59 protein-coding genes and 4 tRNA genes (2 of these 63 cut by a window edge) are annotated in these 57,671 nt (G+C 37.7%); 31 read left to right on the top strand and 32 right to left on the bottom strand.

From position 1 onward, the window contains the following. On the bottom strand, positions 1-155 hold the 5' portion of the coding sequence (locus tag AC27E9_RS12445; RefSeq protein ID WP_487130624.1) for a hypothetical protein. The gene continues 460 nt to the left of window position 1, outside the view; only the first 155 of its 615 coding nucleotides appear in the window; its start codon is at positions 153-155; its stop codon lies beyond the left edge, outside the window. Between the two features lie 333 nt (positions 156-488). On the opposite strand from AC27E9_RS12445, the gene AC27E9_RS12440 reads away from it, so the two are divergent. The 3 genes from AC27E9_RS12440 to AC27E9_RS12430 all read left to right on the top strand — a co-directional run bounded on the left by AC27E9_RS12440 (position 489) and on the right by AC27E9_RS12430 (position 3,798). Then, a complete protein-coding gene (locus tag AC27E9_RS12440; protein ID WP_487130622.1) occupies positions 489-2,033 on the top strand; it encodes a sensor histidine kinase in 1,545 nt (514 codons plus the stop codon). Beyond that, positions 2,030-3,391: a sigma-54-dependent transcriptional regulator gene (locus AC27E9_RS12435; RefSeq protein ID WP_487130620.1), complete on the top strand. Its 1,362-nt coding sequence runs from the start codon at positions 2,030-2,032 to the stop codon at positions 3,389-3,391. Before AC27E9_RS12440 ends, AC27E9_RS12435 begins: the two co-directional genes overlap by 4 nt. Before the next feature lie 194 nt (positions 3,392-3,585). Beyond that, a complete protein-coding gene (locus tag AC27E9_RS12430) occupies positions 3,586-3,798 on the top strand; it encodes a hypothetical protein (RefSeq protein ID WP_487130618.1) in 213 nt (70 codons plus the stop codon). Positions 3,799-3,922: 124 nt separating this feature from the next. Here AC27E9_RS12430 and uvrB read toward each other — a convergent pair whose 3' ends face one another. Both uvrB and AC27E9_RS12420 read right to left on the bottom strand, forming a co-directional pair. Then, a complete protein-coding gene (gene uvrB / locus AC27E9_RS12425) occupies positions 3,923-5,923 on the bottom strand; it encodes an excinuclease ABC subunit UvrB (protein ID WP_487130616.1) in 2,001 nt (666 codons plus the stop codon). After that, the gene (locus AC27E9_RS12420) at positions 5,923-7,296 is read right to left on the bottom strand and encodes an MATE family efflux transporter (protein WP_487130614.1); all 1,374 of its coding nucleotides are present in this window, start codon (positions 7,294-7,296) and stop codon (positions 5,923-5,925) included. Before AC27E9_RS12420 ends, uvrB begins: the two co-directional genes overlap by 1 nt. 557 nt (positions 7,297-7,853) lie before the next feature. Between AC27E9_RS12420 and AC27E9_RS12415 the strand changes: the two genes are divergently transcribed. The 3 genes from AC27E9_RS12415 (at position 7,854) to AC27E9_RS12405 (ending at position 8,184) form a co-directional block, all read left to right on the top strand. Next, positions 7,854-7,929: transfer RNA gene (locus tag AC27E9_RS12415), tRNA-Asn, on the top strand. 55 nt (positions 7,930-7,984) lie between these two features. Next, positions 7,985-8,060, top strand: a tRNA-Asn gene (locus tag AC27E9_RS12410). 48 nt (positions 8,061-8,108) lie between these two features. Beyond that, positions 8,109-8,184, top strand: a tRNA-Asn gene (locus AC27E9_RS12405). Between the two features lie 496 nt (positions 8,185-8,680). Here AC27E9_RS12405 and AC27E9_RS12400 read toward each other — a convergent pair. Next, positions 8,681-10,315: a M28 family metallopeptidase gene (locus AC27E9_RS12400; protein WP_487130612.1), complete on the bottom strand. Its 1,635-nt coding sequence runs from the start codon at positions 10,313-10,315 to the stop codon at positions 8,681-8,683. A 285-nt stretch (positions 10,316-10,600) separates the two neighbouring features. On the opposite strand from AC27E9_RS12400, the gene AC27E9_RS12395 reads away from it, so the two are divergent. Then, complete coding sequence (locus AC27E9_RS12395) at positions 10,601-11,749, top strand: DUF3083 family protein (RefSeq protein ID WP_487130608.1); 1,149 nt, start codon at positions 10,601-10,603, stop codon at positions 11,747-11,749. 478 nt (positions 11,750-12,227) lie between these two features. Beyond that, a complete protein-coding gene (locus AC27E9_RS12390) occupies positions 12,228-12,845 on the top strand; it encodes a LysE family translocator (protein WP_487130606.1) in 618 nt (205 codons plus the stop codon). A gap of 37 nt (positions 12,846-12,882) precedes the next feature. On the opposite strand, the gene AC27E9_RS12385 is transcribed toward AC27E9_RS12390, so the two are convergent. Continuing rightward, positions 12,883-13,284: a hypothetical protein gene (locus AC27E9_RS12385; RefSeq protein WP_487130604.1), complete on the bottom strand. Its 402-nt coding sequence runs from the start codon at positions 13,282-13,284 to the stop codon at positions 12,883-12,885. A 289-nt stretch (positions 13,285-13,573) separates the two neighbouring features. Here AC27E9_RS12385 and AC27E9_RS12380 point away from each other — a divergent pair, with 289 nt between their 5' ends. The 14 genes from AC27E9_RS12380 to AC27E9_RS12315 all read left to right on the top strand — a co-directional run bounded on the left by AC27E9_RS12380 (position 13,574) and on the right by AC27E9_RS12315 (position 27,104). Further along, entirely contained in the window at positions 13,574-14,305 is a 732-nt protein-coding gene (locus AC27E9_RS12380) for a Crp/Fnr family transcriptional regulator (RefSeq protein ID WP_487130602.1), read from the top strand. A 389-nt stretch (positions 14,306-14,694) separates the two neighbouring features. Then, positions 14,695-16,116 (top strand): cytochrome-c oxidase, cbb3-type subunit I, encoded by a 1,422-nt coding sequence (gene ccoN, locus AC27E9_RS12375; RefSeq protein WP_487130600.1) that lies wholly within the window; start codon positions 14,695-14,697, stop codon positions 16,114-16,116. 11 nt (positions 16,117-16,127) lie between these two features. Then, positions 16,128-16,772: a cytochrome-c oxidase, cbb3-type subunit II gene (gene ccoO, locus AC27E9_RS12370; protein WP_487130598.1), complete on the top strand. Its 645-nt coding sequence runs from the start codon at positions 16,128-16,130 to the stop codon at positions 16,770-16,772. 5 nt (positions 16,773-16,777) lie between these two features. Beyond that, positions 16,778-16,969 carry a cbb3-type cytochrome oxidase subunit 3 gene (locus AC27E9_RS12365; protein WP_487130596.1) on the top strand — a complete coding sequence of 64 codons (192 nt, stop codon included), beginning with the start codon at positions 16,778-16,780 and terminating at the stop codon, positions 16,967-16,969. Further along, on the top strand, positions 16,962-17,930 hold the full coding sequence (ccoP, locus tag AC27E9_RS12360) for a cytochrome-c oxidase, cbb3-type subunit III (RefSeq protein WP_487130594.1): 969 nt from the start codon (positions 16,962-16,964) through the stop codon (positions 17,928-17,930). The genes AC27E9_RS12365 and ccoP overlap by 8 nt, the downstream gene beginning before the upstream one ends. A 174-nt stretch (positions 17,931-18,104) precedes the next feature. Then, positions 18,105-18,605, top strand: a complete 501-nt coding sequence (locus AC27E9_RS12355) for a FixH family protein (protein ID WP_487130592.1) — start codon at positions 18,105-18,107, stop codon at positions 18,603-18,605. Between the two features lie 13 nt (positions 18,606-18,618). Beyond that, entirely contained in the window at positions 18,619-21,018 is a 2,400-nt protein-coding gene (locus AC27E9_RS12350; protein WP_487130590.1) for a heavy metal translocating P-type ATPase, read from the top strand. Then, positions 21,015-21,278, top strand: a complete 264-nt coding sequence (gene ccoS, locus AC27E9_RS12345) for a cbb3-type cytochrome oxidase assembly protein CcoS (RefSeq protein WP_487130588.1) — start codon at positions 21,015-21,017, stop codon at positions 21,276-21,278. Before AC27E9_RS12350 ends, ccoS begins: the two co-directional genes overlap by 4 nt. A gap of 8 nt (positions 21,279-21,286) precedes the next feature. Beyond that, positions 21,287-21,949, top strand: coding sequence for a sulfite exporter TauE/SafE family protein (locus AC27E9_RS12340; RefSeq protein ID WP_487130586.1), 663 nt, complete (start codon positions 21,287-21,289; stop codon positions 21,947-21,949). A gap of 52 nt (positions 21,950-22,001) precedes the next feature. Further along, the gene (fnr, locus tag AC27E9_RS12335; protein ID WP_487130584.1) at positions 22,002-22,721 is read left to right on the top strand and encodes a fumarate/nitrate reduction transcriptional regulator Fnr; all 720 of its coding nucleotides are present in this window, start codon (positions 22,002-22,004) and stop codon (positions 22,719-22,721) included. Between the two features lie 262 nt (positions 22,722-22,983). Further along, the gene (gene uspE, locus AC27E9_RS12330) at positions 22,984-23,916 is read left to right on the top strand and encodes a universal stress protein UspE (protein WP_487130582.1); all 933 of its coding nucleotides are present in this window, start codon (positions 22,984-22,986) and stop codon (positions 23,914-23,916) included. 121 nt (positions 23,917-24,037) lie between these two features. Next, entirely contained in the window at positions 24,038-24,970 is a 933-nt protein-coding gene (ttcA, locus tag AC27E9_RS12325; protein ID WP_487130580.1) for a tRNA 2-thiocytidine(32) synthetase TtcA, read from the top strand. 49 nt (positions 24,971-25,019) lie between these two features. After that, positions 25,020-26,312: an NCS2 family permease gene (locus AC27E9_RS12320; RefSeq protein WP_487130578.1), complete on the top strand. Its 1,293-nt coding sequence runs from the start codon at positions 25,020-25,022 to the stop codon at positions 26,310-26,312. A gap of 21 nt (positions 26,313-26,333) precedes the next feature. Further along, positions 26,334-27,104 carry an outer membrane protein OmpK gene (locus AC27E9_RS12315; RefSeq protein WP_487130576.1) on the top strand — a complete coding sequence of 257 codons (771 nt, stop codon included), beginning with the start codon at positions 26,334-26,336 and terminating at the stop codon, positions 27,102-27,104. A 96-nt stretch (positions 27,105-27,200) separates the two neighbouring features. On the opposite strand, the gene AC27E9_RS12310 is transcribed toward AC27E9_RS12315, so the two are convergent. From AC27E9_RS12310 to AC27E9_RS12290, 5 genes are all read right to left on the bottom strand, one after another. After that, positions 27,201-28,046 (bottom strand): glucosaminidase domain-containing protein, encoded by an 846-nt coding sequence (locus AC27E9_RS12310; RefSeq protein ID WP_487130574.1) that lies wholly within the window; start codon positions 28,044-28,046, stop codon positions 27,201-27,203. 66 nt (positions 28,047-28,112) lie between these two features. Then, positions 28,113-28,901, bottom strand: a complete 789-nt coding sequence (locus AC27E9_RS12305; protein WP_487130572.1) for a hypothetical protein — start codon at positions 28,899-28,901, stop codon at positions 28,113-28,115. A gap of 500 nt (positions 28,902-29,401) precedes the next feature. Beyond that, positions 29,402-29,986 carry a GNAT family N-acetyltransferase gene (locus AC27E9_RS12300; protein ID WP_487130570.1) on the bottom strand — a complete coding sequence of 195 codons (585 nt, stop codon included), beginning with the start codon at positions 29,984-29,986 and terminating at the stop codon, positions 29,402-29,404. Positions 29,987-30,002: 16 nt separating this feature from the next. Beyond that, positions 30,003-30,542 (bottom strand): DUF1415 domain-containing protein, encoded by a 540-nt coding sequence (locus tag AC27E9_RS12295; RefSeq protein ID WP_487130568.1) that lies wholly within the window; start codon positions 30,540-30,542, stop codon positions 30,003-30,005. A 57-nt stretch (positions 30,543-30,599) separates the two neighbouring features. Beyond that, positions 30,600-32,384: an ABCB family ABC transporter ATP-binding protein/permease gene (locus tag AC27E9_RS12290; protein WP_487130566.1), complete on the bottom strand. Its 1,785-nt coding sequence runs from the start codon at positions 32,382-32,384 to the stop codon at positions 30,600-30,602. Between the two features lie 264 nt (positions 32,385-32,648). On the opposite strand from AC27E9_RS12290, the gene AC27E9_RS12285 reads away from it, so the two are divergent. Further along, positions 32,649-33,164 carry a DUF2937 family protein gene (locus AC27E9_RS12285; RefSeq protein WP_487130564.1) on the top strand — a complete coding sequence of 172 codons (516 nt, stop codon included), beginning with the start codon at positions 32,649-32,651 and terminating at the stop codon, positions 33,162-33,164. A 144-nt stretch (positions 33,165-33,308) separates the two neighbouring features. Here AC27E9_RS12285 and AC27E9_RS12280 read toward each other — a convergent pair whose 3' ends face one another. The 5 genes from AC27E9_RS12280 to AC27E9_RS12260 all read right to left on the bottom strand — a co-directional run bounded on the left by AC27E9_RS12280 (position 33,309) and on the right by AC27E9_RS12260 (position 38,991). Further along, on the bottom strand, positions 33,309-33,602 hold the full coding sequence (locus tag AC27E9_RS12280; RefSeq protein WP_085304376.1) for an integration host factor subunit alpha: 294 nt from the start codon (positions 33,600-33,602) through the stop codon (positions 33,309-33,311). A gap of 3 nt (positions 33,603-33,605) precedes the next feature. Then, positions 33,606-36,017, bottom strand: coding sequence for a phenylalanine--tRNA ligase subunit beta (pheT, locus tag AC27E9_RS12275; RefSeq protein WP_487130562.1), 2,412 nt, complete (start codon positions 36,015-36,017; stop codon positions 33,606-33,608). 12 nt (positions 36,018-36,029) lie between these two features. Beyond that, the gene (gene pheS, locus AC27E9_RS12270) at positions 36,030-37,010 is read right to left on the bottom strand and encodes a phenylalanine--tRNA ligase subunit alpha (protein WP_487130560.1); all 981 of its coding nucleotides are present in this window, start codon (positions 37,008-37,010) and stop codon (positions 36,030-36,032) included. 277 nt (positions 37,011-37,287) lie between these two features. Next, positions 37,288-38,538, bottom strand: a complete 1,251-nt coding sequence (locus AC27E9_RS12265) for an ammonium transporter (protein WP_487130751.1) — start codon at positions 38,536-38,538, stop codon at positions 37,288-37,290. 114 nt (positions 38,539-38,652) lie between these two features. Beyond that, positions 38,653-38,991 carry a P-II family nitrogen regulator gene (locus tag AC27E9_RS12260; protein ID WP_487130558.1) on the bottom strand — a complete coding sequence of 113 codons (339 nt, stop codon included), beginning with the start codon at positions 38,989-38,991 and terminating at the stop codon, positions 38,653-38,655. A 106-nt stretch (positions 38,992-39,097) separates the two neighbouring features. Between AC27E9_RS12260 and AC27E9_RS12255 the strand changes: the two genes are divergently transcribed. Beyond that, positions 39,098-39,232 carry a hypothetical protein gene (locus AC27E9_RS12255; protein WP_487130556.1) on the top strand — a complete coding sequence of 45 codons (135 nt, stop codon included), beginning with the start codon at positions 39,098-39,100 and terminating at the stop codon, positions 39,230-39,232. Positions 39,233-39,349: 117 nt separating this feature from the next. On the opposite strand, the gene AC27E9_RS12250 is transcribed toward AC27E9_RS12255, so the two are convergent. From AC27E9_RS12250 to thrS, 5 genes are all read right to left on the bottom strand, one after another. After that, positions 39,350-40,453, bottom strand: coding sequence for a phosphoribosylaminoimidazolesuccinocarboxamide synthase (locus AC27E9_RS12250; RefSeq protein WP_487130554.1), 1,104 nt, complete (start codon positions 40,451-40,453; stop codon positions 39,350-39,352). Between the two features lie 168 nt (positions 40,454-40,621). Then, positions 40,622-40,978 carry a 50S ribosomal protein L20 gene (gene rplT, locus AC27E9_RS12245; RefSeq protein WP_077284679.1) on the bottom strand — a complete coding sequence of 119 codons (357 nt, stop codon included), beginning with the start codon at positions 40,976-40,978 and terminating at the stop codon, positions 40,622-40,624. 15 nt (positions 40,979-40,993) lie between these two features. Beyond that, positions 40,994-41,188 carry a 50S ribosomal protein L35 gene (rpmI, locus tag AC27E9_RS12240; protein ID WP_077284678.1) on the bottom strand — a complete coding sequence of 65 codons (195 nt, stop codon included), beginning with the start codon at positions 41,186-41,188 and terminating at the stop codon, positions 40,994-40,996. Positions 41,189-41,381: 193 nt separating this feature from the next. Next, positions 41,382-41,936, bottom strand: coding sequence for a translation initiation factor IF-3 (infC, locus tag AC27E9_RS12235; protein WP_487081410.1), 555 nt, complete (start codon positions 41,934-41,936; stop codon positions 41,382-41,384). A gap of 91 nt (positions 41,937-42,027) precedes the next feature. Continuing rightward, positions 42,028-43,938 (bottom strand): threonine--tRNA ligase, encoded by a 1,911-nt coding sequence (gene thrS / locus AC27E9_RS12230; protein ID WP_487130552.1) that lies wholly within the window; start codon positions 43,936-43,938, stop codon positions 42,028-42,030. A gap of 291 nt (positions 43,939-44,229) precedes the next feature. On the opposite strand from thrS, the gene AC27E9_RS12225 reads away from it, so the two are divergent. Beyond that, complete coding sequence (locus tag AC27E9_RS12225) at positions 44,230-44,946, top strand: START domain-containing protein (RefSeq protein WP_487130550.1); 717 nt, start codon at positions 44,230-44,232, stop codon at positions 44,944-44,946. A gap of 29 nt (positions 44,947-44,975) precedes the next feature. Here the strand turns inward: AC27E9_RS12225 and AC27E9_RS12220 are convergent, their stop codons facing one another. Continuing rightward, positions 44,976-46,619 (bottom strand): NAD(P)/FAD-dependent oxidoreductase, encoded by a 1,644-nt coding sequence (locus AC27E9_RS12220; RefSeq protein ID WP_487130749.1) that lies wholly within the window; start codon positions 46,617-46,619, stop codon positions 44,976-44,978. A gap of 157 nt (positions 46,620-46,776) precedes the next feature. Here AC27E9_RS12220 and fdxA point away from each other — a divergent pair, with 157 nt between their 5' ends. From fdxA to AC27E9_RS12205, 3 genes are all read left to right on the top strand, one after another. Beyond that, entirely contained in the window at positions 46,777-47,109 is a 333-nt protein-coding gene (gene fdxA, locus AC27E9_RS12215; RefSeq protein WP_487130548.1) for a ferredoxin FdxA, read from the top strand. Between the two features lie 109 nt (positions 47,110-47,218). Next, positions 47,219-48,085 (top strand): fructosamine kinase family protein, encoded by an 867-nt coding sequence (locus tag AC27E9_RS12210; protein ID WP_487130546.1) that lies wholly within the window; start codon positions 47,219-47,221, stop codon positions 48,083-48,085. 124 nt (positions 48,086-48,209) lie between these two features. Next, positions 48,210-48,416, top strand: coding sequence for a CPXCG motif-containing cysteine-rich protein (locus tag AC27E9_RS12205; RefSeq protein ID WP_487130544.1), 207 nt, complete (start codon positions 48,210-48,212; stop codon positions 48,414-48,416). Between the two features lie 68 nt (positions 48,417-48,484). On the opposite strand, the gene AC27E9_RS12200 is transcribed toward AC27E9_RS12205, so the two are convergent. Continuing rightward, complete coding sequence (locus AC27E9_RS12200) at positions 48,485-49,117, bottom strand: riboflavin synthase subunit alpha (protein WP_487130542.1); 633 nt, start codon at positions 49,115-49,117, stop codon at positions 48,485-48,487. Between the two features lie 105 nt (positions 49,118-49,222). Between AC27E9_RS12200 and AC27E9_RS12195 the strand changes: the two genes are divergently transcribed. After that, positions 49,223-50,557 (top strand): MATE family efflux transporter, encoded by a 1,335-nt coding sequence (locus AC27E9_RS12195; protein ID WP_487130540.1) that lies wholly within the window; start codon positions 49,223-49,225, stop codon positions 50,555-50,557. A 124-nt stretch (positions 50,558-50,681) separates the two neighbouring features. Beyond that, positions 50,682-50,758, top strand: a tRNA-Val gene (locus tag AC27E9_RS12190). A 73-nt stretch (positions 50,759-50,831) separates the two neighbouring features. Here the strand turns inward: AC27E9_RS12190 and AC27E9_RS12185 are convergent. The 5 genes from AC27E9_RS12185 to AC27E9_RS12165 all read right to left on the bottom strand — a co-directional run bounded on the left by AC27E9_RS12185 (position 50,832) and on the right by AC27E9_RS12165 (position 54,746). After that, positions 50,832-51,221, bottom strand: a complete 390-nt coding sequence (locus AC27E9_RS12185; protein ID WP_487130538.1) for a hypothetical protein — start codon at positions 51,219-51,221, stop codon at positions 50,832-50,834. Positions 51,222-51,639: 418 nt separating this feature from the next. Continuing rightward, on the bottom strand, positions 51,640-52,269 hold the full coding sequence (locus AC27E9_RS12180) for a hypothetical protein (RefSeq protein ID WP_487130537.1): 630 nt from the start codon (positions 52,267-52,269) through the stop codon (positions 51,640-51,642). Between the two features lie 87 nt (positions 52,270-52,356). Beyond that, positions 52,357-52,908 (bottom strand): hypothetical protein, encoded by a 552-nt coding sequence (locus AC27E9_RS12175; RefSeq protein ID WP_487130535.1) that lies wholly within the window; start codon positions 52,906-52,908, stop codon positions 52,357-52,359. A 109-nt stretch (positions 52,909-53,017) separates the two neighbouring features. Beyond that, complete coding sequence (locus tag AC27E9_RS12170; protein WP_487130533.1) at positions 53,018-54,250, bottom strand: adenylate/guanylate cyclase domain-containing protein; 1,233 nt, start codon at positions 54,248-54,250, stop codon at positions 53,018-53,020. Positions 54,251-54,614: 364 nt separating this feature from the next. After that, the gene (locus AC27E9_RS12165; RefSeq protein WP_487130531.1) at positions 54,615-54,746 is read right to left on the bottom strand and encodes a hypothetical protein; all 132 of its coding nucleotides are present in this window, start codon (positions 54,744-54,746) and stop codon (positions 54,615-54,617) included. Between the two features lie 122 nt (positions 54,747-54,868). On the opposite strand from AC27E9_RS12165, the gene AC27E9_RS12160 reads away from it, so the two are divergent. After that, the gene (locus AC27E9_RS12160) at positions 54,869-55,210 is read left to right on the top strand and encodes a hypothetical protein (protein ID WP_487130529.1); all 342 of its coding nucleotides are present in this window, start codon (positions 54,869-54,871) and stop codon (positions 55,208-55,210) included. A 176-nt stretch (positions 55,211-55,386) separates the two neighbouring features. Here the strand turns inward: AC27E9_RS12160 and AC27E9_RS12155 are convergent, their stop codons facing one another. The 5 genes from AC27E9_RS12155 to AC27E9_RS12135 all read right to left on the bottom strand — a co-directional run. Next, positions 55,387-55,569: a hypothetical protein gene (locus AC27E9_RS12155; RefSeq protein WP_487130527.1), complete on the bottom strand. Its 183-nt coding sequence runs from the start codon at positions 55,567-55,569 to the stop codon at positions 55,387-55,389. 329 nt (positions 55,570-55,898) lie between these two features. Next, a complete protein-coding gene (locus AC27E9_RS12150; RefSeq protein WP_487130525.1) occupies positions 55,899-56,156 on the bottom strand; it encodes a hypothetical protein in 258 nt (85 codons plus the stop codon). A gap of 175 nt (positions 56,157-56,331) precedes the next feature. Beyond that, positions 56,332-56,583 (bottom strand): hypothetical protein, encoded by a 252-nt coding sequence (locus tag AC27E9_RS12145; protein WP_487130523.1) that lies wholly within the window; start codon positions 56,581-56,583, stop codon positions 56,332-56,334. A 189-nt stretch (positions 56,584-56,772) separates the two neighbouring features. Continuing rightward, positions 56,773-57,330, bottom strand: a complete 558-nt coding sequence (locus AC27E9_RS12140; RefSeq protein WP_487130521.1) for an SOS response-associated peptidase — start codon at positions 57,328-57,330, stop codon at positions 56,773-56,775. A 178-nt stretch (positions 57,331-57,508) separates the two neighbouring features. Continuing rightward, positions 57,509-57,671: the end of a PEP-CTERM sorting domain-containing protein gene (locus AC27E9_RS12135; RefSeq protein ID WP_487130519.1), read on the bottom strand. 446 nt of this gene lie beyond the right edge of the window; 163 of the gene's 609 nt are visible here — the last part of the coding sequence; the start codon falls outside the window, past its right edge — the gene reads right to left on this strand; its stop codon occupies positions 57,509-57,511.

Here is a 57,671-nt window from a genome sequence, read left to right as displayed (position 1 = left end):
ATGGAAATTTCGCGCACTTTTGTGTGAATATTGTTATCAGTAGCCATTGCTAAAGCAGACATACTGCTAATAGCACCACCTAATGAAAGAACAATTGCTGCTGCTATTTTATTAACTTTCTTACTTTCGAAACCTATTTTGCTAAGTAGTGTCATTTGATATTTCCTTATTGATTATCTGTTATGTCATTAGTGCGATTTAATATCACTTGGTCACTAATAACAGCTAAAAATATACCAACAATAAATTTCATATAATTATCAATCTATTAAACTATTTCGTTGTAAAAATCGCAGTTTAGTAGAGAGTTAAATAACCTGATATAGGGATACGATATTCCTGATATCAGGATATTTCTTGTGCTATCAAAACTAATCATCGGAAAATAAAAATAAGCTATTGTTTTAATTGCTTTTAATGAAGCTAAGAAATTGGCATTATACTTGTTATATACATTGCAATTGTTTAAAAATAATTAAGTATAAAATATGTCTTTAAGAAGTTATTTATTCAGTTTAGTTGGCGGATTGATTGTTCTGCTCACCATTAGCCAGCTATTTCTGGTGCATTGGATTCAAGATAACTTAGCAAACGAGGTAAACACTAAAGCTAAGTTTTTAAGCGAGCAAGTAATCGAACTTGCTTTCGAAGAGTTTGACCAAACAAGTAAAAGTAATAAAGTCATTCGTCACAAAATAATTCGAGAAAGCGATGTGCCACATGCGCCATTTAAGAGTGAAGAAGAACTTACTGAACTTATTGAAGAAATAGCACCGGAAGTTAGCTTCATAAATAAAAGCGACAACACGATCACCATAACAGTGGACAATAATGAAAGTTCCGCATATCAACAAAATAAACCTAATGAGAGTACGACTAATAACAACTTAAAACATTCACAAACAAATAATACCGCAACTGAGAAAAGTGCAAGCGATGACCGAAATGTCATTAAACGTGAGCTTAAATCCTTAGTTGAAAAAATCCATAATAATAACAAAGTCACTTTCAATGAGGATAATGATGTTGCTATTTTTGTTAGCTCACCTGAAGTAATTAGTGAACGTTGGATAGGTCAAAAGTCAACTACAGAGCATAGTGAAACGAGTCAGCTTATTAATTATATCCAATGGGTGCTCATTGCTTGTGGTACCTTTGCACTAATCATCGCCTATTGGTTAAGCGTACAATTTAATAAACCATTAAAAAATTTAAGTATTGGCTTTAAAAAGCTTGCTCAAGGTCATTACAATCATCAAGTGACCGAAAGTGGTGTTAATGAAATTCGCCAAACTATTACACACTTTAATGATATGGTGAAGCGCTTGAATGAACTAACACAAGCAGCTAAACACCATAGTGAAATAGCCCACTTGGCAGAGCTAGGGGAAGTTAGCCGTGGTTTAGCACATGCCCTTAGAAACCCAATTCATACAATAGGTTTGTCAATTGAGCAACTAGCAGATGACGAGTTACCTCAACAGCAGCGGCAACATCTAGCTAGCACCGTACAAAATAAAATTAGCCACATTGATAGCAATATCAAAGCACTATTAACCTTGACCACCACAGGCATCAACCGAAACGACAAAGTGCCATTGTTAGCGGTGGTACAAGACATCATATTAGAATTTAAGTCTTGTCAAAATAAAGAGCAAAAATTTAATGTTAATATTGCTCCTGGTATTGAACTGTTAGCGGCAGAGTCTGAAATTCGCAGCATTTGTCATACACTCATTTACAATGCATGTGATGCCAACCCTGACAAAGCGGAGGTTAATATTTCTGCAGAATTATCAGCGAAACGGCAATTGTTATTTACCGTTGAAGATCAAGGCGTTGGTCTTGCCGACTCAATTAAAAACAAGCTATTTCAACCACATATTTCAACTAAGCCTGAAGGTGCCGGTATGGGGCTTTATATCGCCAATCGTATTATTTCACTGCATTACCAAGGGCAACTTACCTTAGAAAATGCCAAGAATAAAGGTTGTATAGCCACGGCGAAATTTACCATTAAGGAAAATGTATGACTGACATCAACACGATTTTAGTTGTTGAAGACGAGCCAGATCAACGGGAACTTATTTGCGATATTCTTAGCGCCAGTGGCTTTAGTGTATTGCAGGCTGATTGTGTCGAAAATGCCATTTTAACCATCAAGAAAACCGCTATTGATGTAGTGTTTTCTGATTGGAAGCTAGCAGAGTTATCAGGTATAGATTTACTTAACTATTGCCGGAAAAATGTTCCAGAAATAGGCTTTGTAATTGCGACAGCCTACGGCACGATTAACCACGCCGTTCAAGCGCTTCAGCAAGGTGCTGATGATTACATTCCTAAGCCATTTAAGCGCCAAGAGTTATTGCTCACCATTGAAAAAGCTCTGAAAGCTAAAAATTTGCGAGGCCAGAATAAAGAGCTTTCTGCAAAACTCTCTGAGCAAAATAAATTAGTCAGCATTATTGGCAAAGCGCCATGTATGCAGAAAGTTTATCAACGTATAGATAAAGTATCTGCAACAAACGCGACAGTGCTTATTCTTGGTGAAAGCGGAACCGGTAAAGAACTTGCCGCACGTGCTTTACATGAAAAGTCTGAACGAAAACATGAAAAGTTTATTGCAATAAATTGTGGTGCTATTGCAGAGTCAATCGCGGAAGCTGAACTATTTGGTGCAGAAAAAGGTGCTTTCACTGGTGCCAACACCTTAAAAATAGGACGCTTTGAAGCCGCCGATAAAGGCACTATATTCCTTGATGAAATTGGCGAGTTAAGTGCCAGTTTGCAAGCCCATTTACTGCGTTTTTTGCAAGAAGGTACCATTACTCGCTTAGGCAGTAATGAAGAAATAAAGCTTGATATTAGAGTAATAGCCGCAACACATAGAAATCTACAACATGAAGTAAGCAATGGTAATTTTCGTGAAGACCTATTTTACCGCTTAAATGTTGTGCCGATAGATATGCCACCGCTGCGCGAGCGCCAACAAGATATTGCAATATTGGCCGATCATTTTATTGCTCAGCATGCCAAACAATATAAATGTCAGGCGCCTAATTTGTCAAACGACCTATATCGCCAACTTTTAGAGTACCACTGGCCGGGAAATGTTCGAGAGCTTTCGAATCGCATTGAACGGTTTGTTTTACTCGATGATGAGAGTGAGTTAACACAAAACTTTACCACCAATAACCATACAGATAGTCAACAAGATATTCCCGCTATCACATTACCTGAGCAAGGGTTTTGCTGGCACCAATTCGAGCGAGACTGCTTGTCAAAAACATTGCAACTAAATAATGGCAACAAAACAAAAGCAGCTAAGTATCTAAATATGTCATACAAAGCATTTTTGTATCGATTAGAAAAATTTGAAATAAAAAGTTAAAAAAAGTGTGGCAATTGTCATGACATGTTTCGGCATTAGATTGCTTCATTACCAATACCTTTTTTTAATTACCATTATGTATAAAAATCCGCCCCACATACTCTAAACTTAAGTTATGGTGTGCTGCACCGCTGCCGCCATAACATAGCCTGATTACTGCAATTAGGCGCTTAATGATTTATGAGGATGCTTGTATGAGTGCAATTTGGAAAAACCATGCGAATCGCTTAATAGAATTAATTAATAGCAATAACGACACTCACGCTCATTTATATTTAGAGCAGTTGATGTTATTTCCTGTTGATATTCAAGATAAAATTATTAACGACGTTAGCCATTTAAAACACTGCAATACCGATGATGTTGCTAATATAATTAATCAATACATGATGTTTGAAATAAAGTAATAACAAACATCTGCCGCATTGATAACGCCTAACACTTGTTGACTGCTTAACGGCATGGAAACGTTAAAAAGTGTTAGATGTATTTAAACACCACTGTAGATATTATTTAAAATACAACTTTGTATTACGTTGTCAGTTGTTGATCACGTAACTGCTTAATTTCATCTCGAACAGACGCCGCTAATTCAAACTCAAGGTTTTGAGCGTGAGTAAACATAAGCCCTTCTAATTCATTAACTTTATCGTCAATTTCTTTCGTTGTTAATGTCGCATATTTAGCTTCAGGCTCAGCAACTTTTGCCGCGTAGGCCGCTCGCTCTTTACCGCCATCAATATCCATAACATCAGCAATAATACGCTTCACACCTTTAGGGGTTATATTATTATCAAGATTATGTTGATGCTGCTTAGCACGGCGTCGTTCTGTTTCATCTATCGCCTTGCGCATTGAACCTGTTATTCGGTCAGCGTACAAAATAGCACGACCATTAATATTACGTGCAGCTCGGCCTATGGTTTGAATAAGTGAACGTTCAGAGCGTAAAAAACCTTCTTTATCTGCATCTAAAATTGCGACTAAAGATACTTCTGGCATGTCTAAGCCCTCACGAAGTAGGTTAATACCAACCAATACATCAAACTTACCTAAGCGAAAATCACGAATTATTTCAACGCGTTCGACAGTATCAACATCAGAATGTAAATAACGAGTCTTAACTTGATGTTCATCTAAGTAATCTGTTAAATCTTCCGCCATGCGCTTAGTTAGCGTTGTAGCTAATACTCGTTCACCTATCGCAACTCGCTTTCGAATTTCTGATAGTAAATCATCAACTTGTGTGTCAACTGGGCGTACTTCGATTTGTGGGTCTAGTAACCCTGTCGGTCTTACGACTTGCTCGGCAATTTCTCCTGCTGACTTTTCAATTTCGTAATTGCTCGGGGTCGCAGAAACATAAATAGTTTGTGGCGCTAAGGCTTCAAATTCATCAAACTTCATCGGACGATTATCAAGTGCAGATGGCAACCTAAAGCCATACTCAACTAAATTCTCTTTTCGAGAGCGATCGCCTTTATACATAGCACCAATTTGCGGTACGGTGACATGTGATTCATCGATAATCAATAAACCGTCGTTAGGTAAATAATCAAATAAGGTTGGTGGCGCTTCACCTGAAGCTCGGCCAGATAAATAGCGCGAATAGTTTTCGATGCCTGAGCAATAACCAAGTTCTGTCATCATCTCAATGTCAAACTGTGTGCGCTGTACAATACGCTGCTCTTCAACTAACTTATTGTTGTCTTTTAGTTGTGCTGATCTTTCTTTTAATTCGATTTTAATATTATCAACGGCTGCTAATATTTTTTCTCGTGGTGTAGCATAATGCGTTTTTGGATAAACAGTTACCCGAGCAACAGTGCGCTCCACCTCGCCGGTTAATGGGTCGAAAACACTAATGCGTTCTATTTCCTCATCAAATAGTTCTACCCGCAACGCCATGCGGTCTGATTCAGCGGGGAAAATATCAATGACATCGCCGCGCACCCTATATGTTGCACGTTGAAACGCGACATCATTTCGAGTGTACTGTAGTTCTGCTAATCGCCTTAAAATGTCGCGCTGATTAATAATATCGCCAACACTAATGTGCAACATCATTTTTAAATAAGAATCAGGATCACCCAAACCGTAAATGGCTGACACTGACGCAACAATAATAACGTCTCGTCGCTCTAACAAAGCTTTAGTTGCTGACAAGCGCATTTGCTCAATATGCTCGTTTACCGAGGCATCTTTTTCAATAAAAGTATCTGTTGTTGGAACGTAGGCTTCGGGCTGATAATAATCATAATAAGAAACAAAGTATTCAACAGCATTTTCTGGGAAAAACTCCTTCATTTCACCATACAATTGCGCTGCAAGTGTTTTATTAGGCGCTAGCATCATGGTTGGGCGATTTAACTTCTCAATTACGTTTGCAACTGTATAGGTTTTACCCGAACCAGTAACACCTAACAAGGTTTGGTGAGCGAGTCCTGATTCAATACCATCAAGTAATTTAGCAATAGCTGTTGGTTGGTCGCCACTAGGAATATAATCCGAATGTATCTTTAACGCTTTCATCAAGCAATAACCTCCGTTGTTGCTCGGTCGTTTTGACATTGCTTGTTAAACAAGTGATATGAAATCATCGCCATTACAACATTTCCTAATAATGCACCAACAAAAAAGCCTTCTAATCCGAACCACAAACTGCCGACGTAGGCTAACGGTACATAACAAACAAATAAACGCACAATACTCAAGGCAAGTGCAACCATAGGCTTATGAAGCGCATTAAATGACGAGTTAGTTAAAATAATAACCCCTTGTAAACCATAGCCTAAAGGTAAAATCCAAATAAATAATTTTATAATATCGGCTACTGCTTGCTCTTTAGAGAAGGCCTGGGCAATTAATGGCGCTGCTAAAACCATTACAGCATAAATTAATACTTGCCAGACCAAGACAAATTTAATGGACGTTTTATAACCTTCAGCAACACGCTTCATATTACCGGCGCCGAAGTTTTGGCTAATAAACGGTGGTAAAGTCATTGACAGTGCTAATACGACTAAACATGCAATTGATTCCAACCTTGAACCAACACCAAAGGCGGCAACTGCTGACTCACCGTATTCTGCAACAATTGCGGTTAATACAGCGGCAGCAACTGGCGTTAGCATATTAGCTCCTGCAGCAGGCAAACCAATATGCAAAATACCACGAGAAGAGCTAACAAAGTCCCTAAATGAAATTAAATGAGTATGAATTAAGCCACGTTTTACACCTAAAATATAAAGTACATAACCTAAACCAAACACCCATGAAACTGAGGTCGCAATTGCAGCGCCTTGTATTCCCATTGCTGGAATGGGACCAAAGCCAAAAATAAGTATTGGATCTAAAATGGCATTAATCAGGCCTGCACTACCCATAATTAAACTTGGTGTTTTCGTATCACCTGATGCACGTAAAACTGCATTACCGATCATAGGACCAATTAAACAAATACAACCAAGAAACCAAATATCCATATATTGATGAATAAGTGGCAACAGAGCTTCGCTAGCACCTAGTAGCAAGAAAGTATAATCAATTAGGAAATAACCTATTACTGCTAAAACAGCCACAATTATTGCAGTTAAATATAGCGCTCCCGTTGCTAGGTTTTTAGCTGACTCTTTATCCCCTTTACCGAGAGCTTTAGCAATCACTGCAGAAGTACCAATACCTAAGCCTATCGTTAAGCTGATAACCGTAAATGTAATAGGAAAAGTAAAGCTAATGGCGGCTAATGGTTGTGTACCCAGCATTCCAACAAAAAACGTATCAACAAGATTGAAGGTCATTAATAGAATCATTCCATATATCATCGGAACGGTCATATTCTTCAAAGTTAGTGCTACGGGATCTTCAAGAAGATTAATTTGGCGATTTTTTATTGGTTTGGTCATTAATACTTTCAAATATTGAAATAAATAGAATGCAATTTGTCATTGTAAAAGATCATGATTCGACTCGCTATGGAAATATTTTATTTCGCTAAATAAAGTCATATAGGTGCTAAAATGCACTTTGGCTACAAATTAAGCTACCTAACGTTTCGTAGAAATTCACAGAAAAATGTGCGAAATATCACTCTTGCACAAAAAACACACGACCATATTCACAAAGCAGACAAACATCAATCAACACATTGTTATATATAGAGTTATAAGAAACTCGAAGAAATACTTGATATTACTACAAGCCGCATTCTACGGTTTAGGTTACCTAAATTTACACTTTAACTCACACAGTTATCCACAGATTAAGTGGATAACTAATGGTTTTATACTTCAAAACCTATACTGAGCAATTTTTCTACGGAACTTGCAGAAAAGTTACCAACAATGGCTGCAATTTAAGCAAACGAACAATAAAATGATTTTTTTATAAATTTTGTGTTGACAGTCCGACAAGTGAGCTTTAATATTCCGCCCCGTTAGCCAATAGCGGCTTTCAAAACAATTCCTCAATAGCTCAGTTGGTAGAGCAACGGACTGTTAATCCGTTTGTCCCTGGTTCAAGTCCAGGTTGAGGAGCCAAATTATTAAATAATGGCTCACAATTATATTGTTAGCGGTTATAAGAAAGAACAATTCCTCAATAGCTCAGTTGGTAGAGCAACGGACTGTTAATCCGTTTGTCCCTGGTTCAAGTCCAGGTTGAGGAGCCACATTAAGAGCTTTGCTCTCTTCCCTAATAAAGGAAGTAAAAGTTTTATTCCTCAATAGCTCAGTTGGTAGAGCAACGGACTGTTAATCCGTTTGTCCCTGGTTCAAGTCCAGGTTGAGGAGCCACATTAGAAAACCTGCTTTTTAGCAGGTTTTTTTTTGCTTAGAATTTAATTGAGAGTTCATTTATCAAAATGTATGAATTATTTAGGCAACGGACTGTACTCATATAAAACAAACGTTTATCCCTGCTTGTTATTCAAATATAGGTTGAGAAGGTACTTTAAGAAACCGAGTTTTTGCAGTTTTATTTGCTTAAAATTTAATTGAGAGTTCATTTATCAAAATGTATGAATTATTTAGACAACGGACTGTACTCATATAAAACAAACGTTTATCCCTGCTTGTTATTCAAATAGAAGTTGAGGAGCCACATTAAGAAACCTGCTTTTTACAGCTGTCATTCACCTAAAGCTTCAGATTGCTAATTTGCTCAATAAGGGGGCATTTCTGTGCAACGTACAATGTTCAAATAAAAAAGCAGCAATAGAATATTGCTGCTTTTATAAATCTCAATTACTTAGGCGTTAATTATTAACTTAACGCTAAATACATCGGGGTTTTAACGCTTAAATTCTGACGTTTTGCTCCATTGTGGCCAAACACCCTCGTCAGAAAGCTCGTAGCCAATTTCAAAGAAGGCTTGCATATCTTCAACCGCTCCAGACAAATCCCATTGCTCACTATATTCGTCACAAGCATTATGGTAACACTTAGATAAAATAGGGTTTAAACGCTCACGTAAAGCCTTTGTTGCCGCATCAACTGGCTCTTTACCACTTTTAGCATAAAGCGCTGGAATACCGATATTAGCGAATGCAAAATGGTCAGAGCGATAGTAAATACCGGCAGCTGGGCGAGGATCTCCAGAAATTACTCGACCTTGCTTTTTCGCGGCCGTTGTTAAGTAATCATCAAGTTGAGATTGTCCTAAACCATAAACAGAAACATCTTTACTACGTCCATTAACGTTTAACGCATCCATATTAATATTAGCAACCGTTTTAGCTGCTGGAATAATTGGGTTCGCTGCATAAAACTTTGACCCCAGTAAGCCCTGTTCTTCAGCCGTTACCGCCATTACCGTAATAGAACGTTCAGGTGCAACAGGCAGTTTTGAAAATGCTTCTGCCACTTCAATAAGTGCCGCAGTACCAGAGGCATTATCAACAGCACCATTATAAACTTGGTCACCATCTTTACTGCTATCTTTACCTAAATGATCCCAATGAGCCGTATAAAGAATATGTTCATCTGACTTACTCGTTCCAGGTAAAGTCGCAATGAAATTGTATGATACTGATTCTTTAACCGTGTTCTTAACTTCAACTGACGCAGTTAAGTCACCCATATCAACATGGTAACTACCTTTTGCCGCCTGAGCTTTTGCTTGTTCGAAGTTTAAGCCCGCTTTAGCAAACAACTCTTTAGCCACATCACTATTAACCCAACCTTCTACAGCAACGCGATCTTTATTTAAATCATCGCGAACAAAACCAAACTGTGGCCCAGTCCATGAATGCTCAACTACATTCCAGCCGTATGATGCAGGCGCCGTTTCATGAATAATAATAGCCCCTTCAGCACCTTGACGACTTGCTTCTTCATACTTATAAGTCCAACGGCCATAGTACGTCATAGCATTACCGTTAAATAAAGCAGGGTCTTGCGTAGCAAAACCAGGGTCATTAACTAAAATAACAACGGTTTTGCCTTTTACATCTAGGCCTTCATAATCATTCCAGTCATACTCTGGCGCATTTACACCGTAGCCAACGAAAACTAATTCTGAATCTTTCAGCTGCTCAAAATCACTAATTCGGCTTGAACCCATTACCATGTCATGACCATATTGGTAATCTTTACCACCAATAGATAAGCTCATTTCAGGTGATGCTTCAATAGACACCATAGGTACTGCTTGTAAAAAACTGTCGCCATTACCTGGCTTAAAGCCAACCGCCGTTAACTGCTTTGTTAAATAATCTAGCGTTAGCTTTTCACCTTTGCTTGATGGCGCACGTCCTTCAAATTCATCTGAGGCAAGCACTTTAATATGCTCAGCAAGCTGTTCTTTATTAATGCTATTATAGCTTGATGTAACATCTGCAGCCGTATTAGTTTTATCAACGTTTTGCGTACCACAGCCAGCTAATACTGCTGAAGTAAGCAGGGTAAATGCTAATATTTTTTTCATTATTTTATTCTTTAGTTGAGAATGACGCCTTGATTATATACAAATCCGCGTTAAATTAGGTAGTGCTAATACACAAATTTCACGATAAAACTTCTATATGAAAACGCTACAATTTTTTAACAAAATCACTTTATTGACGAGTATTTAAAGCAATATTCATTTGCATAGAATAATTTTTACACCAATGTTAAAAACTATCACTAATCTTAAATTACGATCTATTGTGCTTAATGCGACCTTACTCTTTGATATAAATCATATTTGACCACAAATAATGTTGCTACTATGCTAACGTTTTCAATCAACAGGTTAATTGCTATGCCACTTTCCCGTAAAAGAAGCGTTCAACATAAAGTTTACATTCCATCTTCGGCTCGTGAGAACCAGTATTTACTGGCAAAATTTAATATTACTGTGCAATTAATTGAAAGAATTGCTGGCCCAGTCGATTTAAAAAGCGAACAGCCATTTAAAGCGTTTTATAAAAAGTTATCTGAATTGTTTTTTAAGATTAACGAAGAGCTTGATATTGAAAGTGGCCAATTTGTGGCCAACGATAAGTTTACGCGAATTCGTTTTAGTCCTGAAAAGTTAACCGCACAAACCGAGCAGCAAATTTTATTTCTTTATAACTCTCGCTTTCATTTCAGCCAAAGTGCTCATTATGATGGTAAAAAACAAGCGAGCAAAATTCACTTAGTATTTTTAGCTAACGGTGAAGAAGTGCGCCTTAATTCTGCTATTTTTCATCAGAAAGTTGTTAATGCAATTGCTAAATTTTCTGAACAAACAGGTATCAGTACTGATGAAATGCGTATCTGTGATCATCAGCATTTAACTTACGACTTATTTGCTAAAGATAAAGGTGTGCAAGGGAACCAGGTTCATAAACTACGTAGTATTTCTAAACGCTACGCGCCTGATGAAATTTCGATTCCCGCAAATACTGATGAGCTAACCTATGCTGTGGTTGATATGCCCGTTAATCGTCGTTTGCGTAAACTAGTTGAATTAGATCATAGTGAAGGTGATAACTTCAACCCATTATATAATTACATTGCTGATGCCTTTATTAACGCAGCAAAAAAACACCACTTAAATAATGGTGCTGTTATCGCAAACGGCTTAGTTCCTATCGTCCGTAAAAACGAAGATGAAAACAATATTGCTAAAGGTGAGTTGATCATGCTTGGCTATAATCCGAAAAATACTAGCGGAGGCTACACCTGCAAATGGGCTGCAGATAAGTTAGTTGATAGTGTTCAATTTGTTTTTGTTGCTAGTGAGCAAGATAAAACCAGCCATGGCTATGGTAAATTCCTAACACAAATAGAACACGCACTGCACAGTATTGCCGAAAAACTTGAATACATTAACGATAAAGAAGAATTAACAGTTCGCTTTCATCAGCATATTGGGTTTTATCAAGACTAGGGCGTGTTGGTCTTTGAGGTATAAATTTTGTTCGAATTATAAGTGATTTAATCACGGCGTAGCGATTGAAGTATAGTCATTCTATATAAGTGAGCGACAACAACGAGTAAATCACTTTTAAACGAACCCTAAGGGCAGCGTTTATTGAGTATTTCTACTGTGTTATCACTTATTTTATGTGGGACAACCACACATTATAAGCTCTGCCTTGTATAAATACTCACTAAACTGCTGCAAAAACATACACCAAAGTTCAACATGCCCTAGACTGCACTTAGTATTTAGATTAATAGCGTGGCTTATGCCATGTTTTTTTTATGCGCTTAAATAAGTATTATCTTAGGCTATATCATCAGAAACTTAATTGACTGTCGAAAACTTATTCTTCGAAACGAGCATAAATTACGATACTATATCTTAGCTATGTAATTTAAAAAGAAAGCAACCTACCCCATAAATAAGTGCAGGTAAACTCACCTTGATTGACTTAACACTACTCGGCCTTTTTATTCCAACATTTTTTATCGTCAGTTTAACACCTGGCATGTGCATGACTTTAGCTATGAGCTTAGGAATAACTATAGGTGTGCGAAAAACATTTTGGATGATGTATGGTGAACTATTAGGTGTTGCCACTGTAGCCATTGCTTCAGTACTTGGTGTGGCAACAATAATGGCTAAGTTCCCACAGCTATTTCAAGGCTTTAAAATATTAGGAGCGCTGTACCTTTTCTACATCGGCATAAATATGTGGCGCGCAAAAGGCAAACTTGCCGCCTCAGAGCAATATTCACAAACAGTTAAAAAGCGTAGTTTATTTCAACAAGGATTCTTTACGGCCATTGCTAACCCTAAAGGCTGGGCTTTTATGGTGTCACTTTTACCGCCATTTATCAGCCAAACACTGCCCTTAGCTCCGCAGCTAACGGTTCTAGTGGCAGTTATACTTTTATCAGAGTTTATCTGTATGACAATTTATGCCACAGGTGGAAAAACTATTGGTAAAGCTCTAACCGAGCGTAATAATGTACAATTGCTTAATAAAATATCAGGCAGTTTAATGGTGTTAGTAGCTATTTGGTTAGCAAGTAGCTAAGGCAGTAAAACTATTAACTAAAGTTTTGCTCACTCACTTAACTACGGTGACTTACAATCGTTAGCATTTTATTATGTGTTTGCTTATCATCTGTCGTAAATGTAAGCCACATACGCCAAGTCATCTGCTCGGCTGAGCAACTTCCCACAAGTACTTCACCAATAAAATCTTGCGAGGTCGAGGGATTGAGATTGGCATTTCCATATACAGTATCATTAGTATTTCTTTCAAGAAACAGTGGAATTTTACCCATAAACATATCCACGCCTTCTAAATATCCGGTAACGGATGTTATGGTTTCAATACCGCTATAATTAACTGAAATATTAAATGCTTGTTCGGCAACTATTCTATTTACGTCGAACAATATCTCAGCACGACCGCCGTCAAACTCTAAAAAGCACTGGCTTTGCTCAGCTAAACATTGCATTTTTTGCACAAGACCTTTACTAGTTTCATTGTTTTGTCGTTCAGAATTACAGGCAAATAATAAGCTAAAGATTAAGGGAAGCCAGAGAAGTTGCAGTGGTTTTATATTATTTATCATGAAGTTTGACACAGTTAAATTCAATAACCGCTATGATACCGAAAACACGGTGATATTTATCACTTTTTTACCGCCTATTTTTGATTTGAAACAAATCTCGACGCAATCATTATTGATATAATTTCATCAATATTGAACTCATGACTTTAAATCGTTAAGTAACACACCATAGGCAACGAAAATGACAACATGCATTAAAGTTAAACAACCGAATACTAAATATATAGATTGTGACAATTGTTCAATGCAACCTGTTTGTGTGCCTTTAAAAGCAGGAAAAACTGAAGTTTCCATCATGGACAGCTACTTGTCTAAACGCAACATTGTTACTATTTCTACACCATTGTTCCAAGAAAAAGAAACGGCAGGTGCAATATACGCGGTGTGTTCCGGCAGTTTTAAACTCACTGAAACTTCACCTGAAGGTAAAGAAAAGGTAATAGGTTTTCGGTTTCCTGGTGAGCTAATTGGTGAAGATGCCATTCACACTCAGCATTATAACTATAATGCTGTTGCAGTGGGTAATACCACTGTATGTCGGGTTGACTTAGATGAGCTTAATGAATGTGGTAAATTAATGCCAGAATTACAGCTAAGCTTAATTTCACTACTGAGTAAGCAAAATTCAATGTTACGAGAAGAATTTAGCTCTGTGGTTGCTAAACATACTGCTGAAAGCCTATTAGCAGCATTTATTCTCAATATGTTGAAAAGAAATGTCCATTATCAAGAAACCGAGTCAAAGCTACATTTACCTGTCGGGCGTGATGTTATTGCTAACCATTTGGGTTTTCGTCGTGAAACACTAAGTCGCATATTTTCTAAATTCCAACAAAAAGGTTTATTATCTATTCATGCGAAAGAAATAGAAATTATAGACTTAGCTGGCTTACAAGATATTGCATACAACTGATAATTAAGAATTAATTAAATGTGCAGTTATTAATTAACTGCACATTTTTCCATTTCCCCACCAATAAAGCGTTCAAAATTCATACAAACCTTAACTCGCTGTTTTTCATAAATTAGCCTACCTTTAAAAGTAACTTTTTACTTAGCTATTCAATTAAGTAATCCTTAGAAAGATATTACCGTACAAGATTGCGTCAACTTCGTTTTTTTTGTTGATTTAAATCAAGCTTTGCAGTTGATTTATGTCATAGGCGAAAGGTAAAATTACATGGAATTTGAAACAGCTCGTAACTGAGTGTGACATTTATCACTGCTTCTCAGCAATTTTTACTGAAAAAGTGGTTTTTCTGCATAAATTGCAAAATCTAACCTAGTAACGGAACAATAAAAATGACAACAACGCTTGATCATCCGTCCTATAACTTCAATGTGGTGCGTCAATTCACCGTAATGACAGTTATTTGGGGGATCGTTGGTACTCTAGTAGGTGTTCTAATCGCGGCACAATTAATTTGGCCAGCATTAAACTTTGAAACACCTTGGTTAACATATTCTCGTCTTCGTCCACTGCATACCAATGCGGTAATTTTTGCCTTTGGTACCAGTGCCCTGTTTGCTACTTCATATTATGTTGTTCAGCGTACATGTAAAACTACCCTGTTTGGTGGCAAATTGGCCTCATTCACATTCTGGGGTTGGCAAGCGGTTATCGTTCTTGCAGCTATCACACTGCCTCTTGGTTATACATCAAGCAAAGAGTATGCGGAATTAGAATGGCCAATTGATATACTAATCGCCGTAGTATGGGTTAGTTATGCCATCGTCTTTTTTGGTACGTTAGTCAAGCGAAAAACGTCACACATCTATGTAGCAAACTGGTTCTTTGGTGGTTTTATTATCACTGTTGCAGTATTGCATATAGGTAACAGCATGGTTATACCAGTATCCATGATGAAATCCTACTCTCTGTATTCCGGCGCAATCGATGCCATGATGCAGTGGTGGTATGGTCATAATGCTGTTGGTTTCCTATTAACAGCTGGTTTCTTAGGTATGATGTATTATTTCGTACCAAAACAAGCCGAACGTCCAGTTTACTCTTACCGTTTATCTATTGTTCACTTCTGGGCACTAGTTTCATTATATATTTGGGCTGGCCCTCATCACTTACATTACACGGCACTACCAGATTGGGCGCAATCTGTTGGTATGGTAATGTCTATCGTATTATTCCTTCCTTCATGGGGTGGTATGATCAACGGTATTATGACGTTATCAGGCGCGTGGCATAAACTTCGCCATGACCCTATTTTACGTTTCTTAATTGTTTCATTATCTTTCTACGGTATGTCTACCTTTGAAGGTCCAATGATGGCGATTAAATCTGTAAACGCACTTTCTCACTACACTGACTGGACCGTTGGTCACGTACATTCAGGTGCACTAGGTTGGGTTGCAATGGTTTCAATTGGTGCAATGTACCACTTAATTCCTGTGCTATTTAATCAAGGTCGTATGTACAGCATTCGCCTAATTAACGTTCACTTCTGGATGCACACAGCAGGTATTGTTTTATACATAGTTGCAATGTGGATTTCAGGGGTAATGCAAGGTTTGATGTGGCGTGCGGTTAACACCGACGGTACATTAACTTATAGCTTTGTTGAAAGTTTAACTGCGTCTTACCCATTCTACTTCATCCGTTTTGTTGGTGGTGTATTAGTAGTAGCTGGTTTCGTATTAATGGCTTACAACATGTTCAAAACTATTGGTGCTAAAGACGGAAGTCTTAAGCCAGTTGAAGCAGCTTAAGGAGCCATAACATGATCAACAAACACGAAAAAGTTGAAAAAAGCGTTGGCTTATTCTTTATCTTTACTATTTTTGCTATCAGCATCGGTGGTTTAGTAGAAATTACGCCGCTTTTCTTCCAAAAAGCAACAACTACACCAGTAGATGACTTACGCCCGTATACGGCGCTAGAAATGGAAGGTCGTGATATTTACATCCGTGAAGGTTGTAATGTATGTCACAGCCAAATGATCCGCCCTTTCCGTGCAGAAACGGAGCGTTACGGTCATTACTCAGTTGCAGGTGAACAAGTTTGGGAACATCCACATCTTTGGGGTTCTAAACGTACAGGCCCAGATTTAGCCCGTGTTGGCGGTCGTTATAGTGACGATTGGCACCGAGCGCATTTACTTGACCCACGCTCAGTAGTACCTGAGTCAAATATGCCTTCGTTTAAATGGTTAGCTGAAAATACCCTTGACGGCGAATTAACAGGTAAGAAGTTAGAAACGTTTAACTTCTTAACACGTAATCGCAGCCACAAAGACGAGCAAGGTAATGCAATTCCTCTTTATTCTGAAACTGATATTGCTGGTGCAAAGAAAGCAGTAAAAGGTAAAACAGAAATGGATGCATTAATTGCATATTTACAATCTCTTGGTCATGCATTGAAATAATGATTATGGATTACGGTACGCTTAGAGGGTTAATTGCCCTATTAATATTGGCATTATTTATTGTCATTGTGGTTTGGTCATATTCAAAAAAACGTAAAGGTGCGTTTGATGAAGCGGCAAATTCAATTTTCGAAGAAAAAGACGAAATAAAGCACACTGACAAAAATAACAAACAGGAGACTAATAATAATGTCTAGCTTCTGGAGTATTTGGATTTCGGTTCTTACCTTAGGTACATTAGTAGGTTGTTACCTATTATTGCGCTGGTGTTTAAAGAACTTTGCAGGCGTTGAAGAAGGTGAGTCTATGGGCCACACCTTTGACGGAATTGAAGAATTAAATAATCCACTACCAAAATGGTGGAGTACATTCTTCTTATTAACAATCATTTGGGGTTTTGGTTATTTATTACTTTACCCTGGTTTAGGTAACTTCCAAGGTCTTTTAGGCTGGAAAAGTTCAAACCAAGGTATTTTAAATTTATCGGAATCAAAAGCTAGTGTTGTTGCAGCAAAAGATTCAGGCATGTTAGTACAATATGATCGTGAAGTTGAAGCAGCTGACGCGAAATATGGTCCAATTTTTGAAGCATATGCAGCACAAAGTATTGAAACATTAGCTGGTGATGAAGAAGCACTTAAAGTTGGTCAGCGACTATTTTTACAGAACTGTTCACAATGTCATGGTTCAGATGCGCGTGGTACTACAGGCTTCCCTAACTTAGCAGATAAAGACTGGTTATACGGTGGTTCACCTGAAATGATTAAAGCAAGTATTATGCATGGCCGTAAGGCTAACGGCATGATGGCTTGGAAAGATGCATTAGGTGGTGAGCAAGGTGTTAAAGAAGTTGCCGCTTTCGTACTAAGCTTAAGTGGTCGTGAAGTTGATCCACAAGCTGCTGAAGCAGGTAAAGCTAAGTTTGCTATGTGTGCAGCTTGTCATGGCGCAGAAGGTCAAGGTAGTGCTGAAATGGGTATTCCATTAGGTGCACCAAACCTAGCAGATAACACATGGTTATACGGTGGTTCTCCACGTGCTGTTGAAGCATCAATAGCCAACGGTCGTGCCGGTGTAATGCCAGCTTGGGATAAAATCCTAGGTGAACAAAAAGTTCACGTGATCAGCGCTTATGTTTATAGCCTATCGCAAAAATAACACTTAAACCTTAATAGGTTAATTTATTATTAAAAACAAAGCCTTGGTGTTTAAATTCACCAAGGCTTTTTTATTTAAAGCTGCATTAAAATTCAACAAATTTACGCTTTTTTAATAGTTCCCGTATTAGAAAAGCCGTATAATACCGCCACTAATTGTTAAAAAGACATTTTCATGAAAACATCTTGGTACCGCGAGCCTTGGGCATGGCTTGTATTTATATTGCCTTTTACTGCAGTTGTTGCAGGTATAATTACCTTTATTATTGCTAATACAAACCCCGATACTTTAGTTGTTGGAGACTATTATAAAAAAGGTAAAGCCATTAACCTCGAGCTAGGTAAAGTTAAGCATGCACAAAAATTAGGAATGCGTTTTGGGCTAAAACTTGAAGGTGAACAGCTAACTATTCGCCCGACAGGAATTGAAAAAGAGTTCCCTCTTTTAAATGTTAACTTTTATCACCCAACCTTAGAGGAGAGAGATTTTTATTTGGTACTCACTGCTGATGGAAACGGCGACTTTAGCCATTACTTCGAGCCAGAGCAAGATGTTTCAGGTAAATGGCGCGTCACCATCAGCCCATTCGAAAATCACTGGAAAATTCAGTCGGTGATTACATTACCTCAGTCTGATTTTATCGATATTACACCAAACCCAGCCCAAGCAAATTAGTGAGCTAAAATTAATGAGCTTAGATTGTTTTCATTGCGGTGAAATTGTCCCTAATGGTATTAGTTTAACAACGACAATAGAAAGCACCGCCCAACCTATGTGTTGTATTGGTTGTCAGGCTGTGTCACAAACGATTGTTGATAATAAATTAACCGACTATTATCGATTTCGTAGTGCCCCCGCACAAAAAAGTGATGTGCTAATACCTGAGCAATTACAGCGTAATGAAATCCTTGATGATGAAAACTTACAAAGCGAGTTTGCCTATTATCACGAAGGTTTTAAAGAAACAATATTAACTATTGAAGGTATAAGCTGCTCTGCCTGCGCTTGGTTAATCGAGATGCAAGTCAGTAAACTAGAGGGAATTAATAAAATTAATGTTAATGCCACTACGCAGCGAGCAACGGTGCAATGGCAAGAAGAACAAGTAAAATTAAGTGAGATATTAAGCTTAATTGAAAAAATTGGCTATCATGCCTTGCCTTTTAAGGCCAGTACCGCCGAAGAAATCAATAAAAAGCAAGCTAAAAGTTTTATAAAGCGCTTAGGCATATCAGGCATTCTCATGATGCAAGTAATGATGATAGCTTTTGGTTTATACTTTGGCGCTTTTTCAGATATGGCTGAACACAATTTAGTTTACCTGCGTTGGGCGAGTTTTTTCCTTACTGTGCCTATTGTTACTTATGGCGCTTTTCCTTTTTACAAAAGTGCATTTTTTGCATTAAAAGCCAAACAGTTATCAATGGATGTACCGGTTTCAATTGCTATAGGACTAGCCTTTCTTGCCAGTGGTTGGGCGACACTAACTCAACAGGGCGAGGTGTATTTTGAATCAGTTTCTATGTTTACTTTTTTACTCTTAATAGGAAAATTTCTAGAGTTTCGGGCACGTACACGCGCTGCAGACGTATCTGCGAACCTGTTAAAATTAATGCCGATGACAGCGACTAAGTTAACCAACAATAAAGAGAGTTTTATTGCTGCAACGAACTTAATCGCTGATGATATTATTCTAATCAAGCCCGGTGAAACAATCCCCGCCGATAGTGAAATTATTGCTGGCAGTAGCCAAATTAATGAAGCTATGCTGTCGGGTGAGCAACTGCCGCTTCATAAAGGCGAGCAAGATATTATTTACGCCGGCACCATCAATGGTGATGGCAATTTAACGGCAAAAGTGAAACACGATAATCAAAAATCATTTCTCAGCCAGTTAATTCGTTTAAGTGAAACATCTCAAACACATAAACCTAAATTGGCAAAACTTTCAGACAAAATTGCTCAGTACTTTGTTGCCTTAATTTTATTTACAGCCTCTTGTACCGCTTTTTATTGGGCACAACACCAACCAGCTGAAGCATTTTGGATCACCTTATCTGTATTAGTCGTGACTTGCCCTTGCGCCTTATCATTAGCAACGCCAACCGCACTAACTTGCGCAACTACACGCCTAAATCGTGAAGGTATAATGGTGAAATCTGGTCATGTGTTAGAAACTATGCCAGAAATTGATGCTATGGCATTTGATAAAACCGGCACACTGACAACCGGCGAATTTACCATTGCCAATATTATCACCTATGGCAATTATGCTGTGGATGAAAACCAAAATGGGCAAGCAGAAGTGTTAGCCATTGCCGCCGCCTTAGAAGCTCATTCTGCCCACCCATTAGCAAAGGCATTTAGCCAATTTAGAGACTTTGCCTTAATTGCTAAACAAGTGGTTGTTGCACCTGGTGCTGGTATTTCAGGTGAGGTAAATAACAAGCACTACCGTATCGGTAAGAATTCTTGGCTATTAAAAGATAATCATCAACAAGCGCATAACGCACAATGTGTTTTAATGGAAAACGACACGCTAATTGCCGAGTTTTACTTACATGATGAATTACGTGACGACGCTAAGAACTTAGTTGACTTTTTACACTCAGAAAGTATTACCACTATGATGCTCTCTGGCGATCACGCCCCCGGGTGTAATACGCTGCAATCAAAATTACAGTTAAATAGTGTACAAGCAAATTTATCTGCTCAAGATAAAGTCAATGCAATTAAACATCAACAAATCTCCTATAATGTCGCTATGATTGGTGATGGAGTAAACGACACGCCAGTATTAGGCGCCGCTCATTTATCTATAGCTATGGGAAGTGGTACCGATATCGCAAAAAATGGTGCTGATGTCATACTGCTAAATAATAAATTAAAATGCGTACAAACCTTACGTCAGGTATCGGAGCGCACCTCAACTATAGTTAAACAAAATTATCTTTGGGCATTTGGCTATAATGCCATTGTATTGCCACTAGCCGTTATGGGGTATATCGCCCCTTATATGGCGGTAATTGGCATGTCAGCTAGCTCTATTTTAGTTGTAAGTAATTCTTTAAGGCTGTTAAAGAAATGAGTGTTATCTACATTTTAATTCCCATTGCAATTTTGTTAACAGCAATTGGTATTTATATCTTTTTTTGGGCAGTAAAAACAGAACAGTTTGATGATCTTGAAAAGCAAGGCATGAGTATTCTATTTGATGATGCTAACGATAAAAAATCAAATGGTGATAAAGATATTGGTGACAATAGTAATAACATCTCACCTTCCCCTCAAACAGAAACTAAGCCTGTAGAGACAACGCCAAGAAACTTAATTGATAAGCAAGAATAATTGTCACGATGAGCCTAGACTACTTTTCAGCATTCCTCATTGGGCTACTTGGCTCAGGTCACTGCATTGTGATGTGCGGCGGAATTAGTACTATGTTAACAACCGCAATCTCTCCAAATGCAACAAGCAGTAAATACCATATTGTTATTGCCTATAATTTTGGTCGAATAGCGTCCTATAGCTTCATTGGAGCCCTTGTTGCTTTTACTAGTTCTATGGCTGCTAAAAGCATAGGTTTTCCAGTTGTGACATTAAAGAGTGTTGCAGGTATTTTTTTAATCCTACTTGGTTTGTATTTGGGGCAATGGTTAATGTGGTTAAGCCGTGTTGAATACCTAGGTAAAAAGCTCTGGAAAATTATATCTCCAAATACACAAAAATTTATTCCTATTAAAAATACGCGCAGTGCTTTCGCTTTGGGGGCATTATGGGGATGGCTACCATGTGGCTTAGTATATTCCACGTTAACTTGGGCACTAGCCAGTGCAAACACCATGAACGGCGCTCTAATTATGTTTTTCTTTGGGTTGGGTACTTTACCGGCACTGCTTTCAGTGTCGTTTGGCACCATTAGCGTGAAGTCTTTATTGGCAAATTCACTGTTTAGAAAGATCGCTGCCGTTTTACTGATTTTATACGGTATTTATACTATACTTATTGCATATCTATAACGCATCTAATATGATCCACATCATTAAAATGCAAAAAGAACTATAGGTTACTATGAGCAATAAATCGTGTACTGGTCAGCAACATATTCACTGTCAAAACTGTAGTATTAGCGAACTATGCCTGCCGTTTACCTTAAATGATAAAGAGCTTGATACGTTAGATAATATTATCGATCGTAAGCGCCCTATTCATAAAGGCGAGCAAATTTTTAATGATGGTCAACCTATGCATGCCCTGTATGCTATTCGTTCTGGTACTTTTAAGACATACACGGTAAACGAGCAAGGCGAAGAGCAAATTACTGGCTTTCATTTAGCCGGTGACCTGTTAGGTTTTGACGCAATTGCTAACGCCGAGCATCCAAGCTTTGCTAAAGCACTTGAAACGTCTATGGTTTGTGAAATTCCATACAACACACTTGATAGCTTATCTAACAGCATGCCGAAATTAAAAAAACAAATTTTACGCATGATGAGTACAGAAATTCGCGGCGATCAAGAAATGTTAACGCTACTTAATCGCAAGAATGCAGAGCAACGCTTAGCAACATTTATTAGTACGTTAAGTAGTCGTTATCATGCTCGAGGTTTATCGGCTTCAGAGTTTCGTTTATCAATGACTCGTAGTGATATTGGTAACTATATCGGTTTAACCGTTGAAACAATAAGCCGTTTGCTTAACCGTTTTCATAAAAATGGCTTAATTCAGGTTGACGGTAAGTTAATTACCATTCTTGATATCGATAAGTTAAACGAGTGCGCTGCACTATAACCCCCGCCCAACTTAAGATACTTTAAATTTCCTTATTTTAACATTTCACGCTATGCTTAGCGTGAAATGTTGTTTATATTTGATACGATAATAATTTGATTTAAAACAACTATTATTGTTTCAAACTGTTCTATTGTTATAGTAACTCGAAACAAAACTATTGATGTTAAGTTATCGTTTAACCGTTTGTTTATAGCGTTTTACACGCAAGTTTTATGCTAAACGGTATAAATACAATAGACAATTAATAAAGGAATTAGGTATGGAAAAGTATCAAAAAATACTCGCTATTGTTGACCCAACAACAGAAGATCAAAAAGCTTTAAAACGTGCCATTGAATTAGCTCAAAAAACGGGCGCTAGCATTACAGCATTTTTGACCATATACGATTTTTCTTATGAAATGACCACCATGCTTTCAAGTGATGAGCGTGAAGCCATGCGTCAGTCTGTGATCAACGATAGAACTCAATGGCTCAAGTCACTATTGTCAGAACTTGATCTTAGTGGATTAAATGTTGACTGTAACGTTATTTGGCATAACCGTCCATTTGAGCAAATTATTGAACAAGTTCTCAAAAATGGTTATGACATTGTTATTAAAGGCACACACCAACACGACAAGCTTAAGTCAGTTATTTTCACCCCAACTGATTGGCATATTTTGCGTAAATGCCCGTGCCCTGTACTATTAGTAAAAGAACATTTATGGCCTGATAATGGCAATATTGTTGCAGCACTAAATATTGGTAGTGACGAAGCTGAACATAGCTCACTTAACGACAAAATTACTGCCGAAGCAAAGCAATTAACTCAGGTAATGAAAGCAAATCTACATTTAGTGAACTCTTTCCCAGGCACGCCAGTAAATATTGCAATTGAAATTCCGGAATTTAATGCCAGCGACTACAACCACTCTATGTTTAAACATCATGAAAATGCGATGCAGGAACATGCAAACGCCTTTAATATTTCAACAGAAAACACCCATATTAAGGAAGGCCTACCTGAAGATGTTATCCAAAGTGTTGCCGATGAATTAGATGCCGAGCTAGTAATTTTGGGTACCATTGGTCGAACCGGATTATCAGCAGCATTAATTGGCAATACGGCTGAGCATGTTATTGATAGGCTAAATTGTGATGTGTTGGCATTAAAGCCTGACGGCTATATTTCGCCATTAGATGTTGAATAACCTGATCTAGTACAATTTTTTATAAATTGAGGTTGAACATGGCAGATAAAATGCCTTGTTCAACTTTTTTCATTTAGCCGCATCGGCTATACTACGCGCCGCAATTTATTAGGAATGAATTATGAGCGCAGAATTAAAATCTCCCTTGACACCAAGTCAAAATACACAATTACAAAAACTTGAAAAACGTTTACGACGTCATGTTGGACAAGCTATTGCGCAATACAATATGATTGAAGATGGCGATAAAATAATGGTGTGTTTATCGGGTGGTAAAGACAGCTATGCGCTACTTGAAATTTTAATGCTCTTAAAAGCATCTGCACCAATTAACTTTGATTTAGTAGCCGTTAACCTAGATCAAAAACAACCAGGATTTCCTGAACATATTCTTCCTAATTATCTTGAAAAACTAGGTGTTGCTTATCAAATTGTTGAAGAAGATACCTATGCGATTGTAAAAGAGAAAATACCAGAAGGTAAAACAACTTGCAGTTTATGTTCACGCTTACGCCGTGCCCTACTCTATAAAGCGGCAAAAGCGCTTGGTGCCACAAAAATTGCCTTAGGACATCATAGAGATGACATGGTAGAAACGCTAATGCTTAACATGTTCTATGGTGGCAAGCTTAAATCAATGCCTGCAAAATTAGTTTCTGATAATGGCGAACATGTTGTTATTCGCCCACTAGCTTTTTGTAAAGAGCAAGAGCTCGTCCAATACGCGCAATTAAAACAGTTCCCAATCATTCCATGTAATTTATGTGGTTCACAGCCAAATTTACAACGTCAAAATATCAAAGCCATGCTACAAGACTGGGATAAAAATCACCCTGGTCGTATCGAGTCAATGTTTACTGCCATGCAAAATGTAGTGCCATCACATTTATGTGATAACGAACTATTTGACTTTAAAACCATTAACAGTGACTCCGGCATTATTGATGGTGGCGATACTGCCTTTGATCAAGAAGGCTTTACCAATACTACAGTAGCCCCAACATCACCCGTTGTTGCTCCAGCTGACTTATTAAATATTGTCGAAATTAAATAACGTACTTTATTCAAACTTAACTTTAGCTCTCTTTAAACAAGGCTTTCTGATGCTCGAAAAACTATTTCAATTGCAACAGCACAACACCTCAATAAAACAGGAAATTATTGCTGGTTTCACGACTTTCTTAACCATGGCATACATTATTTTCGTTAACCCTGCGATGTTAGCTGATGCCGGTATGGACCATGGAGCGGTATTTGTTGCAACTTGTATCGCTGCAGCTATAGGCTGTTTTGTTATGGGATTTCTCGCAAACTATCCAATTGCACTTGCCCCAGGTATGGGATTAAACGCATTTTTTACTTATACCGTAGTACTAGATATGGGTTACACCTGGCAAGTTGCTTTAGGCGGTGTATTTGTTTCTGGTATCGTCTTTATTATTTTAAGCTTGTTTAATATTCGTGAATGGATAATCAACAGTATTCCACATTCGCTTCGCTTCGGAATTGCAGCAGGTATTGGATTATTCTTAGCTTTTATCGCTTTAAAAAATGCTGGTATCGTGGTTGATAGCCCAGCAACTCTGCTAACACTTGGCGATATCACTTCAATGCCAGCAGTATTCGCAGCCATTGGCTTATTTTTAATTGTTGGTTTAGCTAATCGCGGTGTTAATGGCTCAGTAATGATTTCTATTCTAGTAATTACATTACTCGGCATTATTTTTGGTGACGTACAATATCAAGGCTTAGTGTCTATGCCACCAGCTGTTGCCCCTACTTTTATGCAACTTGATATTTTAGGTGCTCTTGAATTAGGTATGTTGTCAGTTATTTTTGCTTTTCTCTTTGTTGATCTCTTTGACACCTCAGGTACGCTAATTGCCGTTGCACAACGCGGTAACTTATTGGATGAAAAAGGCAACTTCCCACGCTTAGGTAAGGCGCTTTTAGCAGACTCAACAGCAACGGTTGCTGGTAGCATGCTAGGTACATCTACAACCACTAGCTATGTAGAAAGTACTGCGGGTGTTAGTGCTGGCGGTCGAACGGGCTTAACCGCTGTTACCATTGGCGCATTATTTCTATTGTCATTAATGTTTTCACCATTGGCCGGTATGGTACCGGCATACGCTACTGCTGGCCCATTATTCTATGTTGCAGTACTAATGCTTGCTGGCCTAGTCAACGTTCAATGGGATGATTTATCTGAAGCTGTTCCTGTTGCCGTTATTTGTATCACTATGCCGTTAACATTTTCTATCGCCAATGGTATTGCTTTTGGTTTTATTAGTTATGTTGCTGTACGTGCCTTTAGTGGTCACTTTAATAAAATTAATATCAGTGTTTTATGTTTAGCACTGCTATTTTTATGCAAATTCGCTTTTTTCGCTTAACTATTTTAGGGAATATTACCAATGTCTATGACCACAAACATGACTAAGTCACTCATCTGTACAATAGTTTTTCTAGCAAGTTCGGTTAATGCCGAAACGCTTTGGAGTGACAATTCAATTAGTTACTTAAAGAATACCAGTGATTTTGAAGTGCTAAAAAATGACAACATTAACGTTATTACTTTTGAACATGCCTCTGGTCATAACTGGGGCGATGTTTTCTTTTTCGCTGATCGCATCACTGGCAGTGCTGATGCTAACCATGGTCGCTATGAAGAAACTTATGGCGAATTATCAGCACGTTTAAGCTTAAGTTATTTAACTGATACAAAACTCGCTTTTGGTGCAATTACTGACCTATACCTTGCCAGTACATACGAACACAGTACGGGTAATAATGATGGTTTTGGTTTTGGCTTCAATAACTACTTAGTTGGGGTTGGAGCATCTTGGGACATTCAAGGGTTTAATTATCTAAGCAGCAACGTTTATTTAGCCGAAAATGATGATACCGATAATGACTATCAACTTACTGTTGCCTGGGGTTACCCTATTAGCCTAGGTAACCACGATATCATTATTGATGGCTACTTGGATTGGTCATCGGCAGCAGATGACCATAAAGCTGATTTTCACTTCAACCCGCAAGTACGCCTTGATGTAGGTAAATACTTTGGTAAAGCAAAGTTTTTTGAAGTCGGGATTGAATATTCTTACTGGCATAATAAGTTTGGCATTAGCGGCTTAGATAACGAAAATACCGTTAGTGCTATGGTCAAAGTTCACTTATAGCTATCAAGCTTAAAGACAAGAATACTTAATAAAAAACGCGTTAGTGAACCTAACGCGTTTTTTATATACTATGCACTTGAGACGATTTATTCGTAATTATTCAGAGTTAAGTACTAAATAACTACGATTATGGCGGATCATTTCCGTTAATTCTAGAACATAGTCAGTACCACGCTCAGAATAAGGAATTAACCCTGTTGCAAGGATTTCAGGTGACAATGGTTGATTCTGCTCACGCAACTGCCCTCTGATAGTTCTAAACACCATATAAGCACTATTCGTATTAATATTTTTTAAATAACGAGCAACACCTTGCTCAACTGAGCTATAAGCAGCAACTTCATGTTTAGCACCGACATTTCGACCGTTAGGTACCATGCCACAGCCTTTTTTATAACACCAAACACCAAAAAAATTTAAACCGATACGGGCAAATCGTGATGTCCCCCATGCGGATTCATTTGCTGCCTGAACTAGCACTAATGCAGGAGGAATAATATCAATTTTTAGCTGTAACTCGTAAAGTTTACGCAATAAAGAGAACTTCTTACTGACTCGATATTGTTTACTTAAATCTGCAACAAAACTATGCTCTTGCTCACTAAAAGGCTGCTCTAGTGTCAATTGAGCAATCAAACGTTCAACTTCAGCACGTAACGCTAATATACGCTCATTTTCTGCAATTACTGCTGGTCTAATAAAGGCGAAAAACTGCCTTTTCTTTTCTTTTACATCACGTATTTTCGCGAAGTCAGGTAAAGTAACGTTATGCAGAGGTTGCTCAACAGCCTTAATCACCTCAACTGTCTTTTCTGGTACCACAGGCTCCGGAATTGACTCCTTTACAGGTACAGGTAAAAAGGTAAAAGGCGCAATTACACCAACAAAAATCGATGTGATAAAAATTAAAGCAATTAAGCGCTGTTTGCTAAATATATTCAAGCCAAAGGCTCCTTTCTGGGTACATTAGAAATAATGTGTTCTTCCTTGCCACATTGTCTCAGCTTATTATGCTGAAAATGTATCACTTACCGTATTTGGATTCTCGCTTGATGCTTGCATTTGTAAACCAAATATTTCTCGGTACAAAATACCTTTAACGTTATAAAACATAGGTGCAAGGTAAGCTAAACAAAACAAGAAAAATGCAATTGCAACAAAGCCGAGTTCAGAGTCTGCAGCAGCGGCAATAGGCAAAGCCGATATAATCATTGCTAAGGCCAATATTAAGTATATCGCAAAAATCTTAAACCATTGAAAACGAGTTGCTTTAATACAAAGTACTATCGCCTTCATTGGCGACATATTTTTCTCTACAACTAAAGGCAGCGCTAACGATAAAGCTACCGCTAAAAATATACCGGGTAGATAAAACAGGGCTAACCCTATTGAAACAAATGTTGAGGTTAAAAGTGCGCAAACAGCCACCCAGCTACCGCGCTTTAAAAATGCAAAAATTAATTGATAACGCGTTTTCAAACCGACAGAGTGGAATACTCCCATCATTTCAACACCCATTAAAAATGGATACACCACTAAGGTGACAATAATATTGAGTAATGTTATTGATTGAGGATCTTTCATAGCAGCTTTAATCCCCCCCATTGGCGTGCTTGCCAGCAATAAGGTAAATATAACGATTAATAAACAAATAACTAAACCAACATTAATGGATAATCGAGATTTTAACGTAAGCTGCCAAGCTTCTTTTAAAATAGCATCGACATTAAGAGAATATTCACCTTTAGTCGCGCTTTCAATACTACCGCCAACTTTTACAACAGGAAGTTTTTCCACAGAATTTTACCTAAAATGAGAAACATTTTAATGCTTCATGATCACATAATAGGTGGCAGTATATCGTAGTTCACCAGTATCTGGGAATAAGCTTATAAAATTGAAAAAATATGAAGTTTTTTATGATGTAAAATTTGAGAGTACAAGCAAAATTAGAGAAGACAATATCAGAAAGGACAGCAGAAAGAACAGCAGAAAGAAGAGTGGCGCAGCATTAGATAAAGATTACATTAAATATTTAGCAGCTATTTAGGAAAGTTTTCGCACAAAAATAAAACCTACAGTTTTAATGCTTGTAACTTTTCACTATAAAAATGCCAGAGTTCTTCAAAAGACTTAAAATAATAAACTTGCCCTTGATAACTTGTTTTCATCGGTAACCCCTCAATCCAGAAGTTACATTGTACAATTTTCAACCACAACAAAGTGTTAACTAAGTGTAATAGTCAGTAGCGAAACGTCAAACGGTTATAAGTTATCAAAAGCCAAAAACTCAGTCACTACACGATTTGTTGATAAAATAAGCTACCTTCATTTACCTGCGATGGCTGTTCGCAAATGACAAAGCCACATTTTTGTAAAACTTTTATGGAAGCAAAGTTGTCGTTTTCAACACCCGCCATTAAAGTTACTTGCTGAGCTTGCATGGAAAAATACAGCACCAGTGCAGTGAGTACTTCGCTAGCATAACCTTTACCCCAATAATTTTCGGCAATTAAATAGCCTAAATGCACGGTCAAGGCACGGTTACCTACCGCTGATTCATTTCCTGAACTAGCACAACTAGAACTTGCACAGCCACTTTTACCGCCACCAATGCCATGGATAAACACTAATCCTATTATCTCGTTCGATGTAGGTATTTCTATAGAAAATACTTCGCTTTCTTTACACCTAGCGTCTAGCCAAATTTTTGCTTGCGCTAATGTGTTTATCCCTTGCCACGTTTTCGGTAATGACTTTACAACCTTAGCACTAAGCAGCGAAGTAGCATTAGCCGCGAGTTTTTGTTTTAACGGTATATTGGTTGCCAAACATTGCGACAATACTAAGCGTTTAGAAGCGATACTTTTCATATCAAACATTCATCAGTACTCATCATTATTTTTTAATATTTGCTAATATTTCCTGAAAATAGTTAGCGCCTTTGTCATGAGCTAAGGCAATATTATTATCAGGGATCTGCTCAGGATTTTTATAAATACTTAGCACTTTTTCCATGCTAGCTTCGCGGATTAAATGTAATGTTGGATACGGCGAACGATTAGTAAAATTACCAGCATCATCATAGTCAGTGTCAGCAAAGCAATATTCAGGATGAAAGTTGGCAATTTGATACGTGCCTTCAAAGCCGTATTCAACAATAAGCTCATTTGCATAATCAACTAAATCTAAAAAGCGATTAAAGTCTCGAAAACCTTGCTGATAAATCAATAAGCTCGTTTCGATATCAGGATTACTGGCTAAATATTCTAGCTGCGTTAATAGCTCAACTAACGCACTTTTAACACTTTCCTTTTCACTAACATGGTAAAAAATGGTTTGGTTAACAAATTCCTTCTTTGCAAAAGGACAAAAATTCAAGCCAATAATAACCTGTTCTAGCCATTGCTTAGTTTGTTCTATTTCCATACTTGTCATAAAATTTTGTTAAACCTTGTTTTTACATATATTTGAGCGTCAAAAAATAGCAACAAACTAGCTATTATCACTTTTTTGTAACTGCCACATAGTAAAGTAATGGCCTTTTTTAGCTAATAAGGCTTGATGTGTACCTTGCTCAATAATTTCACCAAGCTGCATAACAATAATATTGTCTGCATCAATAATCGTCGATAATCGATGAGCAATGACCAAACTAGTTCTGTGCTCAGCAACCTCTTTAATTGCCGTTAAAATAGCTTGCTCAGATTGACTATCAAGAGAAGATGTTGCTTCATCAAAAACCAAAATTCGCGGATTTTTTAAAATGGTTCGAGCAATGGCAACACGTTGCTTTTCACCACCTGAAAGTTTCAAACCCCGCTCTCCTACGACAGTTTCAACACCTTCAGGCAAGCGTTTAACAAAATCAGATAAATGAGCGAGCTCAAACGCTTTATGCACAGCTTTATTCTCAGCTTCCGGCTCTCCGTAATGAACATTTGCAAATAGCGTATCATTAAAAAGTACCGTATCTTGCGGCACAATACCGATATTTTTCCGCAATGAATGTTGAGTAACTTGCCTTATGTTTTGGCCATCAATGTTAATGCAGCCATTATCGCAATCATAAAAACGAAATAGTAACTTCACTAACGTTGATTTACCTGAGCCACTTTCGCCTACAACTGCAACCTTTTGCCCAGGTTTAATGGTAAAAGACAGTTTTTTAATAATTGGACGTTTTTCATTATAAGCAAAAGAAACATTCTCAAAATGAATTTCAGCTTGCGATAATGCTAGCTCATTAGCATTAACGTCATCTTCAACCTTTGGCTTTTTCAGCATAAGTTCAAACATGTGTTCAATATTAGCCAGCGAACCTTTAATTTCTCGGTAAACAAAGCCCAAGAAGTTAAGCGGAATAAATAACTGCATCATAAAAGCATTAATCAAAACAAAGTCCCCTAAGGTCATTTGTTGATGTGTTACTTGATACGCAGCAAGTGCCAACATAGCGGTCATAGAACAAGAAATAATAAAGGCTTGGCCACCATTAAGCGCAAATAAAGACAACCTGTTTTGCATTTTGGCCGTTTCCCAACAGGCTAATTGTTTATCGTAAGCCTTGGCTTCATATTCCTCGTTGGTGAAATACTTAACAGTCTCATAATTCAATAAGCTATCAATTGCTCGAGTATTACTGGAAGAGTCAGCTTTATTGGCAGCGCGAATAAAGCGTGTACGCCAGTCTGTGGCAAAAACTGAATAAGCGACATAACATACAATTGATAACGTAGTAATAAGCGCAAACCAAATGCCGTAATTAATAAGAAGAATGCTCACCACCATAATAATTTCAATTAAGGTGGGGATGATATTAAAAACCATAAAACGCATTAAAAAGTTAATGCCTGAGGTACCACGATCTATATCACGTGATAAGCCACCGGTTTGTCGGTTTAAGTGAAAGTCCAAGTCGAGCTTATGTAAGTGTTGGAATACTTTTAAGCCGATACGCCGTATCGCCCGCTCAGTTACTCGGCCAAATAATGTATCGCGTATCTCAGCAAATAAAACAATGGTTAAGCGCACTAAGCCATAAGTAGCAACCAAAGCAAAAGGTACAATAAAAATCCGGTTTTCTTGTTGTTGATCTAAAATATCGACAATATCTTTTAGAATAAAAGGTAGGTAAACACTCGCAACCTTGGTTAATATCAAACAACCTAAAGCAAATAGAATCCGCATTTTAAATTCAAACAAATACGGTAATAACAGTTTTACAACTCGCCAATTAAAAGTGGTTACTTCATGTTCTGATTGAATAGGTCTGCGCATAGTAATTATTAGCGTCCAACAATTATTACGAATATGAAGTTAACATATCGCTTTATGGGGAGGCTATATTAACATTTTTTATCAATAAAAAGATTAAAAATTAGATTGATACCGCTAACAACTTTCCACTTTGTATAACGATGAGTGCTACTATACTCAGCTATTCCCTTTAATATTCTAAGAAATTTGTCATAGCTTATGCTAACGTAAATAGCATAATGATATTAGATATTGCATTCATGAAACACCAACAGAAAAGCTTTTATGTTAACTCTTATTAATACCATAGCTGACCGCTGTTTTTTTACTATTACCTTTATTTTGGGTGTGCAATTACCCGAGTTTATGCAGCAATATCAGCAGCGACTTGCTGGCCACTTAAGTGAAGCACAGTTACAGTTGAGTCAATTTGAAGCCATTGCACAACAACATTTCGAAGGCAGTGTTGTTACCATGATCAGTCGCTATAAAGAAAACAATGAAGCTTCCATTGTCAGTACTGGCGAGTTAATTGAACACTTAATGATAAGAACACAATATTTAACTCGCCATTTAGAAGAATTAATAGCGGATGATTATTTACAAAGTGTTTATCGCTTTATCTTGCACCTAGATAGACAAATCGCAGCGGGCACCGCTGAGCAGTTTGCGATGGCCATTCCTTTGACACTGCCTGCATTAGCAACAGGTGCGACACTTGCCATTTCATCGTTAATTGTAAAGGAATTACTAGTTATCGCAGTTAAATATCCTTTTAGAGCAAAGAAAACCGTTATTTAACCTGAACCTTTAACTATTAGCTTGCTAATAGTTTGCCAATAAAAAACGCTAACAGAATTGTTAGCGCATTAATATTTTCATTATTCGACAAAAAAGGTTGCCGCAGCAACCTTTTCTTAATAAATGCAAAACTGGTTAGCGTACTTACTCGCTATTTCCGTCTTCTACGCGGCTTTTAAGTTTTTGTCCTGGTCGGAAAGTCACCACTTTACGTGCTGAAATAGGAATATCTTCTCCAGTTTTAGGGTTACGTCCAGGACGCTCGCTTTTAACCCGAAGATCAAAGTTACCAAAGCCAGATAACTTCACTTGCTCACCTGACTCCAGTGTTTCACGAATTTCTTCGAAAAACACTTCAACCATATCTTTTGCGTCACGCTTGCTCAGCCCAACTTTTTCAAATAAATGTTCTGCTACTTCTGCTTTTGTTAGCGCCATTATTTAATCCCTCAGAGATGCATTTAATTCAGTTTTTAATGTGTCAACCACTCGGTCAACTACGTCAGTGATATCCTTTTCTTCTAAGGTTTTATCGTTATCTTGCAATGTCATTGCAATTGCTAAGCTTTTAAAACCAGATTCAATACCATTACCTCGGTATACATCGAACAAGTTTAGATCAACTAAATAATTTCCGCCAACCTTTTCAATAAGTTGTAGTACATTATTTGCACTAACTTGATCTTCAACAACAACTGCAATATCACGTCTATTTGCTGGAAAGCGAGATATATCGCGCGCTAGCGGGATATTTAACGTACAAACTTCGCTTAATAAAAGTTCAAAAACAAGTGTTCTGCCATTTAAGCCTAATTTCCTTTCTAATTCAGGATGTAAGGCGCCAACATAACCAACTAACACACCATCTTTATGAATAGCTGCGGTTTGGCCTGGGTGTAAGGCATCAATTTCTGCTTTTGAAAATTGATAAGCACTTTCATTACTCGTTAAACTTAATAACGCTTCAACATCTGCTTTAATATCGTAAAAGTCGGTGGCAGCTTTTTCAATATCCCAATGTTCTTCACTGCGCTGGCCACTTAGCACACCGGCAATCATATTGTCTTGACGAACACCATTTTCAGCACTTTCATCAGGAATAAAACGTAAACCTGTTTCAAATAAACGTACACGGCCTTGCTGACGGTTTTGGTTATAAGCAACTGATTGCAGTAACCCGGTCCATAAACTGACACGCATTTCCGACATCTCAGAAGATATTGGATGTGGCAGAGTCATCGTTGCTTGACCAGGGTGCAATAATGTTTGTACCTTAGGGTCAACAAAACTGTAAGTAATTGCTTCTTGGTATCCACGATTGACTAAAGTATTGCGTAATTTACTAACCGCTAACTTAGCTTCTTTTTGTTCGCGCATTGCCAATGTTGCTTTTGGCGAAACATTTGGAATATTGTTGTAACCAAAAATACGGGCAACTTCTTCAATCAGGTCAACTTCAATACTAATATCAAATCGGTAAGCAGGAACAATAACACTCCATACTTTGTCGTTACTTTCACCTGTTTCCGTAACGTTAAAACCTAAAAGTGTCAGTATTTCAGCGACCGTTGCATCATCAATATGATGACCAATACGACCATCTAATTTATTACGACGTAAAGTTACCGTTTTTTCTGCAGGAATATTTCCTTCAGAAATAGCTTCTACGATTGGACCAGCTTCACCACCAACAATTGTTAGTAAAAGTTCAGTAGCTCGTTCCATAGCATCGCGCTGCAATTGTGGGTCAATGCCACGTTCATAACGATGTGAAGCATCGGTATGCAAACCGTATTGGCGCGCTTTACCTAAAATAGCTAATGGTGAGAAAAAAGCACTTTCTAAAAAGATATCTTTCGACTCAGTGGTAACACCTGAAGCTAAACCGCCAAAAATGCCTGCCATTGCCAATGCTTTAGCATCGTCGGCAATCACTAAGGTTTCAGTTGACAGCGTTACTTCGTTTTCATCAAGTAGTACTAGCTTTTCACCTTCGTTGGCATAACGTACGTTAATACCACCATCAATTGTGGCTAAATCAAAGGCATGCATTGGATGACCTTGCTCTAACAATACATAGTTGGTGACATCAACAACAGGGTCAATTGAACGAGTACCGCAACGACGCAGCTTTTCCACCATCCATAATGGTGTTTGCGCGTTTACATTAATATTTTTGATCACACGACCTAAATAACGAGGACAGGCTTTATCAGCTGACAAGTTAATGGCGACAGTATCATCAATAGTCGGAGTTACTGCTGTAATCGTAGGCTCTGTAACGCTCAAACTATTTAATACGCCTACTTCACGCGCTAAACCTTTAAGGCCTAAACAGTCACCACGGTTAGCAGTTAAATCAACATCAATAGTTACATCATCAAGATCTAGGTATTCACGAACACACATGCCTAATGGCGCATCGCTCGCTAGCTCCATAATACCATCAGCGCTTTCTGCTAAGCCAATTTCAGATTCGCTACATAACATACCGTGCGATGGCACGCCACGAAGCTTAGCCTTTTTAATTTTAAAGTTACCCGGTAAAACTGCACCAACAGTTGCAACCGCAACTTTTAATCCTAAACGACAGTTTTTAGCACCACAAACAATGTCAACTAACTCGCCATCATTAAAGTCAGGTCCTAAGTTTATTTTTGTCACTTGTAGTTTATCGGCATCAGGATGTGGGCCACATTCAACCACTTCACCAATTAAAACACCGGTAAATTCACCTGCAACAGGCTCTACTGCATCAACTTCAAGGCCAGCCATGGTGATTTGATGCGCTAAGTCATCAGAAGAAATAGCAGGATTAACCCACTCACGTAACCAAGATTCACTAAATTTCATTATATGGCTTTCCTACTTGAACTGTTTTAAGAAGCGAAGATCGTTTTCAAAGAATGAACGTAAGTCATTTACGCCGTAACGTAACATAGTTAAACGCTCTACCCCCATACCAAAGGCAAAACCAGTATAGACTTCTGGGTCAATACCAACGCTACGTAATACATTTGGATGTACCATGCCGCAACCTAATACTTCTAACCATTTGCCATTTTTACCCATCACGTCCACTTCCGCTGAAGGCTCAGTAAACGGGAAATAAGATGGACGAAAACGAATTTCTAAATCTTCTTCAAAAAAGTGATGTAAGAAGTCGTGTAAAATACCTTTAAGGTGAGTAAAGCTAACGTCTTTATCAACCATTAAACCTTCCACTTGGTGGAACATAGGTGTATGTGTTTGGTCGTAATCGTTACGGTATACTTTACCTGGAGAAATAATGCGTAATGGCGGTTGCTCTTTTTCCATGGTACGAATTTGCACACCAGAAGTTTGCGTACGTAACACTAACTTAGGGTTAAAATAGAAAGTATCATGATCTTGACGAGCAGGATGATGCTCAGGAATATTTAAAGCATCAAAATTATGAAAATCATCTTCAACTTCTGGCCCCTGTTTCACTGAGAAACCTAAGTCACCAAAAAAGCTTTCTATACGTTCAATAGTGCGAGTTACTGGATGTAAACCACCTAGTTCATCGCCACGTCCCGGTAGTGTTACATCAATAGACTCAGCAGCAAGTTGTTGCTTAATAACTTCGGCACGCAATAGATCACCGCGTTCCGTAAGTAACTTTTGAACTTTTTGTTTAGCGATGTTAATCACTTGACCCGCTTTGGGTTTCTCTTCTTTTGGTAACTTACTTAGGCCTTTCATTTGTTCCGTGAACAAACCTTTTTTCCCTAAAAAGTTAACGCGAACCTGGTCAAGTTCAGCAGGATCAGTTGCCGCAGCAATGGCTTGTTCTGCCTGCAATATAATATCGTCTAAATTCATGAGTTCCTCTAAAGCGTGTTTAAAATGCTGTTATCCCTACAATTAGAAATTCAGCATTAACATCGGCCGACTATTCAGCCTTTAGCTAGACTTTTTTGATTAATAAAATGGTGAATGATTTTACACAAAAAATTACCGAGAGAGTAGAGTAAATCTACGTTTTTCAAGAAAAAGTTAGTGCTGATTAACTTTTATTTTTAGAATAGCTGGTGACTTGTGTATTTAGGCACGAATAAAGGCTCACGTGCGGGTAAGCCTTTATCGTTCTAGAAAAGTATCAAAGGTTATAACCTGACTCATCATGTTCAATTAAATCAAGTCCTGTGGTTTCTTGTTCTTTTGATACTCGTAAGCCACTGGTCATTACCGCTACAAGTTTAAATAACAGGTAAGATACAACTGCGGTGTAAACAATAGTTGAGCCAATGCCAATAAGTTGCACCGTTACTTGCCCTAGCATGGAAGTAATACCTTCAGCATAACCGTAACCACTAAAGGCACCAAGTTCAGTTGAGGCAAAAACACCTGCGAGTAACGTTCCTAAAATACCACCAATACCATGAACCGGAAACACATCTAACGAATCATCAATTCTTAATTTTTGCTTGATATAAACCGTCGCGTAGAAGCAAACAATACCAGCCGCAATACCAATAATTAACGCGCCACCAGGCCCAACAAAACCAGAGGCAGGTGTAATAGTCCCTAGTCCTGCAACCATGCCGGTTACTGCACCTAGAACACTGGCTTTACCAAATTTCCTCCATTCGATTGCTGCCCACGTCAGTGCCCCAGCCGATGCTGATAAATGTGTAACTAACATCGCCATGGATGCATCACCATTAGCTGCCAACGCACTACCACCATTAAAGCCAAACCAGCCAACCCATAGCATGCCTGCGCCGGTTACTGTCATTGTTAAGTTATGTGGCAACATGGGTGTTTTCGGAAAACCATGGCGAGGCCCTAATACAACTGCCGCAACTAACGCTGCAACTCCGGCGGTTATATGAACCACAATGCCACCTGCAAAATCATAAACGCCCATTTGCGCAAGCCAACCACCACCCCACACCCAATGTGTTACTGGCGCATAAACAGCAAGTAACCAAAGCGCTGAAAACAATAATACTGCAGAAAATTTCATTCGTTCCGCATACGCACCAATAATCAATGCCGGTGTGATTACCGCAAATGTCATTTGAAACAGCATAAATAAACTTTCTGGAATATCCCCAGAGAGAGCTTCTTTACTGATCCCCACCATCATCACTTTACTAAAATCACCGATCCAAGCACTGCCTTCACCAAAAGCTAAACTGTAACCTAAAACAAACCACAAAATAGAAGACAAACCAGCAATAGCAAAGCACTGCATCAATATCGACAAAATATTTTTTCTACGAACTAAACCACCATAAAACAAGGCCAACCCAGGTAAAGTCATCAACAATACCAGGGCTGTTGATGTTAAGATCCACGCAGTATTGGCGCCATTTAATTCTGCTTCACCTGCAATGCTTGGCATAGCAAACAACAAAGTAAAAACTAGGATAATTATTTTATTCATTTTTATTTCCACAAAGAAAAGTAAACACAAGTAAGTGATAGGTAATTTTTTAACGTAATCAGATATCAGACTCTAAATTGCCTCATCATCAATTTCCCCAGTACGAATACGAGTTACACTCTCTATGTTGGTGACAAAAATTTTACCGTCACCAATTTTCCCTGTTTGCGCAGAGCTTACAATGGTTTCAACAACACGTTCTGAAAAATCATCACGAACGGCAATTTCAAACTTTATTTTAGGAAGGAAGTCGACAGAATATTCAGCGCCGCGATACAACTCAGTATGCCCTTTTTGACGACCAAACCCCTTTACTTCGGTTACTGTCATGCCGTCAATGCCAATTTCGCTCAACGCTTCTCTTACATCATCCATTTTAAATGGTTTAATAATTGCCGTGACTAACTTCATACGTTCACCTTTAGTGCATTAATATCTATTAAATTTTATTATTTAACTAATACTAAGCACCATTTGTACCCATAGTTAAAAGTTAAATAAATACAAATAATTAGCGATGAATTTCAACTTCTTTAGAATAGATAAGCACCAGCATGGTGCACAATATCAGCATGCAAGAACGGTATTGGTGCAAAAAAGAACAACTGCATCGAAAGTGCACACGCAAGAGTTAAGGCAAAGTAGAAATTAATGACGAGTAAAATGACGATTAAAGGTTTTATAAAGAGCTTAAAGTAGGCGGGCGATAAATAGCAGCGATTAAAAAAGCCCCGCTATTGCGAGGCTTAATAGTTTGAAAAATTATCAATTAATCTATCAATTGATATTCAGAACGTAATATATCAATAATTTCTTGCTTAGGATTATCAGACAACACTATTGTCTCGCCGGTAACTTTCTCTGCAATAGCGATATAAGTTTCAGAAACTGCCATTAGCACAGAAGCTGGCAAAGCATTATCTCGCGCTAATGCTTCACGCTCAACCATACGGTCTTTATTTAACAAAATATCAGGATCTGGAAAGTGATTTAATAATAACTGACGAAAACCTTCTTTTGAATTTTCTACAACCTTACCTGCACGGTACTGCTCACCGTCCCAAATACGAGAAGAATCTGGTGTTCCAACTTCATCCATATAAATAAGCTTGTCATTGCCTGCTCTGTCTTTGACATAGCCAAATTCAAATTTAGTATCAACAAAAACTTGGTCTAGCTTAGCTAATGCGGCTGAAATAACATCAAACCCTTGCGTCAACAACTTTTCATACAAGGCAATATCATCTGTCGATTTAAAGTTAAAGTCAGAGAAGTTATCTTCGATGTTTTTACGCGTAATATTAACATCATCAACGGCTGGAACACCTGGAATACCTTCCAAAATACCTTTGGTTGAAGGCGTTTGTAATAATTCAGATAACTTACTGTCTTTTTCAAGACCATCTGCTAACTCAATACCACAAAATTCACGCTCACCTTTGCTGTATGAACGCCACATGGAGCCGGTAATATATTGACGACAAATTGCTTCAATCATTACAGGTTTAGCTTTTTGTACTATCCACACAAACGGATGTGGAATATCTAAAATGTGACTATCAGCTAAGCCTTGCTCTTTAAATAACTTAAACCAATGGTTAGAAATAGCATTCAATGCAGCGCCTTTACCTGGCACACCTTTCATACCACCTTCACCATGCCAAATGCAGTCAAAAGCTGAAATTCTGTCACTGATCACCATTATTGCTAGCGGCGTGTCACTAGGTACGTCATAACCTTTTTCAGCAATCAAGCGACGACTATCAGACTCGGTTAACCAGTAAACAGAGCGTACTTTACCACTATGAACGGGTTTATCAGTACGAATGGGTAAATCATTATTGACCGCTAAAACTTGCTCAGCAAGACTCATAATAAGACCTTAACTTTCTAAAATTGAATTTAAATTTTTAACTAAGCAAACTTATACTGGGTTCAAATTAACTTAGTTAAACATTCTGACCTTTCAGTCAACTTTTTAATGCCCTGAAAAAGAAAAGGACGCCTAGGGCGTCCTTATCTCAGAGCTAATATCTCAAACTTATGCTAAAGAAGCTTGCGCTTTTTCAACTAAGAATGTGAAAGCTGCTTTATCGTATACTGCGATGTCAGCTAGGATCTTACGATCGATTTCAATAGAAGCCTTTTTAAGACCATTAATGAAACGGCTGTAAGATAAACCATTTTGACGAGCTGCTGCGTTGATACGAGCAATCCAAAGTTGACGGAATTGACGCTTACGTTGACGACGGTCACGGTATGCGTATTGGCCAGCTTTAGTTACAGCTTGGAAAGCAACGCGATAAACGCGACTACGAGCACCGTAGTAACCTTTAGCTTGCTTTAGAACTTTCTTATGACGTGCACGCGCTTGTACACCACGTTTTACTCTTGCCATTTTCTATCTCTCCTATTAACCGTGACGTAAAAGTTTTTTAACTGACTTAATGTCAGAAGCAGCAATCATGCATTTCGCACGAAGATGACGCTTAACTTTAGTACGGCGTTTAGTCAAAATATGACGAAGACCGGCTTGTTTAAACTTGTAGCCTGTGGCTGTCGCTTTAAAGCGCTTTGCAGCACCTTTGTTAGTTTTCATTTTAGGCATGAATATTACTCCGCATTCACATAAAACTATTTTCATAGTTAATATGTTGCCATTGAAATTTAGTAATTTAGGCGAAAATCTGACACTGCAAGCAGCGGTAGATTTTACTTTCAGGCCTAAAGTTACCCGTTAAAAACAATATTGGTGAACTAACATTCGAAAATATTAATTACTTGCATATACCAAATATTGATTATTTTTTAGGTGCTAAAACCATCACCATTTGACGCCCTTCCGCTCTACGAGGGAAAAACTCAACTACTGTTAGTTCTGCTAAATCGTTTTTAACACGAGTCAACAACTCTAAACCGAGCTCTTGGTGGGCCATTTCGCGACCACGGAAACGTAAAGTTACTTTAACTTTATCGCCACCTTCTAAAAAGCGTTTCAAGTTACGTAATTTAACTTGATAATCGCCTTCATCTGTACCAGGACGGAATTTAATTTCCTTAACCTGTATTTGTTTCTGCTTTTTACGCTGTTCTTTTTGTTCTTTAGATTTCTCATAAAGAAACTTACCGTAATCCATTACTCTAAGAACAGGAGGTTTAGCTGTTGGGCTGATTTCAACAAGATCTACACCAGCGTCTTCTGCTTGGCTCATCGCTTCATCTAATGTGACGATACCACCTGGCTCTCCGTCATATTTAATCAAACGAACTTCATTACCTGGAATGCCAGTAATCAACTCATTTAAACGATGTGCTGGCTCTTTCTGCCCGCCTCGTTGTCCACCTTTAATAGCCATGTTCCTCCAAAGAACGTTGTTACCGAGTAAGTTTAAATATTACTCACTCGGGGTAAATAAATAGTTTGCGTGTTTAAATAGATTCAGTGGCTTAACTACGAGTTTTCACTTCGTCTGTTAACTTAGCAATAAAGTCATCAACTGACATTTTTCCTAAGTCTTCACCACCTCGAGTTCGTATCGCTATTTCGCCAGCTTCCATTTCTTTATCGCCAACAACTAACAAATACGGAACACGCTTTAAAGTATGCTCGCGGATTTTAAAGCCTATCTTCTCATTTCTCAAGTCTAGTTTTGCTCTAAATCCATTTTCTTTTAGTTTTTTAACAACTTTTTCACAATATTCACCTTGTTTATCGGTAATATTCATCACTGTTGCTTGAATTGGTGACAACCACGTTGGGAATTTACCAGTGTACTCTTCAATCAAAATACCAATAAAACGTTCTAATGAACCTAAAATAGCACGGTGAATCATCACTGGTGTGTAACGTTCGTTGTCTTCACCAACATAAGTCGCGCCTAAACGCTCTGGTAAAGCGAAATCAAGTTGCACAGTACCACATTGCCAATTACGACCTAAACAGTCTTGCAAAGTAAACTCAATCTTAGGACCATAGAAAGCCCCTTCGCCTGGCAAGTATTCAAACTCAATGTCTAAATCTTTCATTGCCTGAGCCAAGCCTTCTTCAGCTTTATCCCACATTTCGTCATTACCAATACGCTTTTCAGGGCGCGTTGATAGCTTAACAATAATGTCTTCAAAGCCGAACGTTTTATAAACATCGTATACCATATTGATACACTTACTTACTTCGCTTTGAACTTGGTCTTCAGTACAGAAAATATGTGCGTCATCTTGCGTAAAGCCACGAACACGCATTAAGCCATGTAAAGCACCCGATGGTTCGTTACGGTGACAACAGCCAAACTCAGCCATACGTAAAGGTAAATCGCGGTAAGACTTTAACCCTTGGTTAAATATTTGCACGTGACCAGGACAGTTCATCGGCTTAATAGCATATTCACGTTTTTCAGACTCAGTTGTGAACATAGCATCACTGTACTTATCCCAGTGACCCGACTTTTCCCAAAGACCTCGGTCCATCATTAATGGACCTTTAACTTCGTCATAGTCATATTCATGAAGCTTTTCACGAACATACTTTTCTAATTCAGTGTAAATTGTCCAACCATCGTTATGCCAAAACACCATACCCGGCGCTTCTTCTTGCCAATGGAATAAATCTAAGTTTTTACCAATTTTACGGTGATCACGTTTTTCAGCTTCTGCAAGACGTTGAATATAAGCTTTAAGTTGCTTTTTATCAGCCCATGCTGTGCCATAAATACGTTGCAACATTTTATTTTCTGAATTGCCACGCCAATATGCGCCAGCAACTTTCATTAACTTAAAGTGGTGACAATGACGCATGCTTGGCACATGCGGGCCACGACACATATCAATGTATTCTTGGTGATGATAAAGTGCTGGTGTGTCTGACTTATCAATGTTTTCATCAAGAATTTCTAATTTATAAGTTTCGCCGCGCTCAGTAAAGGCGTCGTACGCATCTTGCCAGCTACCTGTTTTCTTAATTACTTGATAGCCAGTACGAGCAAGCGTCGTCATTTGCTTTTCAAGTTTAGCCAAGTCATCTTCGCTAATGGTTTCGTCCATATCAACGTCATAGTAAAAACCATTGTCGATTGTAGGACCGATAGCCATCTTAGTATTTGGCCATAGCTGTTTGATAGCATGTCCTAACAAATGCGCGCACGAGTGACGAATAATCTCAAGGCCTTCAGCATCTTTGCTGGTGATTAGTTGCAATGCAGCATCTTTGGTGATTAATTCACAGGCATCAACAAGTTCACCGTCAATACGACCGGCAATGGTTGCTTTTGCTAAACCAGGTCCTATATCAAGAGCAACATCCATTACAGAAACTGCTTGTTCAAAAGAGCGTTGACTACCGTCAGGGAGAGTAATTACAGGCATGTATATTCCTTGTTCAGTGGCGACACATACTAAGCACCGCTTGAATTTTATTAATAATTTTTATAACGCGTTGAAATCAAATCATATAATGACACAAAAATAATTGTCATTACTCGCGCTATATACTGCTAAATTTTATATTATGTTCATCTTAGCTACGTATTTATAAGACGTTTGGGTCAAGATAACATGATGAGCAGAGGAATATAGGGCAATTCGCCTTAATTTGCAATGAACAGGACAGCTATATTGAACAAGCAGGCTAATTTATTTCTGGTAAACAAAAAACCAATGATTTGGCTTTATTTTTTTACCATGCTTTTAATGCTATTGAACCACAACGCATTAGCGAATGAACCAGTAAAAAAACAAGGTAACTCAGCAGTAAATAAAGCTGATTCAACAACAGAAGAAAGTAAAGTAGAGAACTGGAAAACATGGCGGCGCACGAAAAGCTTAAAGGTAAGTTATCGTCCAAGCAGCTATGAAGATCTTATTGAAATCAAAGCACAAGCAACACTCAACTCTACGCTTTCAGGCTTTATTTACTTTATTGAAGACTTAGCTAACATGCCGGTTTGGTTAGACAACACTCATTCGGCAGAAATTCTTGAACAGTTTACTGCCAGCGAGAATATTTTTATCACCCGCTTTAGCGGCTTATGGCCCGTATCTGCCCGAGAAATGATAGTGCACTCACGTTATTGGCAAAATGAAGATTTATCGTTAGAAATCGCCGTTATTGATGCTAACGATTTTATTCCTGCTCATAAAAAAGCCGTGAGAATGAAAGTTCATAGCGCCCATTGGAAAATTATCCCAACGTCAGCTAAGCAAATTGAGATTAGTTATCAATTTATTGTCGATCCAAAAGGTAATATCCCACAGTGGCTAACAAAAACCATGACACTAAATGGGATCTGGACAACATTAAATAACTTGCAAGAACAATTACCGAAAAGTCACTGGCAACAAAAACAGAAAAGCCATATTCAAGAACTTCAATAAATATAGTCTTTGTTCTTTAGTAAAAGTAGTTAGACTTTTTTCAACATTGAAAGTGCCATCGCTTCAGCAACTTTAATACCGTCAATACCCGCAGATAAAATACCACCAGCGTAGCCAGCACCTTCACCGGCAGGATATAAACCATAAGTATTTACACTTTCTAAACTTTCTTTATCACGGGTGATATTAATTGGCGAAGAGGTTCTTGTTTCTACTGCGGTCAAAGTAGCTTCATTCATTGAAAAGCCCTTAATTTTACGCTCGAATGCAGGTAAGGCTTCACGAATGGCTTCAATAGCATAACTTGGCAAAGTTTCACTTAAATCGCAATATTTAACGCCCGGCTTGTATGATGGTTCAACACTGCCGTGCTCGCCGCTTTTGCGACCCGCTAAAAAGTCACCTACTAACTGCACTGGTGCGTCATAATTTTCGCCACCTAACTTAAAGGCAGTCTCTTCGAGCTTACGTTGAAATTCAATACCCGCTAGTACGTTATCTTTGCTACCATTTTCATCATAGTCTTCTGGAGAAATACCAACAACAATAGCACTGTTTGCATTACGTTCATGACGAGAGTATTGGCTCATACCGTTTGTTACTAGACGACCCTCCTCTGAAGCCGCAGCCACTACAGTACCACCTGGGCACATACAAAAACTATAAACCGAACGGCCATTTTTACAATGGTGTACTAACTTGTAGTCTGCCGCGCCAAGTATCGGGTTACCTGCATTTTTACCAAAACGAGCGTCATCAATAACCGACTGTTCATGTTCAATTCTAAAGCCAACAGAAAATGGCTTAGCTTTAATAAATACACCTTTTTCATGCAACATCGAAAAGGTATCGCGAGCACTGTGGCCAATGGCCAAGGCAATATGACGTGTATTTATCACTTCACCTGACGCTAACGTTAAACCAGTCACTTGCATTTTTTCACTATCGTCAGCTACAGCTTCAAAATGAATGTCTTCTACTCGTTGTTCGAAGCGCACTTCACCGCCTAGTCGGTTTATCTCAGCGCGCATTTGCTCAACCATAGTCACCAATTTAAAGGTACCAATATGTGGTTTGCTGACATATAAAATTTCTTCTGGTGCACCAGCATCAACAAATTCATTTAATACTTTACGACTATAGTGTTTAGGATCTTTAACTTGACTGTATAATTTACCATCTGAAAATGTACCAGCACCACCTTCACCAAATTGCACATTAGATTCAGTATTAAGAATTTTTTTACGCCAAAAACCAAAGGTATCTTTAGTGCGTTCTCGTACTTCTTTGCCACGCTCTAAAATAATCGGTTTAAAACCCATTTGCGCTAAAATCAAGCCAGCAAATAAACCACAAGGTCCCATACCAATAACCACCGGGCGCTCAGTCATATCCTCCGGCGCTTCACCAACAAACTTATAGCTAGTATCTGGGCTTTCTTTAATATTAGAGTTCTTCGCATGCTGATGTAACAATTGCTCATTACAGCTGGTTTCAACATCTAAGGTGTACATTAAAATAATATTGCTTTTCTTACGGGCGTCATATCCACGTTTAAAGACTGAAAAACTAGTTAATTGCTCGGCATTAATTTGTAATAGGGTAAGAATTGCCTGTTCTAGCTCTTCTGGTTGATGATCAAGTGGTAATTTAACGTTCGTTAAACGCAACATAGTTTGTTTCCAAAGCGGTACTAGGGTAAAAATTGGCGCCATTTTACCTGATAGTGCTAGCGATACCAAATACAAAGCAAAAACAACAATTGAATTTGTTTGCCGGCACGGTATGATGCGCACATTCGATAGGTATTAATCTTCATGGGTAAGCAAAATGGCTTTTGTCGTTACTGATAATTGTATTCAATGTAAATATACTGACTGTGTAGCAGTATGCCCTGCCGATGCCTTTCATCAAGGCCCAAATTTTTTAGTGATCAACCCTGACTCCTGTATCGATTGTGATTTATGCCCAGTAGAATGCCCTGCTGAAGCAATTTATCAAGAAGATGAAGTACCAGAAAATCAAAAAGACTTTATTGAACTCAATGCTGAGTTAGCCAAAGCTTGGCCAGTTATTACCGAAGTTATTGATCCGCCAGCCGATGCCGAAAAATGGGACGGCGTACCGAATAAAATTGAAAATTTAATAACCGATATAGAATAACAAAGCCAAAGCCAGTTTACTGTTAATATGGCTTTAACGGTTATTACCTTATTTTCTCTTAATCCTCGACTATAATTACACATATTCTCACCTAACTTGGTAAAGAATCATGTGGCAAACCATTGAGCAAGAAATTACCCAAGTAACTGATGAGCCGTTCAACATAAAGCATAAACAAGTTGTAACGGGTGGCGATATCAATTTATGTTACTGGCTAAGTAACTATCAGCGTAACTATTTCATCAAACTTAATGACAAGTCACGACTTCAGCAGTTTGAATCTGAAGCCTATTCCTTAGAACAAATAAAGCAGTTAAATGTAATGGCTTGCCCTAACGTTGTAACAACCGGAACAACATTAGATAAAAGCTTTCTTGTACTTGAATACTTGCCGTTTAATCATGCGTCGAATCAAAACTGGTATCAATTTGGCAAACAGTTAGCAACAATGCATAAGCAATCGAGCCACGGCCAATTTGGTTGGCAACACGACAATTATATCGGCACAACACCACAACCAAATAGTTGGCAAAGTAATTGGAGAACATTCTTTGCCGAGCAACGCATTGGCTGGCAATTACAATTACTCGCTGAGAAATCTATCAAACTGGGTTCAATTGACTACATCATTAACGTTTGTCATGACGCCCTGTTACATCATCAAGTAACGCCCAGTTTAGTGCATGGAGATTTATGGCAAGGAAATATTGGCTTTAGCGATAATGCTGCCTATATTTTTGACCCAGCAAGTTACTACGGCGACAGAGAAGTAGACATTGCCATGTCAGAATTATTTGGCCAAATGCCTGATGAGTTTTATCAAGGTTATCAAGAAGTATTTCCACTTGACGCCGACTACGATAAACGTAAATTAATTTACAACTTTTACCATATTCTCAATCATGCAAATTTATTTGGCGGTGTTTATATTGAACAGTCAAAAGCTAATTTATCGCGTATTCTGGCGCTGCATTAGCACATTAAATATTTACAGGTAATAGGCAATATGTTTTTGCTTATTTTCCCATGAAAAGTTCGCACTTTAACTGAAAGCGTACATACTTAAATTAATGGTTAATTCAAAAAATCTAGGAGGCACTATGCCCCATGAGATTAAGGAACAACGCATTGAATGCCCACATTGCGGACATCATATTCGCGTTGCATTAGACGCCAGCGAAGGTGATCAAGACTACTACGACGAATGTCCTGCCTGTTGCATGGAAATGCATTTAAGTTTACATGTTGATGAATACCACCAAAAAATACAGCTCGCCGTTGATAGCGACGACGAACAAGTTTTTTAATAAGCTATTAGTGCGCATCGTTTTTACAACAATCGCGTACCTTTATGTTTAAAGGTGTAACGGCATAATTACTTTATTTTTAAATTCATCCGTTCAATCGTTTCAACTATGGTCATGGTTTGTTGGTCAAACTCAATATTAACTTTATCGCCCACGTTAATATTATTTAGGTTCGTTCTCATTAGGGTTTCAGGAATTAAATGTACTGAGAAATGTTCATCAACATCAGCGCCTAACGTTAAACTAATACCATTAATACTAATAAAACCCTTGGCAAAAATGTATTTCTTATAATCATTGTTTAATGAAAACGAAAGCGTGCAATTGTCTGAACTTTCAATACGTTTCACAACCACAGCTTGCGCATGTACATGGCCACTTAACATATGGCCGCCAATTTCATCACCCACTTTTAACGAGCGCTCAACATTAACTAACATTCCTTCATGAATATCGGCTAAATTTGACACTCGCAAGGTTTCATCTATCACATCAAAAGTAATAAAACTTTTCTCGTTATTAAGCTCAGCTAAATTGCCAAACTCAACCGCCGTTAAACACACACCATTAATGGCAACACTAGCACCCGTTTCTAGGTTATCAATAAGCGTGTTTTCTAACGCGATTTTTAAGGTTATCGCATTATTTTTGCGAATTATCGAAATAACCTCGGCTTGTGATTGCACTATACCTGTAAACATATATCATCCAGATAAATAAACTTTTTTCCATCTTAACAAATTACCGTCGACGAAATAATTACTTAAATGAACATTAATCGCTTTTTTTCCAACAGCAAAAATTTAATGAAATTGGCCTATCCAATTTTAATTGCTCAACTTATTCAAAATTTAATGGGTTTTGCCGACACCGTAATGGCTGGGCGCGTTAGTGCCACTGACATGGCCGCCGTTGCCGTTGCAAGTAGTGTCTGGTTACCGCTTATCTTAACCATTTCTGGTTTAGTGATGGCGTTAGCCAGTATTATTTCACAGCTCGCAGGCTCCAAACAATTTGACGATGTTGCCAAGGCCAGTTATCAAACGGCTTGGATAGCCGTATTCTTTTCTGTCATCATCATTGCCTTGTACTACATTGCAACACCGCTGTTAATTGACTCAATCTCTTTAGAGCCAGAATTAAAACGCTTAATGTTTGAATACCTTGGCTACATTGTTTGGGGTGGCCCAGGTTATTGTTTGTATTTAGTTCTGCGAAACTACTCAGAAGGTTTGTCGCATACCCGACCAACCATGATCATCAGCATACTTGGCTTACTGATCAACATTCCAGCTAACTACATTTTCATTTACGGTGAATTTGGCGCACCAGCACTTGGCGGTGCAGGTTGTGGTGTTGCAACGGCTATTGTGTATTGGGTGATGTTCCTTGGCATGTTTGCCTACGCTTATTTTTCAAAACATCTAAAGCATGCGCCACTGTTTACCAAATTTTTCTGGCCACAATGGAACGAAATTAAAACCATATTAGCCTTAGGTGTACCAATTGCCTTATCTTTACTTTTTGAAGTGAGCTTGTTTGCCGCTGTCGCCATAATTCTCGCGCCATTTGGTGCCAATGTAGTGGCCAGTCACCAAATCGCCATTAACTTTTCAGGCTTAGTATTTATGGTGCCATTAAGTTTAGCGATGGCTGTCACCATTAAAGTAGGCTTTGAAGTTGGTAATAAAAACTTAGAAAAAGCTAAAGAGCTTTGTCGCTACTCAGTAATTTTAGGGTTAATTATCGCAGTTGTTACTGCCGCTATTACTTTGCTATTTAGCCACCAAATTGCCGCTATTTATACTATTGACGAAGATGTACTTGAACTCGCTGCCAGCTTAATGTTTTTAGCAGCACTGTTTCAATTTTCAGACGCAATACAAGTGATATCGGCTGGCGCACTACGTGGCTATAAAGACACTAAATCAATTCTTTATATTACGTTTTTCTCTTATTGGATTGTTGGCTTGTCGTTCGGGTTAATTCTCGGCATCACTGACTGGATAGTACCGGCCACAGGTCCGTATGGTTTTTGGATAGGTTTTATTTCAGGCTTAACCGTTGCCGCCGTACTACTGGCATGGCGACTAAAAGTGGTGCAAAACCGTTTTGACCAACAAACGTTAGCGGCGCAGTAATTCGTTTGAATACAAAGCGGTTTGTTGAATTAAGCAGCAATCAAGCAGCGTTTTATATAAAAGGGCTTGCACTTGCTAATACAGATCGCTAACATAGCGCCTCGTTGAGTCCTTCAACTTGTATACGTCCGTAGCTCAGTTGGTTAGAGCGCATCCTTGACATGGATGAGGTCGGTGATTCGAATTCACTCGGACGTACCAATTTCCTTCTCTACTTTCATATACTTTCATATACTTTATTTACTCATAGTTAAAAACTCAGTATTGCTAATTGCTATGTTTTTATAACACCTACAGATTCAAGCCATAGATATGCTTGCTCAATATTTTCGCAAAACTTAGTTTCAACATTTAACAGAACGTCATGATCTTTTTCAATTAAAGCATGTTGTGTTGGTGAGTCACAAACTACCACCTCATACTTTTGGTTATTATTACCTGACCATTTATTTAACTCATGTAAACAAGCCGAAGCATCAGGTGTAAATAAGTCCCACTCAGTAAGGTCAAGCAAGCACCCCCAAGGCTTATGCCGCAGTTCACAAACTAACTTTATAAACTCTTTGCCGCAATTTTCAGCGGTTTCAAAATTCCAAGCTCCAAAAGCTTTAACGATGACGGCCTGATCTTTTCTAGTTAATGTATATGAACCATGGGGCTGCATACTAACTCCAAATCTTAATATCCCAATTATGTGCACTGGTGTGACTATTAAACTCTGCAAAATTACGCAAAATTCTAAAATCTCACCTCTACCTTAACACTAACTATAGACGGTAATACGAAGAATTTTCAAAACGACGAATGATTTAAAAGTAGCCGTAACTGAAGGGTTGTTCACACTGATTCAATTAAAATTAATGGAACCAGCGGAAGGTGTAAAAATATCAACAATGGCAACGGCAATAACCGATGAGATTATCACCAGTTGCAATATTGAAAATAATTCAAAGCCTAAAAAGGCCATTTAAAATTTATAAAAAATAACAACCACTTAAGCGGGAAAAATTGTTGGCTATAATTGTGTAGCGGAGCGAAACCAGCAAACTGTTATTTGTCCCGCTTGAACAACTTGTTATGTTTTAATTTAGACTATAAAAATAATCTTCCATTTGTTTGGATGTTATTCCATATTTTGACAAGTTTAAAACACTAAGCTCATGTTGATTATGTATATTTATCAACCACTGATATCGTATTTTGTAGAATCTAATGGTTGGCGTTATACCAAATTGGCTCTCAGCAGATCTTAAAAAATCATATAAACATAGGAAAGGTTTACCTACAGATATTCTATAACGGTGATTGAAACTTTTATCATTTTTAATTAGTGATGGCACATGCTGAAAGTTATTTAGATCAATATGTAACTCTCTAAAAGTAATTTTCTTATCAAGAAATTGCACTGAACTGTCCATTGACTCCTCAATAAAATCTGATGCTTCTTTGATTGCAGCATGAGCCTCTGCAATTCTTGATGAGGTTACATTATTAGTTAAAGTTTGTTCTGTAGCTATATATGTCTTATAAATAAAATATAATGTTAAGAAACTAAAAGGTATTGTAATAGTACCAGCTAGATAACTCCCAAAACTTCCCCAGTCAGAAGCATTGTTAGAAAAGCCCGAATGGAAATTGGCGAAGTAGATAATGACTGTGCTTATTGCAATAAAAATAGCACTAATAAATAACAACTTCTCTCTCGGCAACACGTGAAACTCCATTTAAAATATAACGCCACATTAATAGACGAAAAATTGTTGGCTAAAATTAGCGACGCAGGGGCAAAAAGCCAACTGTTATTTATCCTGATTAATTTGCTTGTTAGCAGACTTTTGCACCACAGGTTTTGGGGTTTCTGTTTTTGGCGTATCTGCATTTATTAGCGATAATGCAGAATATACTGCAAATATTAACGGTATAAGTAACTCGACCATCAATCGTAAGTAGAAAGTAGGCCTAGATTTGAAGTGAATATGTTTAATATGATCTCTAAACTTATCATCTTCATCAGTGCCATATATACGACCGCCTGAGTTTTTGCTCGCTTCTTTAAATTCCTCTAATTCCTTCGATGTTAAAACAATTTGCCATGCCGTTAATTCCGAATAAACATAAACCAAAAAACTAACTGCAAAATATCCAATTGCAGTTGCAAGCAAAGTCATAAGTGCTTGCTGATTTGCAGAAGTAAATTCAACACCAAATGCAGATATTTTTGAGGGTACTAAACCAACCTTTGTTAATACTACTCCTATGACCGATGCAGCCATTAAGTTTCGTCTAACTTTTCGTGTTGTTTCATTTAAAGGCTCTCTAAGCCTATCTGAAAAGTGATTTTTATCACTCATGATACTTCCTTGCCTGCTAACGCCTCGTTAAGAAGCAAAAAGTTGTTGGCTATAATAGTGAAACGATAGCCAACTGTTAGCAGTTCGTTTAAGCAACTTGTTATACGAATTAACTACCACTGATGATAGATAATTCGCCATATTTAACTTCCCACGCGGTTGTAACACCCGTCTGTCCTTTTGCATCTTTTGGGTCAATTTTAATTTCTTTAAGTTTTAGCTTTGAGGTAAGTTCGGAAGAATTATCATCTAATTTATGAAAATATCTATTACTCATAAGGATATGATTATTTGTGCAATTTTTTTCCAATCTAGCTGCAAAATTTATTTTGTCGCCTATGAATGTTACTTCTATGTCACCTTTTCCAATGTTCAAAGCATATAATGGTCCTGTCGCCAAACCAACTCTAGTTCCTGTTTCAACTTCTTGATCTAGTGTTTTTTGAAAATCACTTAGGAGGTTCTCCCCCATAAGAATTAAATCAGAACAAAATTTTAATGCGTTTTTAAATGACTCATCACTTTTATCAGGGTAATTAAATATAGCTAAGACGGCATCTCCAATGAACTTATCTAATACACCACCATACTTGAATACTAACTCTCTAGCATTCGTATAGTACTTGCTCATTAACTCATTTAATTCATCCGGATCAGCAACAGACACAATACTTGAGAAGTTTTTAATATCAGTCAAAACAATAATAGCATCATCAAACTTTTTACCAAACTTTAAACGTTTAGAAATGCTTTCAGAATCATTATCTAATTTCACAATAGTGCTATCGGGAAATTGTCTTCTTAGCCCAAGCCTAACGTCTGAACTGTCAGCACCACTTTTAATATTTTTAATATTCTTTTTCAAGCTATCTGTACGAGACCTATAGCCAAGATCTGAGCCGATATGATCAGAACTGTAATTTTCATACTTGGAAGTTATTGCTGCCGATTGGAGTTTCTTTAATGATGTTCTAATATCGCCATTTAATTCAAAGCCTATATCTTGACTTTGTAGATATTCATTAATACCCAACCATTCTGTTTTAACTTTCATTTTACTGAAAGTTTCTTCAAACATTGACTTAGAGTTTACAGTTGGAGGTTCTGGTGTAATTAAGTAGAACTTTTTAATATCACTTTCGTTTTCCAAAGCTTGTTTAAGTAAATGAAGAGTTTTTAAAGTTATTTTTTGATTCTTAACTTCAATCGCAATTCTATTCCCGCTTTCGTCCTTGATTATGAAATCAAACCGAGCTCTTTCAGAAGGAGATATTTCAACTTTGCTTTTCAATAAGTCGTACAAAGAAGATAATGCACTTTCAATCAAAAACGTTTCTATCATTATGTTAATCCTTTAATTACACCATGCTATATAAATATGGAATTCGTATAACAGCTTATTATGAGGAAATAATCCTTGTTTAAAACAGGCAAATTTCCTTTTCTCAAATTTATTTTTACATAGCAATACTGAAATACACTTTATACTTCAAATAATAGCTATTTTTATTTTGGAAACAGGATACTTAGCACTGAAAAAATGTCCATTACACGACATTACATAGTATTAATTTAAAACTATTCGTTTTTATCGAGTGCGAGAAAAGCTATCTAATTTCACTATTTTCGCTATTTCTAATATCTGCTTTTTGTTTCCTGCTTTTTTTTGTTCTCTAGTGCTCCTATCACTATTACTTGCCACTCTTTTAAATATTCCACTCAATAATTTGTGTTGGTTTTGTCGATTTTTCAACATTATGACTTAATAACTCGGTAGGATTTGTCGAGATGTTTTGCGTATTTTGTAGGCTAATGCTAGCGTTAGAATTGATTTCCATATCAGTCCCTTATTCCCTATCAGGCTGATTACATTAATGTATTAACTTCAAATACACAATGACCTTAATCAATAAATGTGTATTATATGTCTCATAATCTCTATAAGGATATAAAGATACATATGTACAATTTTTTACTTCTCCTATTCGTTATATTCAGTTTGCCATCATTTGCAGGATCAAAGTGTCAGTTAGAGTGGGATTCGCTTAAAGCTGTGCAAAGTCAGTTAAGACAAGATAGCTATGAGTGGTTAAGAGACAAAGAACGCCGAAAGCATAAGGAATATCAAGACTGTCGAAAACGTAAAAACAATAAGTCGAGTAGCGCTAAAAAGAACACCTATAAAACACAAAAAACCTATACTCAAAATAAGTCAATTCCTAAATATAGGTCTTATCGCTCTACTACGTCTAAAGTGAATGTTAAGGGAAGGTTTAGTGGTGAAAAACAACAAGCTTGCTAGATTACTATCATTCACCTAAAGGCTGTAAAAGCCCGAAAAGTACCTCGAAATTCTCTAAATGTTTGGCGCATAGAGATAGTGAAGCAGAAAAATTTGAGAAAGTGTGGGATGAACAACATGCTCCACCATCAATAGTGCTAGGTAGTCATTAATACGTTAAATAATAATGACTACAACTAATTGTCGTCGGGGTTGTCTTGTTTAGCGCGGAGAAAAAAATCATCAAAGACGTTGTGCTCGCGGGACTGCCCCCATTCATCAAGGAGCAGGTGATACTCAGCCATTTCATGTTGAGTTGCGGTTTGCTTAGCCACTTTATCTGATAAATAGCTAAAGCGCTCTTGTTTCGCATTATGCATGTTAAGCACTCCTTGCTTAGGGTTACTTAACTATCGTACAAAATGCGTAAATATCAAGATTAGTGACGCGCTGGCTCGCCCTCGTTGCTCAGGCTTCGTTCTTAACCTTAAGAACACTCACGTTTAAATTTTTTGTTAATGTTTTTTGGAATTTTGACCTCGTTAATTAATGTAATTTTACCTCTAACAAAGTCTCTAGTTAAATCACACTGTTACAAATTCTAGTGATTGGTGTTTTTTATATATGCCATAGAACCTCAGATTACTTATCACCTTTACAAGCTTTCAAGTATCAATGACTATTACTTACTTCCTTGTTGTCTATAAAGTCATGGACAATCTTTGTATTTCTTAGATGATTCCCTGTAAGCCTTACTAAGCCTATATTGCTTTTTAACCTCTTTCCAAGATTGCTCTACACCGTGAGCAACTTTCTTACCACTTGGTTTATAAACAACATAGCCATCTTTATCTTTACAAATCTTATATTTACCGCCATTGGCATCTTTGTAGTAAAACATCTTTCCCGCAAATGCAAAGCTAGAAAAAAACATACTAACAGCAATAAAAAGTAATAGTTTATTCATCTTCATATCTCCATTTATTATAATCTAGGCTATTAAGAAAAATGATACTCGATCAATTCTTAAACAAAGCAAGTCATTTAACTATCGTATAAAATAATAAACTTTCAAGTATCATGCTTTATTAGTATTACCACGACATAAGCCGCTATTTAAATTGGAGTTCTAGTTAAAGATATTAACTTAATGCTAGTGGCACTCTTTCGGCATTTAACGCAGCCCATTGATTAACTTCAGAAACAACGAGTCCGTCATTATCTGCAAGCAAAACTTGAAAATGGTCGCGTATTTGTTCAACCGACGTGTCTGCTTTATTTAAACACCACATGGCTTCTAATACGCGAATAGCACCAAGTTGTTCAAGTTCATTAATTAACTTTTTATGACTTGCTTTATCGCATAAATCATATGTTAAAAAGTATAACGCCAAAAGAGCACTCCTTATGTGTTTAGTCGCTTAAAGAATTGGCGACAAGTAAACAACAGATTTAAATTAGCCGTTGATGATACAAAAATGACTAATAAAAACCATTACACGACATTACACGGAAGTTTTAATGTTCAAATGGTGTGATTTAAAGGGGTATTACTAGCTAAGTTACCGAGAAAAAAAAGAATTTTACGCAGCCTTAGTAACATTAATTAATTCACTATTCACGGCTTGCATTAATGGCGACAAATACTCACTTGCGGAGTTAAACCAATAATGAATATTTTCGGGTAATATCAATACAGGCATACGTTTATGATAAAGCTTACATTTTTCGTTTGGAGAAGTTGTCAATGTAACTAACTGCGGCGTTTCACTTTGATAGGCTATTCCAGCCATATAAATAGGCTGATTATCTACATGAGAAAATAGGTATTTAACCTTTCTCCCCTCTTCTACTCGCCATTCATACCAACCCGAGCATGGCACTAGGCAACGGTTATGGTTAAACGCATGCTTAAAAGTAGGCTTTTCAGCAACGGTTTCACTTTGGGCATTAATCAGTAACCTTTTCGACCAACTAGGCTGTATGCCCCAGTTAGCATCTTGCTGCTGATAAATGCCATTAATTGCCGTTATGGTAGCTGTTTTTTGGCTTGGGCATAAGTCGTGGTTTGAGTCTGCCCAGAATTTAATACCCAAGGTGTCACTAACAATTTGACATAGGGGATCATTAATAACGTTCATTCTACCGCACATAGTTAGCTCGGCTATTAAAGAGTTCTATACTGATGTTAGCTTTGACTGCTAAAAGGGATAATAATATAAAATCAATAATGTTATTTTATAAACTCACATTATTGGTTATGTTAAACAAAAGCTCCAATAAATATTGGAGCTTAACTTTCAAAATACTCATAAAAATCTAAATGTTTTTATTTTTTCTGGAGACAGCAATTCCAATTAATCCAAGTGCAAATATCAATAGAGTTTCCGGCTCTGGAACTGATGTCAAACCGGTATCATATTGAAAATTAGCCATTCCGTAATCTCCCTCAGTGTTGTTATCACATTTAGTAATTAACGTA

The sequence above is a fragment of the Colwellia meonggei genome (assembly GCF_057537295.1).
The sequence above is the reverse complement of the archived record's forward strand: the minus strand, read 5'-3'. Positions and strand labels throughout refer to the sequence as shown.

What these genes read in the sequence shown, in the direction of transcription:
- AC27E9_RS12160 (WP_487130529.1), top strand. Translation starts at nt 54,869, where the DNA reads ATGTACAATTTTTTACTTCTCCTATTCGTTATATTCAGTTTGCCATCA.
- fnr (WP_487130584.1), top strand. Translation starts at nt 22,002, where the DNA reads ATGAGCAATAAATCGTGTACTGGTCAGCAACATATTCACTGTCAAAAC.
- ccoO (WP_487130598.1), top strand. Translation starts at nt 16,128, where the DNA reads ATGATCAACAAACACGAAAAAGTTGAAAAAAGCGTTGGCTTATTCTTT.
- AC27E9_RS12320 (WP_487130578.1), top strand. Translation starts at nt 25,020, where the DNA reads ATGCTCGAAAAACTATTTCAATTGCAACAGCACAACACCTCAATAAAA.
- uspE (WP_487130582.1), top strand. Translation starts at nt 22,984, where the DNA reads ATGGAAAAGTATCAAAAAATACTCGCTATTGTTGACCCAACAACAGAA.
- AC27E9_RS12165 (WP_487130531.1), bottom strand. Translation starts at nt 54,746, where the DNA reads ATGGAAATCAATTCTAACGCTAGCATTAGCCTACAAAATACGCAAAAC.
- AC27E9_RS12315 (WP_487130576.1), top strand. Translation starts at nt 26,334, where the DNA reads ATGTCTATGACCACAAACATGACTAAGTCACTCATCTGTACAATAGTT.
- AC27E9_RS12295 (WP_487130568.1), bottom strand. Translation starts at nt 30,542, where the DNA reads ATGACAAGTATGGAAATAGAACAAACTAAGCAATGGCTAGAACAGGTT.
- AC27E9_RS12150 (WP_487130525.1), bottom strand. Translation starts at nt 56,156, where the DNA reads ATGAATAAACTATTACTTTTTATTGCTGTTAGTATGTTTTTTTCTAGC.
- AC27E9_RS12430 (WP_487130618.1), top strand. Translation starts at nt 3,586, where the DNA reads ATGAGTGCAATTTGGAAAAACCATGCGAATCGCTTAATAGAATTAATT.
- AC27E9_RS12250 (WP_487130554.1), bottom strand. Translation starts at nt 40,453, where the DNA reads ATGAGTCTTGCTGAGCAAGTTTTAGCGGTCAATAATGATTTACCCATT.
- rplT (WP_077284679.1), bottom strand. Translation starts at nt 40,978, where the DNA reads ATGGCAAGAGTAAAACGTGGTGTACAAGCGCGTGCACGTCATAAGAAA.
- AC27E9_RS12420 (WP_487130614.1), bottom strand. Translation starts at nt 7,296, where the DNA reads ATGACCAAACCAATAAAAAATCGCCAAATTAATCTTCTTGAAGATCCC.
- pheS (WP_487130560.1), bottom strand. Translation starts at nt 37,010, where the DNA reads ATGAATTTAGACGATATTATATTGCAGGCAGAACAAGCCATTGCTGCG.
- AC27E9_RS12285 (WP_487130564.1), top strand. Translation starts at nt 32,649, where the DNA reads ATGTTAACTCTTATTAATACCATAGCTGACCGCTGTTTTTTTACTATT.
- AC27E9_RS12140 (WP_487130521.1), bottom strand. Translation starts at nt 57,330, where the DNA reads ATGAACGTTATTAATGATCCCCTATGTCAAATTGTTAGTGACACCTTG.
- thrS (WP_487130552.1), bottom strand. Translation starts at nt 43,938, where the DNA reads ATGCCTGTAATTACTCTCCCTGACGGTAGTCAACGCTCTTTTGAACAA.
- AC27E9_RS12400 (WP_487130612.1), bottom strand. Translation starts at nt 10,315, where the DNA reads ATGAAAAAAATATTAGCATTTACCCTGCTTACTTCAGCAGTATTAGCT.
- AC27E9_RS12290 (WP_487130566.1), bottom strand. Translation starts at nt 32,384, where the DNA reads ATGCGCAGACCTATTCAATCAGAACATGAAGTAACCACTTTTAATTGG.
- AC27E9_RS12220 (WP_487130749.1), bottom strand. Translation starts at nt 46,619, where the DNA reads ATGTTGCGTTTAACGAACGTTAAATTACCACTTGATCATCAACCAGAA.
- ccoP (WP_487130594.1), top strand. Translation starts at nt 16,962, where the DNA reads ATGTCTAGCTTCTGGAGTATTTGGATTTCGGTTCTTACCTTAGGTACA.
- AC27E9_RS12435 (WP_487130620.1), top strand. Translation starts at nt 2,030, where the DNA reads ATGACTGACATCAACACGATTTTAGTTGTTGAAGACGAGCCAGATCAA.
- ccoS (WP_487130588.1), top strand. Translation starts at nt 21,015, where the DNA reads ATGAGTGTTATCTACATTTTAATTCCCATTGCAATTTTGTTAACAGCA.
- fdxA (WP_487130548.1), top strand. Translation starts at nt 46,777, where the DNA reads ATGGCTTTTGTCGTTACTGATAATTGTATTCAATGTAAATATACTGAC.
- AC27E9_RS12185 (WP_487130538.1), bottom strand. Translation starts at nt 51,221, where the DNA reads ATGCAGCCCCATGGTTCATATACATTAACTAGAAAAGATCAGGCCGTC.
- AC27E9_RS12265 (WP_487130751.1), bottom strand. Translation starts at nt 38,538, where the DNA reads ATGCCAAGCATTGCAGGTGAAGCAGAATTAAATGGCGCCAATACTGCG.
- AC27E9_RS12395 (WP_487130608.1), top strand. Translation starts at nt 10,601, where the DNA reads ATGCTAACGTTTTCAATCAACAGGTTAATTGCTATGCCACTTTCCCGT.
- AC27E9_RS12260 (WP_487130558.1), bottom strand. Translation starts at nt 38,991, where the DNA reads ATGAAGTTAGTCACGGCAATTATTAAACCATTTAAAATGGATGATGTA.
- uvrB (WP_487130616.1), bottom strand. Translation starts at nt 5,923, where the DNA reads ATGAAAGCGTTAAAGATACATTCGGATTATATTCCTAGTGGCGACCAA.
- AC27E9_RS12170 (WP_487130533.1), bottom strand. Translation starts at nt 54,250, where the DNA reads ATGATAGAAACGTTTTTGATTGAAAGTGCATTATCTTCTTTGTACGAC.
- AC27E9_RS12355 (WP_487130592.1), top strand. Translation starts at nt 18,105, where the DNA reads ATGAAAACATCTTGGTACCGCGAGCCTTGGGCATGGCTTGTATTTATA.
- AC27E9_RS12340 (WP_487130586.1), top strand. Translation starts at nt 21,287, where the DNA reads ATGAGCCTAGACTACTTTTCAGCATTCCTCATTGGGCTACTTGGCTCA.
- AC27E9_RS12155 (WP_487130527.1), bottom strand. Translation starts at nt 55,569, where the DNA reads ATGCATAATGCGAAACAAGAGCGCTTTAGCTATTTATCAGATAAAGTG.
- AC27E9_RS12200 (WP_487130542.1), bottom strand. Translation starts at nt 49,117, where the DNA reads ATGTTTACAGGTATAGTGCAATCACAAGCCGAGGTTATTTCGATAATT.
- pheT (WP_487130562.1), bottom strand. Translation starts at nt 36,017, where the DNA reads ATGAAATTTAGTGAATCTTGGTTACGTGAGTGGGTTAATCCTGCTATT.
- AC27E9_RS12365 (WP_487130596.1), top strand. Translation starts at nt 16,778, where the DNA reads ATGGATTACGGTACGCTTAGAGGGTTAATTGCCCTATTAATATTGGCA.
- AC27E9_RS12350 (WP_487130590.1), top strand. Translation starts at nt 18,619, where the DNA reads ATGAGCTTAGATTGTTTTCATTGCGGTGAAATTGTCCCTAATGGTATT.
- AC27E9_RS12280 (WP_085304376.1), bottom strand. Translation starts at nt 33,602, where the DNA reads ATGGCGCTAACAAAAGCAGAAGTAGCAGAACATTTATTTGAAAAAGTT.
- ttcA (WP_487130580.1), top strand. Translation starts at nt 24,038, where the DNA reads ATGAGCGCAGAATTAAAATCTCCCTTGACACCAAGTCAAAATACACAA.
- AC27E9_RS12225 (WP_487130550.1), top strand. Translation starts at nt 44,230, where the DNA reads ATGATTTGGCTTTATTTTTTTACCATGCTTTTAATGCTATTGAACCAC.
- infC (WP_487081410.1), bottom strand. Translation starts at nt 41,936, where the DNA reads ATGGCTATTAAAGGTGGACAACGAGGCGGGCAGAAAGAGCCAGCACAT.
- AC27E9_RS12255 (WP_487130556.1), top strand. Translation starts at nt 39,098, where the DNA reads ATGAATTTCAACTTCTTTAGAATAGATAAGCACCAGCATGGTGCACAA.
- ccoN (WP_487130600.1), top strand. Translation starts at nt 14,695, where the DNA reads ATGACAACAACGCTTGATCATCCGTCCTATAACTTCAATGTGGTGCGT.
- AC27E9_RS12205 (WP_487130544.1), top strand. Translation starts at nt 48,210, where the DNA reads ATGCCCCATGAGATTAAGGAACAACGCATTGAATGCCCACATTGCGGA.
- AC27E9_RS12380 (WP_487130602.1), top strand. Translation starts at nt 13,574, where the DNA reads ATGACAACATGCATTAAAGTTAAACAACCGAATACTAAATATATAGAT.
- AC27E9_RS12210 (WP_487130546.1), top strand. Translation starts at nt 47,219, where the DNA reads ATGTGGCAAACCATTGAGCAAGAAATTACCCAAGTAACTGATGAGCCG.
- AC27E9_RS12300 (WP_487130570.1), bottom strand. Translation starts at nt 29,986, where the DNA reads ATGTTTGATATGAAAAGTATCGCTTCTAAACGCTTAGTATTGTCGCAA.
- AC27E9_RS12175 (WP_487130535.1), bottom strand. Translation starts at nt 52,908, where the DNA reads ATGAGTGATAAAAATCACTTTTCAGATAGGCTTAGAGAGCCTTTAAAT.
- AC27E9_RS12440 (WP_487130622.1), top strand. Translation starts at nt 489, where the DNA reads ATGTCTTTAAGAAGTTATTTATTCAGTTTAGTTGGCGGATTGATTGTT.
- AC27E9_RS12195 (WP_487130540.1), top strand. Translation starts at nt 49,223, where the DNA reads ATGAAATTGGCCTATCCAATTTTAATTGCTCAACTTATTCAAAATTTA.
- rpmI (WP_077284678.1), bottom strand. Translation starts at nt 41,188, where the DNA reads ATGCCTAAAATGAAAACTAACAAAGGTGCTGCAAAGCGCTTTAAAGCG.